Genomic DNA, 56,650 nt, shown 5'->3' on the forward strand with positions numbered 1-56,650 from the left:
GCAACGATGGGCGAGCACTCCCGCAACGCTGCCGCCCTGCCCTCGACGGTTTCGAGGTCGTACTTGCTGAGCGCCTGGCGAATCACGAACTCGAACATGGGCCGCTTGGCATCCACCATGCGGCGGACGGCGGCGTCACCCTGTCTGAGCCGCAGGTCGCACGGGTCGAGACCCTCCGGTCCAACGGCGACGTAGGTCTGAGCCGCGAAGCGCTGCTCCTCGCCGAACGCGCGAAGCGCGGCCTTCTGCCCTGCCTCGTCAGGGTCGAACGTGAAGACCACCTCGCCGAGCCCGCTGTCGTCTCCCAGCACCCGCCGCAGCACCTTGATGTGATCGACGCCGAACGACGTGCCGCAGGTGGCAACGGCGGTGTCGATGCCGGCGAGGTGGCACGCCATGACGTCTGTGTAGCCCTCGACCACGACGACCTGATGCGATCGGGAGATCTCTCGCTTTGCGAGGTCGAGCCCGTACAGCACCTGCGCCTTGTGGTAGATCGGCGTCTCCGGGGTGTTCAGGTACTTGGGGCCCTTGTCGTCGTCGAACAGACGCCTCGCGCCGAAGCCGACGGTCTGCCCGGTCACGTCGCGGATCGGCCAGATCACCCGGCCACGGAACCTGTCGTAGCTGCTCCCCCGGTCGCCCGTGGAGACGAGGCCGGATGCCGCCAGCTCTTCGGGCGTGAACCCGCGGCCGCGCAGATGCGTGCCAAGGGCATCCCAGGTGTTGGGGGCGAAGCCGACCCCGAACCGTTCGGCCGCGATCGGGTCGAAGCCGCGCTCGCCGAGGAAGCGGCGCGCGGCATCCGCATCTGGGGCGCCCAGACGCTCGCGGAAGAACTCCTCGGCGGCGGCGTTCGCTGCGATGAGGCGTGCCCGGTTGCCGGTCTCGGCCGCGGCCGGCCCACCGTCTTCGTAGTGGAGGCTCAGGCCGACGCGCGCAGCGAGGCGCTCGACGGCTTCGGCGAACGTGACGTGATCGATCTTCTGCAGGAAGCTGTACACGTCGCCGCTCTCGCCGCAACCGAAGCAGTGATAGAAGCCGACCTGGGGTCGAACGTGGAAGCTCGGGCTGCGCTCATCGTGAAAGGGGCAGAGACCCTTCAGCGAACCGACGCCAGCGGACTTGAGGGCGACGTAGTCGCCCACGATGTCGGCGATGTTCGTTCTGGCTTTGACCTCTTCGACGTCGCTCTGTCGAATTCGGCCCGCCATGGGCTTGATTCTAGAGGCGATGGCACGAGAGCCATCGCGTGGCGGGCGCCATTGTGGAGTCTCGAACCGAGCGCTCGCCTACGCTGTGCTGCGCGGACCGTGCGCGAGCCGCTCGAACCAGGCGATCGCGGATTGATCCGTGAGGCTGGCCACCTGGTCGACGATGACACGCTTGCGCGCCGCGTCGTCGGATGCCTGCCTCCAGTCCTCGGCGAAACCGGCATCGAGATTCGCATCTCCTGTGGCAAGAAGCACGTCGGCCAGCTCTGCCAGCATCGTGCGCTGTCGCGCGTAGATGGGCTGCCGCGTGTTCTTCGACATCACGAACGTGGCCACGATGCCTTTGAGCACCGCGATCTCGGCCTGGATACCGCGCGGAACCACCACGTCTGCCCCGAAGCGGATGAGGCTCGATTCGGGGTGCGCCGCTCGTGTCGCCCGCGCGGACGAGACGGCGAACCTGCCGATGAGTTGGCTCGTGAGGTTCTTCAGCCGAGCCTGCGACCGACGCGAGCCGTCCCAGTCGTCGAGCCAGACATCCAGGCTGTCGAGCCTGTCGAACGCCTCGATCAGCTCGTCGTGTCCCACTTCGCCGCCGATCCACTCGTACATCGAGCTGACGAGGGCGTCGTGATCCACGCGCCTTCCCAGGGCTGCGACGTCGATGTAACCGTTCACCACGGCGTCCTCGAAGTCGTGCACTGAGTAGGCGATGTCGTCCGACAGATCCATCACCTGCGCCTCGATACAGCGCACACGTTCGGGTGCACCCTCGCGCAACCAGTGGAAGGCGGGCTCGTCGTCGGCATAGAAGCCGAACTTCGCGCGTCCGCTCGGATCGGCGACCGACGATGATGCCGACCACGGATACTTGCAGCTGGCGTCGAGGCTCGCCCTGGTGAGGTTCAGACCGTACGGGTGATCGTCTGCGTCGAAAACCTTGGGCTCCAGGCGGGTGAGCAGCCTGAGGGTCTGCGCGTTGCCCTCAAACCCGCCGACGTCCGCGGCCCATTCGGCGAGGGCGCGCTCGCCGTTGTGCCCGAACGGCGGATGCCCGATGTCGTGCGCAAGGCACGCCGTGTCGACGACATCGGGGTCGAGGCCTAGGCTGGATGCCAGTTCGCGGCCCACCTGCGCCACCTCGAGTGAGTGCGTCAGCCGGTTTCGTGCGAAGTCGAGGCCCGCTGTCGGGCTGAGCACCTGGGTTTTCGCGGCCAGCCTGCGCAGGGCGCTGGAGTGCAGGAGCCTCGCCCTGTCCCGCGCGAAGTCGCTGCGCCTTGTGGAATGCTCCTCCGGCAGTCGCCGCTCGCGGTCGAATTCGGAATAGCCGGCCTGCTCGGCGGTGCGGTTGTGGTGTTCGGCGATGCCAGGGGTTTCCTGCGCGGTGCCGGCCTCAGCCGCCACTCGTGTTCACCTCTGCCTCGGCCAACTGCGCGTGCTGCTCGGCTGCGATCGACCGGGACTCGAGCCAGCGGTCAGGCAATGCGGGCACCTTCGGGGTGCCGGCGCGGCCCCGCGGTCCCTCGGCGTCTTCACCCGGATAGGGCAGCATCGGGTCAAGCGTTGCGAGCAGGTCGTCGAGCTGCTGAAGGGACTCGACGGTTGCGAGCCTGGCACGCAGCTCGCCTCCGACCGGGTACCCCTTGAAGTACCAGGCGACGTGCTTGCGGATGTCGCGGCATCCGCGCTCCTCGCTCTCGAAGAACTCGACGAGCAGTTCCGCGTGCCGCCTGAATGCGGCCATGACCTGTCCGAGACTCGGGTGAGCCGTAGCGGCCTCCGCGTCTTCCATCGTGATCTCGCCCGCGCGTGCCCTGAACGCCGCAGTCAGGTCTCCGAACAGCCAGGGACGTCCGAGACAGCCGCGCCCGACCACGACACCGTCGCAACCTGTCTGCTCGACCATGCTGACGGCATCCTGAGCGGTCCAGATGTCGCCGTTGCCGAGCACAGGAACGCTGGTCACGGTCTCTTTGAGCTTGCCGATGGCCGACCAGTCGGAGTGACCGGAGTAGAACTCGGATGCTGTGCGGGCATGCAGGGCGATGGACGAGACGCCTGCGTCCTCGGCGATGCGACCGGCCTCGAGGTAGGTGAGGTGGTCGGCGTCGATGCCCTTGCGCATCTTGATGGTGAGCGGCAGGCCGCCGGATGCCTGCACAGCGCTGGTCACGATGTCGCGGAAGAGGTCGAGCTTCCACGGCAGCGCGGCGCCGCCGCCTTTGCGGGTCACCTTGGGCACTGGGCATCCGAAGTTCAGGTCGATGTGGTCGGCCCGGTCTTCGGCGACGAGCATCGTGACGGCCTCGCGCACGGTCTTCGGATCGACACCGTAGAGCTGGATCGACCGCGGCATCTCGCTCTCGTGGTGCCTGATGAGTCGCATCGACTCCGGGGTGCGCTCCACGAGGGCCCGTGACGTGATCATCTCGCTCACGTAGAGGCCCGCACCGAACTCCCGGCAGAGCCGGCGGAATGCGGTGTTGGTGATCCCCGCCATCGGGGCGAGCACAACGGGCACGTCGAGTCGCAACGGCCCGATCGCGAGTCGAGTGGCACTCGAGGGCGCTGCGCTTAGGGTTGCGGAGGGAGACATCGCCCCCGATTCTCTCAGATTCCGCCTGAAAGGAAGGGCCCATCGGATGCCTGATGGACGCGAGCGGGTGCTGCGCGACGCCGAGGCACGCGGCGTCGACGTGCGCATCGTGGAACGCCCGGCGGCGCGATCGTTGCACGAGGCTGCTGAGCTGCTCGGCATCCAGCCTTCGGACATCGTCAAGACACTGGTCGTCAAACGGCACGACGGCGACTACCTGTTCGCGCTCGTCCCGGGTGGCCGCAAGATCTCGTGGGCGAAGCTGAGGTCACTCGTGGGCGTGAACAAGCTGTCGTTGCCGGATGCCTCCCTCGCCCTTGCGGCGACGGGCTACGAGCGCGGCACCATCACCCCGTTCGGCTCGACGACGGCGTGGCCGGTCATTGCCGACGCCGGCATCGCCGGGCACACCGTCGCGATGGGTGCGGGCGAGCACGGCTACAGCGCGTTCGTCGATGGAGATGCCTTGATCCGCGCGTTCGACGCCACGGTCGCCGACATCACCGACCCGGAGTAGACCCGCACGGCCGGCAACACCGCCGGCCGAGTGATCGGAGTACTCGAGCAGGCGCCTACCCGTCGAGCTGGTCTTCGTGGAGGAATACGACGACATCGGGTCTGCCTACAGGCGTGAGCAGCAGATCCAGGGGTGGTCTCGCACGAAACGCGAAGCGCTCATAGCCGGTGACTATTCGGCGCTCCGCAGGTTGAGCTTGAAGAAGTGGAACGGCCGAGGCGACGCGGTAGCTCTGGGCTTGGGTTTCGATACGCGCCGCCATTCGGCGGCGCTACTCAACCCGCGGTGTTTCGCCGTCGACGGAAGGCAGGATGCAGACGTCGCCGTCGCAGATCACTGCGTTCGGATCGCCGAGGGGCTTCAGTTGCGTCACGCGGAAACCTCCTCCGGCTCCGTTTCGTCGGAGCGTTCCTGCCAAACCTGTTCGAGTACCTGGGCGAAGGTTGCCGACTCCTGCGCGCCCGAGACGCCGTACTTGCCATCGATCACGAAGAACGGGACGCCGTTGATGCCGTACTCCTGCGCGGTCGCCTGGTCCTCACGCACCGCTGACAGGTAGTCGCCGCGCTCGAGCGCCGCGCGCGCATCCTCTCGGTCGAGGCCGACCTCGGCGGCGAAGTCCGCGAGGTCGTCGATGCGACCGACATGGCCGCCCTCGATGAAGTACGCCTTCAGCAGTCGTTCCTTCATCTGCAGCTGCTTGCCGTGCGCCTTGGCGTAGTGGATGAGCTCGTGCGCCTTCACGGTGTTGGTGTGTTGGAGCGCCGGAAAGTCGTACTCAAGCCCGACCTGTCCGGCGATGCCCTTCACTCGGTCGAGCATCTCCTGTGCCTGTCCGCGGCTGACGCCCTTGTGCTGAGCGAGGTAGTCCGCCTCGTTCCCCTCGAAGTCGGTGGGAGTGTCGGGTGACAGTTCGAAGGAGTGGTACTCCACCTCGACGTCCCTGCCGTCGCCTGCGCCGGCGAAGAGGCCGGAACCCGCCTCGAACTTGCGCTTTCCGATGTAGCACCACGGGCAGGCCACGTCGGACCAGATGTCAACCTTGATGGGATCACTCACGACGCATGCAACGGGATGGGCGAGAACGGTATTCCTCGGTCGGGTTTCTCTACGGGGCGCTACTCAACCCGCGGGAGCCGCGCCCTCGAACCCAACGGCAGTCAGCCCTTGGAGCTTGGTGCGTCCACGGCCCCGCCGAACCGACGGGCTCGCATCGCGTAGAGCTCGATCGCGTGCCACAGGTCTTTGCGTGAGAAGTCGGGCCAGAGCGTGTCGAGGAAGACCATCTCTGCGTAGGCGCTCTGCCACAGCATGAAGTTGCTGGTGCGCTGCTCGCCCGAACTGCGCACGAACAGGTCGACGTCGGGCAGATCCGGCGCATACAGATGGCGCTGAATGGACCGCTCGCTGACCGCAGAGGGCCTGAGCCTGCCGGAGGCGACCTCCGTGGCGATCTCGCGCACGGCATCCGCGATCTCCGTTCGGCCTCCGTAGTTGACGCACATGGTCAGCGTCAGTACGTCGTTGCCGGCGGTGAGCCGCTCTGCGAACTCGAGCTCCTTGATCACGGATGCCCACAGTCGCGGCCGCCTGCCCGCCCACCGCACACGCACACCCCACTCGTTGAGCTGGTCGCGCCGTCGATGCAGCACGTCGCGGTTGAAGCCCATCAGAAAACGCACCTCTTCTGGCGACCGCCGCCAGTTCTCGGTGGAGAACGCGTACACGCTCAGCTGCTTGACCCCGACCTGGATGGCTCCGGCCACCACGTCGAGCAGTGAGGCTTCACCGGCTTTGTGACCCTCGATGCGGGTGAGGCCGCGCCGGTTCGCCCAGCGTCCGTTGCCGTCCATGACGAGTGCGACATGGCCGGGCACGGCGGATGCCGGCAGTTGCGGCGGATACTCCCCCGTCCAGTCCACGGGACGGTACGCGACCGCGTCTTTGTGCGTGTACGGCTTGGGCTCCCCGGCCTTCTCCGCACGCGGCTTCGGGCTCACGCGATCTCCCCAGCCGCTCTCGACACGTACGGGAGCGAGCGCAGGCCGCGTTCCAGGTGCCACTGCGTGTACGCGGAGACGATGCCGCTCGCCTTCGCGCGGGTCGCGACATCCGTGGCCTCCGCTGTCTGCCATTCGCCCCTGAGCAGCGCGGACAGCAGGTCGATCACTTCTCTGCCGACCCGCGGCGCCCCGGGCGGCGCGCAGTCGTCGCACACGACACCGCCCAACTGCACGACGACGCTGGTGTGCTCGCCTGGACGCCCGCAACGCGCACACGCGTCGAAGCTCGGCGCCCAACCGGCAAGAGACAGTGACCGCAGCAGATAGGAGTCCAGCGTCAGCGATGCATCGTGCTCGTGGCGCGAAAGCGACCTGAGAGCACCGACCAGCAGCAGGTACTGCTGCTGAGCCCCTTCGGACTCGGTCAGCCTGTCTGCGGTCTCCACCATGGCGTTCGCGGCCGTGAAGCTGGAGTAGTCGCCCGCGATGTCGGCACCATAGGCGCCCAGGGATTCGGCTTGGTTCACGATATCGAGGTTGCGGCCCTCGTAGAGCTGCACGTCCGCGACCATGAAAGGTTCGAGCCTGGCACCGAATTTCGATGCCGTTCGGCGAACGCCCTTCGCCACCGCGCGCACCTTGCCGTGCGCCCTTGTCAACATCGTGACGATGCGGTCGGCTTCGCCCAGCTTGTGGGTTCGGAGCACGACGGCTTCATCACGGTAGGTGGGCACCGCTCCATTATCGTCGCGGTGCTCCGCGAAGCCCCGTGCGACGCAGCTGCACGCGAACACCGCGGCCCGCTGCGCAGCAGAATGGATCGGTGACCGAGCCGATCTTCACCATTCCGCTGTGGGCCGACCTCACCGCCGTCGCGCTTGGCGGCATCCAGGGCGCCCTCTTCGCCTCGGGCTTCCGCGGCCAGAGACGACTCGACCTGCTCGGCGTCGCCATCATCGGGACGGTCGTCGGCCTCGGCGGCGGCCTCATCAGAGACCTGCTGCTCGTGGTGCGTCCGAGTATGTTCTCCAACAACTGGTATCTGATCACCGTGCTCGCGGCTTCACTGCTCGGGATGCTGCTGGCTGCGCCCCTGCGCAGGCTCAACTCGCTCATCGTGGTACTCGACGCGCTCGTGATCGGCATGTTCGGTGCGTTCGGCACAGCCAAAGCGCTTGGCCTCGGAGTGCCGGTGGTGCCCGCGGTCTTCGTCGGCGTGTTCGCCGCCGTGGGTGGAGGCGTTCTGCGCGACGTGATCATGGGACTTCCGGTGGCGATCATGCACGTGGGGTCGCTCTACGCAGTCGCCGCGGCGGCCGGATGCGTGCTCCTCGTCGTGCTGCACGCGCTCGGCACGAACCTCTTCATCGCGGGTGTCGCCGGGTTCGCACTGACCGCCGTCATCCGCATTCTCGCGGTCGTCTTCGACCTGTCGCTGCCGGAGCAACGAATGCTCTACCGGCGCAAGGTGGCCGCAGAGACGGCCGCCATTCGCGTCGTGAAGCGCGACTGAGCGTCAGGTGGCGTCCCACAAAGCCCGGTAGAACGCGACGCGCTCCTCGTCGGGTTCCACGCCGTACGCCTCGTAGTAGAGCCCCTCGTAACCCGCACCATAGTTCCATTCGGTGCTCCATGCGCCGATCGCGATGTCGGCCCAGCGCTCGGCCAGTCCCATGCGTCCCAGGTCGACGTAACCCACGAGGGCGCCGTCGGCTGCCAGCAACGTGTTGGGCGCGCACGCGTCGCCGTGGCAGACCACCAACGTTTCGACCGCGGGCGGCTCACCGAGCCGGTCGAGCACGGCGACGCGCTCTGGGATGCCCTCCCCTCTGCTGCGAGAAATGCGCGCGTCGACGGACCAGTCGAATGGGCATTCTTCGACGGGAAGTGCCTCATGAAGCGCGCGAAGGGCCTCCCCCAACGCGATGACCGCGCGGCGGGGTTCCGAGCGCCAACGCTCGGTAACGGCGTTAGTGCCGTTAAGCGCACGCGTGATGAGAAGATCACCGTCGTCTTCGGATGAGAGCTCCAGAACCTCGGGAACGGCCACATATCGGGCGGCCCACCGCAGCCGCTCAGCCTCGGCGCCCAGGTCGAGCTCTGCGACGCTTTCCGGCGGCGCCCACTTGGCGAACACGCGTTCCCCGTGCAGCAGTCCACTCACTGTGACGCCGCCGACCTCGTTCACCCATTCGACGGAATCGATGTCGTGCCCGAGCCGCCTTCTGAGCGGCTCGGGCACGACGAACAACGCGTCGGGCATCCCGGAGAACACTCGAGCGTCGTACGACCCGACCGCCCGGCCGCTGTCGGGCGCGGGCCGGTCGGGAAGCACAGGATTGGTCATCGAGGGGCGTTGCCTCACACGGAGGCGAGCTGGCGGGAGCCCGGACCAGCGACGCGCACGGCCCGGTTCACCGCCGACACGATGGCCTTGAGCGAAGCAGAGACGGTGTCGGAGTCGATTCCGACACCCCACAGCCGGCGGTCGCCGACCTGAAGCTCCACGTAGGACGCCGCTTGGGCGTCGCCGCCCTCGGACATCGTGTGCTCCACGTAGTCGTACAGCGATACCTCGATGCCACGTGCGGCCAGCAGCGCGAGGAAGGCGTCTATCGGACCGTTGCCGGTCGCCTCCGTCCATTCGATGCCGTCACCGTCGCGCAGCTTCACGCGAAGCGAGACGGTTCCCGACTCGTCCTTGGTCGTCGCCGTGGACTGCACTTCGAAACGGCCCCACTTCTCCGTCTCGTCGTCGCTCGGCAGGTACTCGTCGCTGAAGATCTTCCAGAGGTGCTCGCTCGTGACCTCGCCGCCCTCGGCATCCGTCGTCGCCTGCACGACACCCGAGAACTCGATCTGAAGCTTGCGTGGCAGGTCGAGCGCGTGGTCGGTCTTGAGCAGGTAGGCCACCCCGCCCTTGCCGGACTGCGAATTCACCCGGATGACGGCCTCGTAGCTGCGTCCCAGATCCTTGGGATCGACTGGCAGGTAAGGCACCGCCCACAGAAGTTCGTCGACGTCGACTCCGCGCTCCTCGGCGTTCTCGGCCATCGCCTCGAAGCCCTTCTTGATGGCGTCCTGGTGCGATCCGCTGAACGCCGTGAACACGAGGTCGCCTGCCCACGGGTGCCGTTCGTTCACCGGCAACTGGTTGCAGTACTCGACGGTGCGCTTGATCTCGTCGATGTCACTGAAGTCGATCTGCGGGTCGATGCCCTGAGTGAACAGGTTGATGCCGAGGGCGACGATGTCGACGTTGCCCGTGCGCTCACCGTTGCCGAACAGGCATCCCTCGATGCGGTCGGCGCCCGCCATGTAGCCGAGCTCGGCTGCCGCGATGGCCGTTCCGCGGTCGTTGTGAGGGTGCAGCGACAGGATGACGTTCTCGCGGTAGCGCAGGTGGCGCGACATCCACTCGATCGAGTCGGCGTAGACATTGGGGGTCGCCATCTCGACGGTTGCCGGGAGGTTGATGATCACCTTTCGTTCCGCCGTCGGCTCGAGCACGTCGAGCACCTGGTTGCAGATGTCGGCGGCGAACTCGAGTTCCGTTCCCGTGTAGCTCTCCGGCGAGTACTCGTAGTACACGGTGGTGCCGGGAACGGATGCCTCCATCGCCTTGCACTTGCGCGCCCCGTGCAGCGCGATGTCGACGATGCCCTGCTGGTCCGTGCGGAACACCACGGCCCGTTGCAGCACACTCGTCGAGTTGTACAGGTGCACGATGGCCTGCTTCGCGCCCCTGATCGCCTCGTAGGTGCGCTCGATGAGGTGGTCGCGAGCCTGCGTCAACACCTGGATCGTGACGTCATCGGGGATGGCACCATCGTCGATGAGGCTGCGCACGAAGTCGAAGTCCGTCTGGCTGGCGCTGGGGAACCCGACCTCGATCTCCTTGTAGCCCATGCGCACGAGCAGGTCGAACATGATGCGCTTGCGCTCCGGGCTCATGGGGTCGATGAGCGCCTGGTTGCCGTCGCGAAGGTCGACGGCGCACCAGCGGGGAGCCTCGGTGATGCGGGCATCCGGCCAGGTGCGGTCCGGCAGGTCTACGCGCAGCTGCTCGTGGTACGGCCGATATTTATGAATCGGCATGGCAGAAGGCTGCTGGGTGTTCTGCATGGTTCTCTTCTTCTCGTTCTCGCGATGTGATCAGCCGACGACGAACTCCGCGACGAGGAAGGCCGAGAGACTAGGCCTCGTCGCGGCAGCTAAGAAGGAGCATGCCGAAGCGCACGACAACAGGTTACACCCGGGTGCTGTTCAGGACTTCGCGACGAAGTGCTGCCTGATGCTCCCGAGTCCCTCGATCTCGCTCGTCACGGTCTGTCCCGCCTCGAGATAGACCCGGGGCGTGCGTCCCAGTCCTACTCCCTCCGGAGTTCCCGTGAAGATCACGTCGCCAGGCAGCAGCTCGACCAGCGACGACAGCCGGGCGACGAGCTCGGGGATCGGGAAGATCATGTCGCTTGTGCGACCGTTCTGAAGCACCTCGGTCGTACCGTCGGCGCGCGTGAGCGTGCAGCCGATGGAAAGGTCGGAGCGATCGGCGATCGCCTCCACCTCGTCGATAGTGACGACGGCCGGACCGATCGGCGCGAACCCCTTGAGCGACTTCCCGATGGAGAACTGGGGTGGCTCGCCCCAGAACTGCACCGTGCGGTCGCTGATGTCTTGGCCGACGGTGAGTCCGGCGACGTGGCTCCAGGCGTCCTCTTCTCGGATGTCGCGCCCACCTCGCCCGATGACGGCCACCAGTTCGACCTCCCAGTCGACGGTTGCTCCTGAGAGTTCGACCTCGACCTCGGCACCCGCGAAGCTCGAGACGAACTTGGTGAACACCATGGGATTCTCCGGCACGTTCAGGCCTGATTCGCCCGCGTGGCTCGCATAGTTGAGACCGATCGCGAACACCTGCGGCGGACGCGGAACGGCAGGGCCGAGCTCACGGGGCTCGAACGGGTCCCCGGATGCCGCGTCCTGTCCCGTGGCCCACTCCGTGAATTCGTCCCAGCGCTCGTACACCGCCTGAGGACTGGAGGTGAACCGGCCATCGCTCGCCTGTTCCACGTCGAGAGCACGGTCGCCCGAGACGAGAACGAGGCGTCCTGAGAGGTTCGCAATACGCAACTGTGCCTGCTTTCATTCAATCCTGGACGCATGAGGATGGGCCGACGAATGCGACAAACATCCGACCATTCCTCGTTTGAACTCTATCCGAGGCAATCAGCGCAGGAGGAAATCGCGGATGACGACACCCAGCGCCGGCTGCGTGACGGCGCTCATGTGATTGCCCGGAATCTCGACGAAGCGGGCGAGTGGCATGGCGTCGGCGAGGTCTGCACCCGATCCGAGACCGTGGTCCTCCTCTCCCATCACGACCAGCGTCGGTGTCGAGATTCCGGCGAGCTCTTCGGTGCTGGCTCCGACCGAGGTCTCGAGGACGAGGCGCAAAGCGACCGGATCCCCTCCATTCGTACGGAGGAAAGCCTCGGACCTCCACTCCGCGCTCCCCCGTTCGTGAGTGCCGAGGCCGTCGAAGACACCGCGGAAGAACTCATTGCGCTTGTCCACCTCGGTGATGCCGGAAAGCCCCATGCCTGCGACCACCGCACGGCCCGCCTGGGCGCCGCGCACGAGCATCCGCACCGTGGTACGGGCGCCGAGCGAATAGCCACCGAGGTCGTAGTCGGTGAGCTCGAGCTGGTCGATGAGCGCGAACGCGTCGTCGGCCAGCACATCGCGTGGATAGGCGGCCGGGTCGTGGGATCCGTCGCTGGCGCCATGCGCGCGCAGGTCGGGCATGATGACGCGGAACCCCGCGTCTGCGAGCACGTTGGCGTGCCCGTAGCGGATCCAGTTGACGTACGCCGTCGAGAAGAAGCCGTGGATCAGGACGACCGGGCGCCCCTCGCCGACCTCGCGGTACGCGAGCGAGGCTCCGTCGCGCCCGCGATAGCTGTGCACTGGTACGTCGGGAATGCGCGGCATCCCTCCAGCCTACGGATGCCGCGCACACTCTCGCCCGTCCCGCGTCAGTCCACGGCGAGAGCCGCCACAGGCGAGACCGCGGCCGCGCGACGCGAGGCGAGGATGCTGCACACGGCGGTGAGCAGCATCCCGCCACCGATCACCACGGCCACGACGAGCCACGGGACCGAGGGCGCGAGCACGCCTCCGACCAGGCTCCCCATCAGGGACTGCGCAGCCACCCAGCCGTAGAACGCGCCGAGCAGAAGGCCGAAGACGATCGCTCCGACGGTGAGCTGAGCACCCTCGACGAGGATCATCGCGCGCAACTGGCCCTTTCCGAAGCCGAGTGCCCGAAGCAGACCCAGTTCGCGCATGCGCTGCAGCATGCCGACCGTCAGCGTGTTCACCAGACCGACCGCTGCGATCAGCGCGGAGAAGCCGACGAGCACTGAGAAGATGCCGATGGTGAGCGAGATGGTGTCGTGCATCGCATGCCGTTCGCTCGCGGTCATGTGCAGATGGTTGGTCACGGCGTCGCTGTACGTCGTGAGGGCGACGGCGAAGGTCGTGACGAGGGTGACACCGATGACGAGCGCCATCGTCGCCCGGGTGCTGCGTTCTGGGTATCGTGCGGCGTTCGCCGTTGCGATGCGGGCGGCGGGCGAGCCGCCGAACCACCGGCCCACGAACCGAAGCACACCGGGCATGATGCGTCCGGCCGCCGCGATGATCCCGGAGAAAGACAGGACTCCCCCGATGAACGCGATGAAGAGCCCGACGGGAGTGAGCATTCCGGCCAGGATCCCGAATGCCAGCAGAGCTGCGCCGAGCACCTCGAGCACTACGGCTGCCGCGACACGGGCCACCGAACTGTTACCCGTCGCCGCCGGGTCGGCGGCCGCCGCCGTCGCTTCCAACGGCGAGACAGCCGTGACGCTGCGGCATCCGATCCAGGCGGCGAGCCACGTCGTCAGAACGACGATCACGACGGGCGCGACCAGAACAGGAGTGAGCAGGCCGTAGCGGGTCGCCGGAAGCCAGCCCTGCGCCAAGCCGAGCGAGGTGACCCCCCACGCCGCCAGAATTCCAACCCCCGCTCCGATCACGGCCCCGAGGGCACCCACCCAGAGACCCTCGGTTGCGAGCGATCGGCGAACGCTCGACGCCTCAGCACCGAGCACGCGTAGCAGGGCGATCGCGCGGCGTCTGCCGGCCACGATGGTCGCGAACGTGTTCGACGTCACGACCGCCGCCACGTAGACGGCCAGCAGCAGGAACACCGCAGACACCGTGTCCAAACCGATCGCCAGCTTTGCAGACGACGCCTCCGCCGACACGCTGACGACACCGGCGACGATGGCGGTCGCCTCGATCAAGACGACTCCGAACAACGCGCTCACGCCCGCCACGAGCAGAGTCGCGACGTTGTCGCGCAGTCCGTGCCCTGTGCGAACGCCTTTGCTCCTGCTCCCTGTCGTGCTCATCGTGCCGGCTCCGCGGAGAGCATCAGCTCGGCGACGTCTGCAGCCGCGAGTCGGCCCCCGTCGTGAACGATGCGGCCATCCGCGAGCATGATGATGCGGTCGGCGTGGCTCGCCGCCACGGGATCATGCGTGACCATCGCGACGCTTTGCCCGTACTCGACGGATGCCTGCGCGAGCAACGCGAGCACCTCGCGTCCGGTGCGCGAGTCGAGATTGCCCGTCGGCTCGTCGGCGAAGATCACGTGCGGGCGGGTAGCGAGCGCGCGAGCGATGGCGACCCGTTGCTGCTGGCCTCCGGAGAGCTCGTACGGCCGATGGCCGGTTCGTGCCGACAGGCCGAGCGCTCCGATGAGGTGGTCGATCCAGCCCAGTTCCTCCCGGTTCGGATGGCGTCCGTCGAGCTCGAACGGAAGCAGGACATTCGCGCGCACGTCGAGCACGGGCACGAGGTTGAACGACTGGAACACGAATCCGGCCGATCGTCGCCGCACTCGGGTGAGTTCGCGGTCGCCGAGACCCGTCAGTTCACGGTCGCCGAGCCATACCCGGCCGGTCGTCGGGGTGTCGAGGCCGGCCATGATGTGCATGAGTGTGGACTTGCCCGAGCCGCTCGCGCCGATCACCGCGGTGAACTCGCCGCTGCGGATGCCGACGGACACGTCGTCGAGAGCCGTCACAGCCCCGCTGCCCGTCCCGTACGTCTTCGTCAGTCCTGCGACGCGGGCGGCAAGGCCCAGTTCGGAAGAAGTTATCTGCATGTCTTCGACGCTAGGGATCGAGCCCAACTGTCTCGTCGGCCCAGCGGGCCATTCCGATGCGACCCGAGGATGATCCGCTCGGGCCCGTGCGCTACGAGGACTCCACCAAGCCGTTCTCGTAGGCGTACGCCACCAGCTGGACTCTGTCGCGCAGGCCGAGCTTGGCAAGTACGCGCGAGATGTGCGTCTTGACGGTGGCCTCCGACAGGTACTCGTGCTCTGCGATCTCGGAGTTGCTCAACGCCTTCGCGGCGAGGTCGAAGATCTGCCGCTCACGCGCGGTGAGCGTTCCCAGCTCGGTGGGCATCCTTCGCACTTGCCGGGTCGTGAACTGCTCGAGGAGCCTGCGAGTGGCGGAAGCCGCGATGACGGCGTTGCCGGCGTGCACGGTTCGGATAGCGGCGAGCAGGAACTCCGGGTCGGCATCCTTGAGCAGAAAACCGCTCGCCCCGGCCTGGATGGCGCGCGCTGCACCCTCGTCGACGTCGAAGGTCGTGAGCACGAGAACGCGTGGCGACGGAGTTGTATTCGCCGCGACGATGCGCGCGGTCGCCGCGACGCCGTCGAGTTCGGGCATCCGAACATCCATCAGCATCACGTCTGGCCGCACTGAGGCCGCCAGAGCGACCGCTTCGTTGCCGTTGGATGCTTCGCCGGTGAACTCGAGATCGGCTTGCGACTCGATGAGCATGCGCACGCCGGCACGGAACAGTGCTTGGTCGTCGACGAGTGCCACTCGGATGCGTTCGCTCACTTGGCCATCTTTCCCTCGAGCGCCGTCGGCAGAACCGCGACGACTTCGTATGTCCCGGCCGAGAGGCCTGCCGTGAGGCTTCCACCCGCGAGAGCAGCCCGCTCGCGCATGCCCGGGATGCCGTGCCCAGCGGTCGGGACGGTATCGAGCTGCCCTGAGCCCGGATTCGCGGGCCTCACCGCATTGCGCACCCTGAGGTGCACTGCATCGGCGTCCCAGAACACGTCGACGCTCACGTCGCGCGCCGGGTCACCATGCCGCAGCGCGTTGGTGAGCGCCTCCTGAAGTATGCGGTAGGCGGCAAGCCCGGTGCCGCGCAGCAACGCCACAGGCGTTCCGCTCGTGGACTCCACGATGTGCAAGCCAGCGTTGCGCATCCCCTCGATCAGCCCTGGCAGATCGTCGAGCGAGGGCTGCGGGCCCTCCGGCACCTCTCGGCGAAGCTGCGTCAGTAGCAGGCGTACCTCGGTGAGGGCCGACCTCGCCGTGGCGGAGATGGTGCCGAGCGCGTCCGTCTGCACCTCTGGGCTCCCCGTGTAACGCGCGCCGTCCGCCTGAGCGATGACGACCGCGAGGGAATGTGCGACGACGTCGTGCATGTCCCGTGCGATGCGGGTGCGCTCCTGCTCGATCGCGGACTCGTAGGCGGCGCGTTGTGCCGCTGCGGCCGCCTGCACCTTGGCCTCTCGCGACTGCCGCACGGTACGCACGAGAAGGCCGAGCGTCCAGCTCAACCCGAAGAGCGTGATCATGCCGATTGTGAGAACGACGAGCGACAGCAGCGTGTGCGTCGCCGAGAAGACCGGGTTGAAGTAGCCGTCGCGCGACGAGAACGTCAGGTACGCGGCCGACAGGATGCCGCCGCCTACTGCGGATGCGAGCCCCAGCATGCGCACGGTGCGTCCGCCGTACGCCGCGGTTGCGTATGCCACTCCCAGCACCGCCACATCCACACCTGTCGCGGGGATGAGGGTCGCCATCTGGAGCAGCGCGGCCGCCCACACCCCGGCCAGCGCGAGTGCAGGGGCCAGCCTGCGCACGGCCAGCGACGCACACATGAGTACCGCCACGATCGGCCCGACCAAAGGCGATTCCGCTGAGGCAGCCCAGATCGCAAGCAGCAGAAGCACCGCGGCGACGATGACGTCGGCGATGAGCTGCGCGCGGCTGATGGAACGGATCACCTGTCAACGTTACTCAGGCCGGGGCCGCCGTCAGCGACCCGCGAGCCCCAATCATCCTTCAGACGGATGCCCATGCATCCGTAGATCGAGGTCCCGTTCCGACCGCCGCGTGGCGAACACCGAGAGGGCAGCCGGTCAGAACCCGAGCCGGCCGAGCTGTTTGGGGTCGCGCTGCCATTCCTTCGCGACCTTCACCCGAATCGAGAGGAACACCTTTCCGCCAACGAGCGGCTCGATCTGCCTGCGGGCGGTCTCGCCGATGGCCCTGAGGCGCGATCCGCCCTTTCCGATCACGATCGCCTTCTGGCTGTCGCGCTCGACGAAGAGATTGGCGTAGATGTCGGTGATGGGCTTGTCGTCGCGCTCCACGATGTCGTCGATCGTCACCGCCAGCGAGTGCGGCAACTCATCGCGCACGTCTTCGAGAACGGCCTCTCTGATGTACTCGGCGATGCGGTCCACCAACTGCTCGTCTGTGACGGTGTCGTCCGGATAGAGCTGCGGCGAGACAGGCAGAAGGCGGATGAGCTCCTCGACCAGCAGATCGAGCTGGTCATGGCGAACCGCGGAGAGCGGAATGATCGTGTCCCACTCTCGCAATGCCGACACGGCCATCAGCTGATCGGCGACCGCCGACTTCGACGCGGCATCCGTCTTCGTGACGATGGCCACCTTCTTCGCACGTGGGAATTCGTCGAGGCGCTCGTTGATGAACCGATCGCCGGGCCCGACCTTCTCGTCGGCGGGCACGCAGAAGCCGATGACGTCGACGTCGCCCAACGTCGACTGGACGAGCGAGTTCAGCCGCTCACCGAGGAGCGTGCGAGGCCGGTGGATGCCTGGCGTGTCCACGACGATGAGCTGGCCGTTTCCGCGATTCACGATGCCCCTGATGGCCTTGCGCGTGGTCTGCGGCTTGGAGCTCGTGATCGCCACCTTCTCCCCCACGAGCGCGTTCATCAAGGTGGACTTGCCCACGTTCGGTCGCCCGACGAACGAGACGAACCCGGCCCGATAGTCGTCGCCGCCATCGGCCTCCGGCCCGGCACTGGCATCCTGATCCGGCGTTCGCTGTGTGGCCTTCTTGTCGCGGCTCATGCGTCGTGCCCTCTCGTGTTCGCCGTGGTGGGTGCGGCGTGCGGTGCGCCGGCCTGTGCCGGGATGGGTCGGGTCGTCGTCTTCGTCTTCGACGCGTCGTGTGAAGCATCCTCTACTGAGCCCGCGCCGCCGCCCGTTGCCTCGTCGAGGCCGAACAACGCCGTGTCGCGCTCGGCGAGCACCGTGCTGATGCGACGGCGGCGTCCTTCCGACCGATCGGCCGTCAGGCGCAGGCCGCCGACGGTCGCGACCGAGCCTTCGACCGGGAGCCGTCCGAGTGCCTTGGCGAGCAGTCCCCCGACGGAGTCGACATCGTCGTCGTCCAACTCGATGCCGAACAGATCGCCGAGCTCGTCGACAGGCAGTCGCGCGCTCACGCGGAACCGGTCGTCGCCGAGGGGTTCGACGAGCGGCACATCGTGGTCGTATTCGTCGGAGATGTCACCGACGAGCTCCTCGATCAGGTCCTCGAGGGTGACCAGCCCTGCGATGCCCCCGTACTCGTCGACCACCATGGCGAGATGGTTCGACTCGAGCTGCATCTGGCGCAGCAGCGCGTCCACCTTCTTCGACTCGGGCACGAACAGCGCCGGCCGCGCGAGTGGGCCGACGGTCGCGACGTCGACGTCGAGGGGCCGCTCGTACGCCACCTGTGCGACATCGCGCAGATAGAGCACGCCAGAGACCTCGTCGACATCGTCGCCCACCACAGGCATGCGCGAAACGCCCTTCGCCAGGAACAGGCTCATCGCGGCGGACACAGTGGCATCTGCGTCGACCGTGACCATGTCGGTGCGCGGGATCATGACCTCACGCACGAAGGTGTCGTTGAACTCGAAGATGGAGTGGATCAGTTCCCTGTCGTCCTCCTCGAGCACGTCGAGCTCCGCGGCCTCGTCGACGATGCTGAGCAGCTGTTCCTCATTCGCCACGGCCGCAGAACGTGCTCGCGACGGTGTCACCCGGTTCCCAAGCACCACGAGCCCCCTGGCGATGGGTCCGATCAGCACCCGGATGCCGTGCACGAGCGGAGCGGTCACGATCAGCAGCCGCTTCGCGTGGGCCCGCCCGACGCTGCGCGGGCTGGTGCCCACGAGCACGAAGGACGCGCCGGTCATCAGCGCGGCGGAGAGGATGAGCGTGAGCCACCACTGCGAGAACACACTGGCGAACGCGAGCGTCACGAGCACAGCGGCAGTGGTCTCCGCGATGATGCGCGCGAAGCTCACGGCGTTGAGGTGAGCACCCGGGTCCGAGGCGATGGCCTCGAGCGAGCCGCGGAACCTGGACGTCTGCGCCAGCTCGGCGATGTCTGCCCGCGATTGCACCGAGATCGCGGCGTCCACGGCGGCCATGAGACCGCCGAATGCCACCAGCAGCACTGCGATGACGAAGAACAGAGCGATCACCGGCGCACCGCCTATCGTCGTCGTTCCGCGACCGCGAAGCCCACCAGAATGTCGCGTTGGATCGCGAACATCTCGCGCTCCTCGTCGGGTTCGGCATGATCGAACCCGAGTAGGTGCAGGATTCCGTGTGCGGTCAGCAGCTTGAGCTCGTCCATGAGCCCGTGACCAGCGGCCTCGGCCTGTGCGCCCGCCACCTGCGGGCACAGCACCACGTCACCGAGCAGCCCAGCAGGTGCCGGCTCCTCCTCGGTACCCGGTCGCAACTCGTCCATCGGAAAGCTCAAGACATCGGTCGGCCCCGGCTCGTCCATCCACTGCACGTGCAACTGCTCCATGGCGGCCTCGTCCACGAGCAGGATGGCGAGCTCGGCCTCGGTGGACACGTGCATCGTGTCGAGCGCGTAGGCGGCGAGACGCTGCAGGGCTGCCTCGTCGACCTCGACGGCCGACTCGTTGTTCACTTCGATGCTCACGGTGTCCTCTTCACGTCTCTTCAGCGGATGGGGCGCCGAGCCCGCTCTGCCGACTACTGGGCGCCGGAGTCCTCACCGGCGCTTCGGCGGCAGGTGGTCGCGCGGGATCGCGGAACGCCGTTCTGCGCGGTTCGCGAACTCCCTCGCCTGTTCGCGCTCGAAATGGTCGGCCTGTTTGCGCGCGTCGTACTCGGTGTAGGCATCCACTATCCGGCCTACGAGCGTGTGGCGAACGACGTCGTCACTCGTCAGGCGGGAGAAATGGATGTCGTCGATCCCGTCGAGCACGCGCGTCACGAGGCGCAGACCGCTCGCCGAGGTCGGCAGGTCGATCTGCGTGATGTCGCCGGTGACGACCATCTTCGAGCCGAAGCCCAGTCGTGTCAGGAACATCTTCATCTGCTCAGGCGTGGTGTTCTGCGCCTCATCGAGAACGATGAACGAGTCGTTCAGTGTGCGGCCGCGCATGTACGCAAGGGGCGCGACCTCGATGGTCCCGCTCGCCAGCAGCTTGGGCACGAGTTCTGGGTCCATCATCTCGTTGAGGGCGTCGTACAGCGGCCGGAGATAGGGATCGATCTTGTCGGTCAGCGTGCCTGGGAGGTATCCGAGCCGTTCGCCTGCCTCGATCGCAGGACGCGACAGGATGATGCGGTCGACCTCCTTGCGCTGCAGCGCTTGCACGGCCTTGGCCATCGCAAGATAGGTCTTGCCGGTTCCTGCCGGACCGATGCCGAACACGATGGTGTTCTGGTCGATCGCGTCGACGTACTGCTTCTGTCCAAGCGTCTTCGGGCGGATGGTCTTGCCACGCGAGGTGAGGATGGCCTGGCCGAAGACGTCGGCCGGGCTCGATCCCTTCTGGATGATGCGCGCTGAACTCGCCACTTCGACGGGGCTCAGGTCCTGCCCCTCGCGCACCATGACGAGCAGCTCCTCGACGAGTCTGCGTGCGGCCTCCACCTGGGCGGCATCGCCGGTTATGGAGATGTCGTTGCCCCTCACGTGCACGCTGACAAGGGGGTACTGCTTCTCGATCGTGGTCAGCAGACGATCCTGTGCCCCGAGAAGCCGCACCATGGCGACGCCGTCGACGTGCAGCCGGGCTTCCGCGTTGTCGCGGGTGACGTCGGCAGCGGCCGACGTCTCATCACTTCGAGCCAAGTGTTCCTTCCGGTAGGTCTCCGGCGAGCACGTGCGCGTGCACGTGGAAGATGGTCTGGCCGGCTGATTCGCCGTTGTTGAAGACCAGCCTGAACTCGCCGTTGGCGTGTTCCTCTGCCACCTTCTTCGCCACTTCGACCATGTGAGCCATGAGCTGCGGGTCGCCTGCCGCAAGCTCGACTACGTTCCGATATTCGGCCGTCTTCGGCACGATCACGACGTGCACGGGCGCCTGAGGCGCGATGTCGTTGAACGCGATCACCGTGTCGTCCTCGTGCACGACATCGGCCGGGATCTCCCTGTCGATGATGCGCGTGAAGATGCTCGGCTCGGTCATGCCACTCATTCTACGAAGAACTGCCCGAGCCCGGCCGCCGTCTTCCGCACGCGTGGTCGCGTCACCAGCGTCCGAGCGTGGCATTCAGCACCGCGATGGCCGCCGGGCCCGCGCTGGAGGTGCGCAACACCGAGTCGCCGAGGCGCACCGAGCCGGCCCCTGCCCCGACCAACCGCTCGGACTCCTCTGGCGAGATGCCCCCTTCCGGTCCGACCACCACGACGATGTCACGATCGTCTCCTTCGTCGAACCGGCTGCTCACGAGACGCAGGGGCGCACCCGGCTCGAGCACCAGCATCCTCGAATGCTGTGCACGATCGGCCAGGCGGGCGGTCGTCACGGGCTCTGTTACCTCGGCCAACCACGGCCGCATGGACTGTTTCGTGGCCTCCCGCACCACTGCGCGCCAGCGCAGCACACCCTTGCTCACCTTCTCGCCCTGCCATCGAGAGACGGACCTGGATGCCTGCCACGGCACAATCGCGTCGACGCCGAGTTCAACTGCGGCCTGCACGGCGAGTTCGTCCCTGTCGCCCTTGGCGAGTGCTTGCACCAACACGAGTCGTGGAGCGCTGCGCTCGACCCTGTACACGGCATCCGCCCGCACGACCACCGTGGACGGCTCCGCCACCTCCACGACGCCCTCGACCACGAGGCCACGGCCGTTACTCACCCGCAGTCGGTCGCCCACGCGTGTGCGGCTGACCGCGACCGCGTGCCTTGCCTCCTGGCCCTCCAGCACCACCTCGGCGCCCTGGGCTGCGTCGTCGAGGTCTTCGCGAAGGTAGAGGTTCGCCATCGCTCTACAGGAACCTGTCGCGCAGCTTCGCGAACAGCCCCTGCTGGAATCGTGCGAGCGACGGCTCCTCTGTCTTGTGGTGCTTGGCGAACTGCTCGATGAGCTCGCGCTCCTTGCGGTCCAGCTTTGTCGGCGTCACGACCTGAACGCCCACGCGCAGGTCGCCTCGGCCGGTGCCGCGCAGATGGGTGATGCCCCTGCTCTTCACCGTCATCACATCGCCGCTCTGCACGCCTGACTTGAGCTCGAGTTCGATGTCGCCGTCGAGGGCCTTGATCTTCGTGTGCGTGCCGAGCACGGCATCCGCCATCGACACCGTCAGCGTGCAGAGGAGGTCGTCCCCGTCGCGAGTGAACACGTCGTGGTGCCTCACCTTGATCTCGAGGTACAGGTCGCCGTTCGGGCCGCCGGCCGGGCCGGCCTCGCCGCTTCCCGGCATCTGCAGGCGCAGGCCGGTGTCGACACCGGCGGGGATGTCGACGGGAACCGTGCGGCGCGCGCGCACGCGACCCTGGCCCTGGCAGGTGACGCAAGGGGTCGCGATGACCGTTCCATACCCGCGGCACGTGCCGCAGGGAGACGAGGTCATCACGTTTCCGAGCAGGGACCGCACGGTGCGCTGGATCGACCCGGTGCCGTGGCAGATGTCGCACGTGACGGGAGCAGTTCCGGGCTGGCAGCACGAGCCGCCGCACGTTTCGCACACGACCGCGGTGTCGACCTCGAGGTCGCGGTGGGCGCCGAAGATGACCTCGTCGAGGTCCACCTCAACGCGCAACAGGGCATCCTGGCCGCGCTCACGACGGGAACGAGGGCCGCGCTGGCCGCCAGCTGTGGCACCCCCGAAGAACGTCTCGAAGATGTCGCCGAACCCGAAGCCGCCGCCGTCGAAGCCGGCCTGGGGACCGATGTCGTACTGCTGGCGCTGCTGCGGATCGCTCAGCACGTCGTACGCGTGGGTGACGAGCTTGAACCGCTCGGCGGCATCCGGACTCGGGTTCACGTCAGGATGCAACTCCCGGGCGAGACGCCGATACGCCTTCTTGATCTCGTCGGGGCTGGCGTCGCGGGAGACGCCCAGGACTTCATAGTGGTCGGCCACTGAAGGGGGTTTTCCTTACCTGATCGTGATGATGAACGCTGTTAGCTGCTGAACCGGCTCACTCGCCCAGCAGACGGGAAAGGTACCTGGCGACGGCGCGCACGGCCGCCATGTTGTTGGAGTAGTCCATGCGCGTAGGACCGAGCACGCCCAGCCTTGCCACGTCCATTCCCGATCCGGAATACCCGCTGGTCACAACTGATGCCTCAGAGAACGGCGGCACCGCGGTCTCGCGTCCGATCCTCACCGACACGCCGTGCTGCTCCTGCGCCATCTCGCTGAACAGTTTGAGTAGTTCGACCTGTTCCTCGATGGCCTCCAGAACAGGCGTGACGCTCCCGCTGAAGTCGATCTCGGTTCGTACGAGGTTGGCGGCGCCCGCCATGATGAGTCGCTCCTGCCGAGTGGCCTCGATCTGCTCCACGATGACCTGGCAGAGGGCAGCCGCGACGTCACGAGTCTGGGTCGTCCAGCGTTCGGAAGGGAGCGTGGCGGGAAGGCTGCGCAGTTCGGATGCGGCGTCCGCCAACCGCATGCCGGCCGTCTTCGCGTTCACCTGCGCTCGCAGCTCGGCGAGGGCATCCTCTCCCAGGTCGCCTTCGGGCTCAGCGACGCCCTGTTCGACGACACCGGAATCGGCGATCAGCACGCAGAGCACGCGCCTCGGAGCCAGCGGAACGAACTCGATGTGCCGAACCCGCGCTCGAGACACCGACGGGTACTGCACCAGAGCGACCTGGTGCGTGAGCTGTGCGAGAAGTCGTACGGTTCGGGCGAGCACGTCGTCCACGTCGACCGATTGGCCTAGGAAGAGTTCGATGGCCTGGCGTTGCGCGCTGGACAGAGGCCGGAGCTCCGACATCCTGTCGACGAAGAGCCGGTAGCCCTTGTCAGTCGGCACGCGCCCGGAAGATGTGTGAGGGGCCGCGATGAGCTCCTCTTCTTCCAGCGATGCCATGTCGTTGCGGATGGTCGCCGCGGAGACGTCGAAACCGTGGCGCTCGACGATGCTCTTCGAGCCCACCGGCTCACGGGATGCGACATAGTCCTGCACGATCACGCGGAGGACCTCGAGGCTGCGTTCTGTGACCATGCGCCCACTCCTCCCCGATCGTTCACGGATGCGACCGCGGTTGGCACTCGCTGCGGTCGAGTGCCAATCATATCGCGCAGTCCTCGGCAGGGGCGCTGCGACTCGGTCAGCGCCCAGCAATGGAATGGCGGATATGACAAGAGGATCCATCCAGCGTCACGACGTCGACTCGGCACCGCTTCGGGGCCGGAATCGCCCGTCTGCGGCGCGGAAGCATTGCAGCGCGACATGCCGGGCAGTACTTTTAGCGCAAGCTCGCACGGTGCCGTGAGTGCGTTCCACGTGCCGCCCACACAGAGCGAGCCTGTGAATCCGCCCAACCCAAGCAAGGCCCGCCCCAGAAAGGCACAGTGCCATGAGCGATCCGAACGTCCCAGAACAGCCGCCGCAAGAACCTCCGCAGCACGGGCAGCAGCCACCGCAACAGCCGCCTTACGGGCAGCCGGCACCGCCGCCACCGAGCGGCCAGCAGCCTCCCCAGTACGGACAGCAACCCCAATACGGCCAGCAGCAGCCGTACGGGCAACAGCCGCCGTCCGGTCAGCAGCCGCAGTACGGCCAGCAGCAGTACGCGCCGGCCGCGCAACCGCTGTCGCCAGAGTCGGACAAGACCGCGGCGATGTGGGCTCACATCGGCGGCATCGTCGGATTCCTTCCATCGCTCATCATCTGGCTCGTGCTGAAGGACCGGGGCCCGCGCACGAACGTCGAGGCGAAAGAAGCCCTCAACTGGCAGATCACCTTCACGATCATCTACGTCGGCCTCTACATCGTCTTCAGCGTCATCCTCGCCATCGTGTTCTGGCCGCTCGCCTTCCTCGGCTGGCTGCTCCCGTTCGCCTGGTGGGTTCTGAACGTCGTCTTCTCCATCATGGGCGGCGTGCGCGTGAACGCGGGCGGGAGCTACCGTTACCCGTTCAACTTCCGTTTCATCAAGTAGACGCCGCCATCAAATAGACGCAGCTGGAGAAGGCGGGTACGCCACGCCGCACCCGTCCCTCGTCCAGGCATCCGGCTCCCCTAGCCTGGATGGCCGTACCTCACGACAGCATTCACATCTAGGAGCGACATGACCGACGTCCCACCCCCTCCTCCGCAGAATCCGTATCCCCAGAGCGGGCAGCGCCAGATGCAACCCGCCGACGAGAAGCTGTGGTCGATGCTCATCCACCTCGGTGGCGCCATCGTTTCGTTCCTCAGCTATGCGAGCCTTGCGTTCCTGCCGGCGCTCATCGGTTTCCTCGTGCTGAAGGACCGCGGCCCCTTCGTGCGGGAGAACACCAGGAACGCGCTGAACTTCCAGCTGACCATGCTGATCGGAGTGATCGTCGGCTGGATGACGACGTTCATCCTCATCGGGTTCCTCATCCTGCTCGCCGTTTGGGTGGTCAACATCGTCTTCAGCATCATCGCGGCGGTGCGTTCCAATCGCGGCGAGGTCTACCAGTACCCGTTGACGATCCAGTTCATCAAGTAGCGCCGTCAGGCCACGAGCCGACGCACTACCGCGTCGGCCAGCAGCCGCCCCGTGCGGGTCAGTTCCACCGACCCGTGCAGGGCGGCTTTTGCGTCGACGAGCCCGTCAGCGATGAGCCCGGCGACCGCGGACCTGCCCGATACCGGCAGTGAAGCGGTTGGCATGCCATCACGGATACGTACGCGCAGCAAGACGTCCTCGACCTGCCTGGTTACGGCATCCAACGTCTCCCTGCCTGCTGCAGGCGACCGACCGGAGAGCATCCGTTCGGCGTACGCGGCAGGATGCTTCACGTTCCACCAGCGCACTCCGCCGACGTGGCTGTGCGCGCCAGGACCTACGCCCCACCAATCGTTGCCAAGCCAGTAGCCCAGGTTGTGTCGTGAGCGGCGCGACGCATCCTTGGCCCAGTTGCTGACCTCGTACCATCCGAAGCCCGCAGCCTCCAGGCGGTCGTCGACCAGTTCGTACATGTCGGCCTGCAGGTCGTCGTCCGGCTGCGGCACCTCGCCCCTGCGGATCTGCCGAGCGAGCTTGGTGCCGTCCTCGACGATGAGCGCGTATGCCGAGATGTGGTCGGGATCGCACTCCAGGGCGGCGTCGACGGATGCCTGCCAGTCGGTGAGCGACTCCCCGGGCGTCCCGTAGATCAGATCGAGGCTGACCTGCAGGCCGGCATCCCGCGCCCAGCGCACGACCTGCGGCACGCGTGCCGGGTCGTGCGTGCGCTCCAGCACGCGAAGCACGTGAGGGACGGCGGATTGCATGCCGAACGACACGCGGGTGAAGCCGGCTGCCGCGAGGTCGTGCAGGTAGCGCTCGTCGACGCTGTCGGGATTCGCCTCGGTCGTGACCTCGGCACCCGCGACGAGTCCGAATGTCTGGCGTACCTGGTGCAGCATCTCCACCAGCTGGTCCGAAGGGAGAAGGGTCGGAGTTCCACCGCCGAAGAACACGGTCGCCGCTCGGCGGGCGGGTACGCCCGACGCCTCCAGAACATCGGCCGCGAGGCGCACCTCGGTCGCCGCCTGCTCCGGGTAGTCCGCCTGACGGACACCGCGAAGCTCCGTGGCCGTGTACGTGTTGAAGTCGCAGTAGCCGCAGCGAACACGGCAGAACGGGACGTGCACATACACCCCGAAGTCACGCGCCAGCGCGCCCTCGGCTGCGGTGCCCGGTAGCAGCCCGTCCGCGGGAGCGGGATCAGCGATCGGAAGTGTGCTCGGCACTGGACCCGCCGTCATCGCCATCGGAAAGGGCCTGCGTGCGCGAGGCGCCACCCACCGGGCGTTCGTCGTGCACGGTCACGTCGGTCACCTGCACCTCGGTTGGGCCGCCGTTCGCCTTGCCCGGCGTCGAAGCCTGACCAGCTGCGAGGCTTCCCGTCGCGGGATGCAGAGCCCTCAGGTAACGCTTGGTCAGCCGCGTCTGCGATGCGCGCGCGACAGGCGAAACGATGGCCCGAATGCCGCCAGCAGACCGGGAGAACGACCGCATTGTGAGCCAAACGGAGTCGTCATCGCGTTGCTCGAGCACGAACGACTCCTCGCCCGAGAGCGGATGCCCCTTCATCGTGCCGTAGCCGAAGCCGACGCGGTGCTGTTCCTCGATGACGTACACCACGCGAACCGGCGCTTTCACGTGGAAAGGTCCGAACGGCACGCGGAGCACGGCGGTCATGCCGTTGGCGATATACGGATGCCCGTCCTCATCGAAAACGGCTTCGGTGCCGTGATGCGGCTCGAGGCGCTCCGGGGTGCCGTCGGCGGCGAACCGTACTCCCGCGTATTGCTCCCCTGTGCCAGGGTCAACGCTCGTGACTTCGACACCGCCTCCGCGCTGAACACCCCACGTCATGAGAGCTCTGGCCGAACTGGCGAAGCGGTCGTCGCCGGAGCCGAGCCTGATGGAACGGGACATCGCCCGATAGCCCTTTGGCGGATGCATCGTCAGATCGTGGGCGAGGGTTGCGCCGACAGCAGCGTAGGTCACCGGCTGATCGGTGAAGGTACTGCGTCGCATGGCCTATGAACCCGTCTGTCGTTTCAGTGTCCTGGCGGAACCCGAATCCGAGCCGCGCCGCCGCCTGGCTCCTTTTCGCGCAGGCAGTCTAACGCGCCCCTGCCGCTACTTCGCCTTGTCCTTGCTCTCCACGTCACCCGAGAGCGCGGCGATGAACGCCTCCTGCGGAACCTCGACTCGGCCGACCATCTTCATGCGCTTCTTGCCCTCTTTCTGCTTCTCGAGCAGTTTGCGCTTGCGAGTGATGTCACCGCCGTAACACTTGGCCAGAACGTCCTTGCGCATGGCCCGGATGGACTCCCGCGCGATGATGCGGGCACCGATGGCAGCCTGCACCGGCACCTCGAACTGCTGGCGCGGGATCAGCTTCTTCAGACGTTCGGTCATCATGACGCCGTACGCGTAGGCCTTGTCGCGGTGCACGATCGCACTGAAGGCATCTACCTGCTCGCCTTGCAGCAGAATGTCCACCTTCACCAGGTCGGCCTCCTGCTCCCCGTGCGGCTCGTAGTCGAGGCTCGCATAGCCCTGGGTCCTGCTCTTCAGCTGGTCGAAGAAGTCGAAGACGATCTCGCCGAGCGGCATCGTGTAACGGATCTCGACACGGTCCTCGCCCAGGTAGTCCATGCCGAGCATCGTTCCTCGGCGGGACTGGCACAGCTCCATGACGGTGCCCACGTAGTCCTTCGGCGTGAGGATCGCGGCCTTCACTACCGGCTCCCGCACCGACCGCACCTTGCCGGTCGGGTATTCGCTCGGGTTCGTGACGGTGACCTGGTGGCCGTCCTCGGTCGTGACCTCGTAGATGACGCTGGGGGCCGTAGTGATGAGGTCGAGGCCGAACTCCCGCTCCAGACGCTCGGTGACGATCTCCAGGTGCAGCAGCCCAAGGAAGCCGCAGCGAAAACCGAAGCCAAGCGCGACCGAGGTCTCTGGCTCGTACACGAGCGCGGCGTCCGAGAGCTTGAGCTTGTCGAGCGCTTCACGCAGGTCGGGGTAATCGCTGCCGTCGATCGGGTAGAGGCCGGAGAACACCATCGGCTTCGGGTCGGTGTAGCCCGCGAGCGCCTCGGATGCCGGGCGCACGGCATTCGTGACCGTGTCGCCGACCCTGGACTGCCGCACGTCCTTCACGCCCGTGATGAGATAGCCCACCTCACCGACGCCCAGCCCGCGGGTCGGAACCGGCTCTGGGGAGCTGACGCCGATCTCGAGAAGTTCGTGCGTCGCCTTCGTGGACATCATCTGGATGCGCTCACGCGGCGTCAGCTGTCCGTCCACCATGCGCACATAGGTGACGACACCCCGGTAGCTGTCGTAGACGGAATCGAAGATCATGGCGCGCGCAGGCGCATCTTTCTTGCCGACCGGGGCGGGCACGAGCTCGGTGACGCGGTCGAGCAGCACGTCGACACCGATGCCGGTCTTGCCGCTGACGCGCAGCACGTCTTCCGGACTTCCGCCGATCAGGTCGGCGAGCTCGCGAGCGTACTTGTCAGGCTCTGCCGCCGGTAGGTCGATCTTGTTGAGCACAGGGATGATCGCGAGGTCGTTCTCCAGCGCCAGGTAGAGGTTCGCGAGGGTCTGCGCCTCGATTCCCTGAGCGGCATCTACGAGCAGGATCGCACCCTCGCACGCGGCCAGCGATCGTGAGACCTCGTAGGTGAAGTCGACGTGCCCTGGCGTGTCGATCATGTTCAGCGCATACGTGTCGTCCCGGTACTGCCACGGCATGCGCACTGCCTGGCTCTTGATCGTGATACCGCGCTCGCGCTCGATGTCCATTCGGTCGAGGTACTGCGCACGCATCGCGCGCTCCTCCACCACCCCGGTCAACTGGAGCATGCGGTCGGCGAGCGTGGACTTGCCGTGGTCGATGTGCGCGATGATGCAGAAATTGCGGATGCGCGCAGGATCGGTCGCGGCAGGCTCGAGGGCCTTTGTGGCACGTGGGGACATCGTTCGGCAATTCTCCCATGAACCGCCCGGCGCTCAGCGCGGCCCGGACCGCTCACTCTGGCGACTACGCCCCTACCCTCGCCTCGCCTATGCCCCGAAGCGCTCGGAACGCTCGACCACCACACCGCGGCCGTGCTCCCAGCGGTACACCTCGGCTCCCGAGATGAACACCTGCTCGGCTCGGCTCATGACGTCGAGCGGATCGCCCGACCACAACACCAGGTCGCCATCGAGGCCGGGACGGATGGCACCCACCCTGTTGTCCAGCCCGAGGAACGAGGCCGGGTTCACGGTGAGTGCCTCGAGAGCCACCTTCGGGTCGAGACCCTCCTTGACGGCGAGGGATGCCTGGTGCACGAGGAAGTTGATGGGAACGACGGGGTGGTCGGTCGTGATCGCCACCCGCACGCCCGCCGTCGCGAGGCGAGACAGGTTGACGATGGCGCGATCGCGAAGCTCCACTTTCGAGCGCGACGTGAACATGGGACCGAAGATGACAGGGATGTCGCGCTCGGCGAGAACGTCGGCGAGCTTCGCACCGTCGGTTCCGTGGTTGATCACGAGTCGGTATCCGAACTCGTCCGCGAGCCGTATCGCCGTCGCGATGTCGTCGTGCCTGTGAACGTGCTGATCCCAGACCAGCTCGCCGTCGAGCACGCGCGCGAGGGTCTCCTTGGCGAGGTCGCGTGCGAACGGTTCGCCCTTGGCGGCTGCGGCATCCCTCGCGGCAGCGTAGTTCTGCGCGTCCACGAACGCCTGCCGCAGCACGTATGCCACGCCCAGGCGGGTGCTCGGCAGTTGCTTCTTCTCGCCGTAGACGCGCTTGGGATTCTCACCGAGCGCGGACTTGACGCTCACGCCCTCCCTGATGACCTGTTCGTCGATGGTTCGGCCGCCCCAGGTCTTGATCGCCACGGTCTGCCCGCCGATCACGTTGCCGCTTCCCGGCTTCACGACGACGGAGGTGATGCCGCCGCTCAGAGCGTCTCGGAATCCCTCGTCCTCGATGTCGATCGCGTCGATGGCCCGCACCCCTGCCGTGTTGGGGTCGGTCATCTCGTTCGTGTCGTTGCCGGCGTTGCCGTTGGCCTCCTCGTGGATGCCTACGTGACCATGCGCCTCGATGAAGCCCGGAAGCAGCCACCGGCCGCCGGCATCAACCACCCTCACGTTCTCGGGCGGGACGACGTCGGACCCGACGGCTGTGATGACGCCGTTCTCGACGACGACGGTTCCGTTCTCGATCGGGTCCGCCGCGACGGGGACGATCCGTGCCCCAATGACGGCGACGGATGCTGCGCTTCGACTCATGTCCTCCAGACTATTGAGGTGGGCTTCACGTGAAAGGGTGATCACGCTGAGGCCCAGGGGTCAAGGAGCGCACCGCCACCTTCGCTTGTGGACGACCGATTCGGATGCCGACCCGCCGTCTGGTATCGTGGTCTGTTGGCTTGCGTGTGGTCTCAGCCGCACGAATGTCGCGAGATGCCCTCTCTCGTCTCTCGGCACATCCCACCTCAACACTTCGAACGAAAGACATAACCACTCGTGGCAAACATCAAGTCGCAGATGAAGCGCATTCGCACCAACGAGAAGGCGCACGAGCGCAACAAGGCGGTCAAGAGCGAGCTCAAGACCGTCATCCGCTCTGCCCGCGAAGCCGTCGTGGCCGGTGACAAGGACAAGGCGGCAGCCGCCCTGACCGTGGCGACCAAGAAGCTCGACAAGGCCGTCAGCAAGGGCGTCATCCACAAGAACCAGGCCGCGAACCGCAAGTCGGCGATCGCCAAGCAGGTTGCTTCACTCTGAGCTGCATATCGCGTTGAGAACCCCGTCTCCGGACGGGGTTCTTTCGTTTCGGGCGGAGTGCTCTGACCGAATCAGCCGCGCACGTTCTCCCCACGAGCGCTGAGCACGGCGATCATTCGCTCGAGAGCGAACTCGGGATCGCGCCCAGCTCCCTTCACATTCGAATCTGCGTCAGCGACGACCTCGATGCTGTGCGCTAGTCCTTCTTCCGACCAACCCTGAAGGTCGCGACGGGCGCGGTCCACTTGCCACGGGGCGAGGCCGAACTGGGACGCGAGTTGAGCGGAACTCCCCCTCGCGCCATAGAGACGAGCCATGGTGCGTAGCTTGCTCGCGAAAGCGGCGACCATCGGCACCGGGTCCGCTCCCGATGCCAGAGCGTGCCGCATCGTGATCAGTGCTTCGCCGTAACGGCCCGCGAGTGCGGCATCCGCCACCTTGAACGCGTTCGCCTCGACCCGTCCGCCGTAGTAGCGGTCCACCGTGGACTCTGTGACCTCTTGGCCCGCGTCCGCGATGAGCTGCTGGCACGCCGCAGCGAGTTCGGCAAGATCGTCGGCGAACGCGCTCGTCACTGCGCGCAGGGCACCGGGTGTCACCCGCTTTCCCGCCATGCGGAACTCCGCCTGCGCGAAGTCGTACTTGTCGGAGTCCCGCTTCAGCTCCGCGCACACCACCTCGACGCCGCTGCCGGCGCCCGATCGGATGGCGTCGAGGAACCGCTTGCCGCGCTGTCCGCCGCCGTGTCGCACGAGCACCGTCGTGTCGTCGGCCGGCGCCTGAAGGTAGGAGACGAGATCGTCGACGAACGCGTCGCTGGCGCGCTCCGAACCCGTCACCCGGATGAGGCGGGGTTCCCCGAACAATGAAGGGCTCGCGAGCGATGCCAACTCGCCCGGCAGATACTCCGCCGCATCGAGGTCGGTGACTTCGAGACTCGGGTCGGCGCTACGAAGCGCGTCGCGGAGGATGCGCGTGGCACGGTCGGCGAGCACGGTCGCCGTGCCACTGACCAGAACGACCGGCGCCGACCGGACCTCGTGCCAGGCCAGTTGCGGGATGACCACTTTCGCGGAACTGCCCCTGGAGGCTGACGATCCTGAGGCCGACCGGGAACTCGATGCCCTCGATGCCGGCGACCTCGATCCGGACGACCGAGATCCGGACCCGCTTGCTCTCGCCGCCACCGCATCGACTCCGTTCCTTGTGCCTGTCGCCACCTCAGCCTATTCGTGACAAGCGACACATCAGCCCGGTCGCGCGAGCTGAGGCGCTGTCGCAGCGCGTTGCGTCCACGTGGTGAGACGGCCGTGCCCGTCGGAGGCGACCATGAGCATCCCCTCGACGTCGGTGCGCATCACGACGGTTCCCGTGCTCTTCAGGATGCCAAGGGCGGTTGCCGTGGGATGCCCGTAGTCGTTGTCGGCTCCGACCGAGATCAAGCCGATCGCGGCCCCCATGTGGGCGTACAGCGGCTCCGCTTGATCGCCGGAGCCGTGGTGCGCCACCTTCACGACATCGACGCGAGGCACGCGACCGGTCTCGAGCAGAGCATCCTGAGCCCGTTCGTCCAGATCGCCGAGGAACAGCGAACGGATGCCGTCACCCGTGAAGAGGACCGTCACACTGCGCTCGTTGCCAGGCTCCATGCCGTGGGACTCCCGGTCGGGCCACAGTACCCGCCACGCCAGGTCGCCGAGTCGTCCCGCGTCGCCGGTCTGCGCGACCTGCACCTGTGCCCCTCCGCGCTCGAGCTGCTCGTTGATCCGCCTCCCGCGCTCGTCCGATGGCGGCCCCACCATGGCGACTCCCACCTTTCCGATCACGGACTGTGTGCCCCCGACGTGGTCCATGTCGTAGTGGGTGAGTACGAGAAGATCGATGCGGCCTATCCCCAACTCGCTCAAGCACGAGGTGAGCCGGTCGGGATCCGGGCCCGTATCGACCAGGGCGTGCGCGTCCCCGCTCCTGAGCAGCACAGCATCCCCCTGGCCGATGTCGCAGGCCGCGATGCTCCACGACTGCGGCCTGTCGAGCGCCTCCGCAACCTTGGCACCTGCAACACCGGCGAGCGAGCACACCGACACGGTGACGGCAGCGCACAGTGCGATCAGGCGCGCAGCCCGGGCCATGCGATGCCTCGGCCGGGCCACGGCGAACACGATCGCGACCGTCAGCACGAGCATGAGCACGAACCCGAGCGCACCGTCGATCCAGCCCAGCCCGCTCCCCGGCAGAGCAGAACTCACCCTGGCCACGGCCGCGATCCACGCGGACGGCACCCAGGCGAGCTGGGCGAGGAGTCCGCCAGCGGCAGGCCACAGCGGGATCACCAGGCACGACAACAGCCCGAGCACGGTGGCGATCGGGGCAGCCGGTTCCGCGACGAGGTTGGCGATGATGCCGTATAGCGGCACCGTGGGATTGAGCAGCAGCAGTACCGGCTGGCAAGCGACCTGGGCGGAGATCGGCACGGCAAGCAGCATGGCGACGCGGTGGGGCATCCACGCTGCCAGGCGTTGCGACAACGGCGGCGCGAGCAACAGCAGTGCGCCGGTGGCCAGCACCGACAACACGAACCCATAGCTCAGCGACAACCACGGATCGATCGCGAGCAGTGCGACCACGGCGAGCGACAGCGCGGGGACCGCTCTCCCCCGACGACCCGTCCAGCCGGCGAAGACGATGACCGCGGCCATCACGGATGCACGGAGCACGCTCGGCTGCGGCGTCACGAGAACGACGAACCCGGTGAGCGCGGCAAGCGACGCCAGGACCCGGATGCCTCGCCCGAGACCGAGCGCGCCTGCAGCAGCGCCGACGAGCGAGACGACGACTGCGCAGTTCGCGCCGGAGACCGCCGTCAGATGCGTCAGGGAGGCCTGCTTCATGTCATCGGACAACGACTCGGGCAGGCCGTGTACATCACCGATCGCCAGGCCCGGGAGAAGCGCTCCGCCGTCGCCAGGCAACTGCGACGCACGAGCGGTGAACGCAGCGCGAACGGAATCGGCGGTCTCGAGGAGCGCCGGTGGAGCAGCAACTGCACGGGGCCGGGCCGATGCGTACACGAGCGCCGCAGTCTCGGACGACGAGGGCAGCATGGTGACCGTTCCGTTCACCTCCACCACCTGGCCGATGCGCACGCTCGTGCCCTGTGGGCTGAAGACGAGTACGGGCATCCGCACTCGGTGCCGTTCCGCACCAGCGGTCACGGTCTCTACGGTCGCCGAGAATCGAACACCTGCCGCACCCGAGCCGGTGGCAGACGACGCCTGCCCCTGTGACGTCACCTGCGCGCGCAGCACCACGGAGTGGTGCGCCAATGCGGCGACGACGTCCGGGTGTCGTGCAGGCATGGCAGACGCCGCGGCGGTCGCGACGAGCGCTGCCGCCGCCGTCGCCACGCAGAGTGCCGCGACCACCACGGGAAGCGTTGGATGCCCCGACCGGCCAGCAGCGTGGCGCGCCGCGACGCGGAGCGCTACTGCCGTTCCCGCGGCGGCAATCGCAACCGTCCAGAGTGCGATGGCGAACCACCAGCCGTTCGGCAGCGAGATGGCGGCGGCCGCGCCGACCCACGCGGCGATGGCGGGGACGGCCAGCCTCAGATCGATCATCAGACCGTCACCAGGTCTTTCAGGCCGTCGAACGTCTTCTGTCCGATGCCGCTCACGTTCATGAGGTCGTCGACCGAGGTGAAGCGGCCATTCTGCGTGCGCCAGGCGACGATCTTCGCTGCCATTGCCGGCCCGACCCGCGGCAACGTATCGAGTTGCTCCTCGGTCGCCGTGTTGAGGTTGATCTTGCCGCCGACGCCGCCGGTCGCCGACGAAGCGCCTGGAACCACGGCGGGACCCTGGCCAGGCTGAACCGGATCTCCCACGTGCGGAACGACGAGTTGCTCGCCGTCGGCCAGGGGCCTGGCCAGATTGACCCCCGACGGCTCGGCGTCGTCGGTCATGCCGCCCGCCGCCGACACTGCGTCGACGACGCGTGAGTCCGACGGAAGCGTGTACAGCCCGGGGCGCGGCACGGCACCGAGCACATGCACGTACACGAGGGGCCGTGGCGTGGGCGTTCCCGCGGACGCCGTCGAGCCTTGCGCCGTCACCGACACCTTCGGGACCCGCTGCGAGTCGCCCTTCGGTGAGAGCAGCCCGACGAGTACTGCGGTCGCGAAGGCGCCGATCAACAACACCGCGGCGGCGCCGACCCCGAGCCGCACCTTGACGGAGCGCGGCATCGAGCGTGACCCGGCGGCGAGCTGGTCGAAGGGGTCATCGGCATCCACTTGCGAGACGCTATGGCGTCATGCCTGCTGCATCATCCCCGTCCACACGGTTCGGGGACGAAACGCCAGTCGCCCGCGCTGTGGACGACGACCTTGCCTACCTCTTCGTCGCGATGTTGACCACGCGAGGCGGACGCGCGATAACGGCAGCGACCTCGCGATCGCCCAGCGCTCGCTTGACCGCATCGGATTCCCGTGCAAGCGCTTCGAGCTCTTCCGCGCCGATTCGCGGCGACACGTCGATGCGGTCGCGCACTTTGCCGTCCACCTGAACGACCGCGGTCACCGACTCCTCGACCAGCAGGCTCGGGTCGGCTTTGCGCCACGTCTGCGCCGCGATCGTGGGCTCGTAACCGAGCGCATGCCACATGTCTTCGGCGGTATACGGCGCGAACAGGTTCAGTATCAACGCGACCGTCTCGGCGGCCTCGCGCACGGCTGCATCCTTCGGCCCAGGGCCGGAGTCGATGGCCTTGCGCGTTGCGTTGACCAGCTCCATGAGCCGGGCGACGACGACGTTGAACTTGAACGACTCGATCAGCACGGGTGCGTCGGCCAACAGCCTGTGCGTGACCCGACGAAGCGCAACATCGCCGCTGCGCCACTCGACGTCTGGATCGCTCGTGACGTCGTGCGCGATGCGCCAGGCACGCGCGAGGAACTTGGCGCTGCCCGCTGCCGACACGTCGGCCCAGTCGATGTCGTCTTCGGGCGGACCTGCGAAAGCCAGGGTCACTCGAAGCGCGTCGGCCCCATGCTGGCGAAGCTCGTCGGCGAACTCGACGAGGTTGCCCTTCGACTTGCTCATCGCGGAGCCGTTCAGGATCACCTGACCCTGGTTCAGGAGCGACGTGAACGGCTCGGTGAAGGTCACGTAACCGAGATCGAACAGCACCTTCGTGATGAACCGCGAATAGAGCAGGTGCAGGATGGCATGCTCCACGCCGCCGACGTACTGGTCGACGGGCGCCCACTTCTCCACCTCGGCGGGGTCGAACGCCTGGCTGTCGTCCTTGGCCGACAGGTAGCGCAGGTAATACCAGGAGCTGTCGACGAACGTGTCCATGGTGTCGCTGTCCCGCGTGGCGGTGCCCCCGCACTTCGGGCACTCCACGGTCGCCCACTCGGTCGCCGCCCCGAGGGGGCTCGTGCCCTTGGGCTTGAGGTCGAGTCCGTGCGCGTCGGGCAACAGCACGGGCAGCTGCTCCTCGGGCACGGGCACCTCCCCGCAGCCCGGGCAGTGGATGATCGGGATGGGCGTGCCCCAGTACCTCTGTCGCGAGATGAGCCAGTCGCGCAGCCTGAAGTTGCGCGATGCGCGGCCGATCGACGCGGAGTTCAGCGCCTCGGTAATGCGCTGGATGGCGTTGTTCTTGCTCAGTCCGTTGAATGGTCCTGAGTTGATCAGCCGGCCGTCGCCGGTGAGGGCGACCCCCGTGGATGCCGGATCCAGGGGCGGCAGGTCTTCGGGCAGAAGCGCCTCGCCGGTCTCCGGGTCGGTGGGGATGACCGGGATGGCGCCGGTGACTGGCGCGTTCGTGTCGACGACGACCCTGACCGGCAGCCCGAAGGCGCGCGCGAAGTCGAGGTCGCGCTGGTCGTGCGCTGGTACGGCCATGATGGCGCCGTGTCCGTACTCGGCCAGCACGTAGTCGGCCGCCCAGATCGGCAAGCGCTCCCCGCTCAGGGGGTTGATCGCGTACCGCTCGAGGAAGACGCCGGTCTTCTCGCGCTCACTGCTCAATCGTTCGATGTCGGTGGTGGATTGCGTCTGCTTCAGATAAACGTCGAAGCGTTCGCGCACCTCGGGCGAGGCATCCTCGACCAGCTCAGCAGCCAGGTCGGAGTCGGGGGCGACCACCATGAACGTGACCCCATAGAGGGTGTCCGGCCTCGTGGTGTAGACGCTGACCGGCTCGTCGCGACCTTCGATCTTGAAGTCCACGTCTGCACCGATCGAGCGTCCGATCCAGTTGCGCTGCATCGTGAGCACGCGGGGCGGCCAGGCGCCCTCCAGCTGGTTGAGGTCGTCCAGCAACCGGTCGGCGTAGTCGGTGACCCGGAAGTACCACTGGGTGAGCTTCTTCTTCTCGACCAAGAAGCCGCAGCGTTCGCAGTGCCCGTCGATGACCTGCTCGTTGGCCAGCACGGTCTGGTCGTTCGGGCACCAGTTCACATTGCCCGCCTTGCGGTAGGCGAGACCCTTCTCGTACAGCTTCAGGAAGAGCCACTGGTTCCACCTGTAGTACTCCGGGTCGCTCGTGTGCAGTTCCCGGCTCCAGTCGAAGGAGGGCGCGTAGATGCGGAAGCTGCGCTTCTGCTGCGCGATGTTGTCGTAGGTCCAGCCACGGGGGTCGATGCCGCGCTTGATCGCGGCGTTCTCGGCCGGCAGACCGAACGAGTCCCACCCGATCGGATGCAGAACGTTGAAACCCTGCTGTCGCCAGTACCGCGCCACAATATCGCCGAAGCCGAACGCCTCGGCATGACCCATGTGCAGGTCCCCCGAGGGGTAGGGGAACATGTCAAGCACGTACTTGCGCGGGCGCTTGTCGCCCGGAGCGTCCGTGCGGAACGGCTGAAGCTCCTCCCACACCGGCAACCACTTGGCCTGAATGGCGGCGAAGTCGTAGCGGGCGTCGGGAGCCTCTCGCTCGTCGTGTTGTGACACGTCGCTCTCAATCTCTGTACGGATCGGGGGTGCGGACCACCGGCGTCCGCAGGAAAAAGGGGGCGTGCAAAAGATTACCCGTTCGTGTCGGCCCGGTTGCGGCCGCGCATCAGGCACCGAGCGCGGCCAAGGGCGCGGCGGCCTTCAGCCTGGTTTCGGCCAACTCGTCGGCCGGCACGGAAAGCGCCGTGATGCCGCCGCCCGTGCCGATGGATGCCGTCCCACCGCGCATCACGATGGTGCGGATGACCATGCCGAGCTCGGCCGAACCGTCCAGTCCCAGCCGGCCGAGGCATCCGCTGTAGATGCCGCGCGGAGCGCCTTCCAGGTGCTGCAGGATGCGCATCGCGGCGAGCTTCGGCGTACCCGTCATCGACCCAGCGGGGAAGCAGAGACCGATCACATCGAGCGCGTCCACACCGTCGGCGAGCTCCGCGCTAACCGTGCTCACCAACTGGTGCACGTGCTCGTGCGTCTCCACGGCGAGCAGTTCGGGCACGGAAACGCCACCCAGCCTCGCCACGCGACCCAGATCGTTGCGCATCAGGTCCACGATCATCAGGTTCTCGGCGCGTTCCTTCTCGTCGCCTGCGAGTTCGCGGCGCAGCACGAGATCCTCGACCGGATCGGACCCGCGGCGTCGCGTTCCCTTCACCGGCCGGGTGACGGCGATCCCGTCGCCAACGCTCAGGAAGAGCTCGGGCGACGCGCTGAGAACCGCAACGTCGTCCACGCGGATGAATGCGCCGTGAGCGGCCCGCGAGATCCGTCGCAGCCTGCGATACACATCCAGCGGTTCGGCAGCAGTTTCGACCTGCACATTGTTCGTCAGGCACAACTGGTAGGCGTCACCTGCATGGATGAACGCCTGGCACGCCCCGATCATCCGCAGGTAGTCGGCCGCAGCATGGCCCCACGACGGGGATGCCTCCGGCGTCGGGATCTGGGGCAGATCGAGGCCGCCCGGCGCCTGCGGTGATGACTCCGCGAGCTCGATCAGCGACTCTCGCGTGGCATCCGCCCACTCTCGGCCATCTGCGTCGTCGAGGAACCACAACGACGCCCGACCTGTCGCGTGGTCCACCTCGATGACTCGGTCGGCCGCAAGCATTGCCGCATCGGGATATGGCGACGGGTAGGCAGAGCCACCCACCAGGCCGGCCCCGTACTCGTACCCGAACCACCCGACCCAACCGAGTGGCGCCCCCGCTGCGGAGCCGTCCTCCGGTGCTGCCCAGGAGCGGAGCGCGTCGGCGAACGACCGGTGCAACTGCTCAGCTGAGGCTGGAGAGCCGTCGCCGCTGCGCCCCTCCCCCGGTTCGCCGATCAGGCCAACGCGGTCGTCACCCAGCAGGCGTACGAGGCGTCCGTGTTCGAGGAGGTAGCCGGACCTGACAGGTGAGGAGGCACCCAGATAGCTGGATCCTCCGGCCGAACGGATGCCCCCGTCGAGCCAGAACGCGTACCTCTCGTCGCCGAACAGCCTCAGGTACACCCGCTCTGGGTCGACGACGACGGCGAGCCGCTCCCGGCGTACCGACGGTCCTGTCCGGTACTCGGAAAGCGGCTCTCCGTCGTTTCGACCGGAGTCCGGCTTCACGCGAAGCTTCCACGGAGGGGTTCGGGGTGGCGGGAAAGGCGCGTCGCCGTTCTCTGATTGGCGACGGCCGGCCGCCGCCACCCGGTCCCGCCTACTTGAACAGGTTCTTCGACGAGAGCCATTCCTTCGCGATCTGCGCCGCGGACTCCTTAGCCGACCCGGAGCTCTTGTCGTTCATGCTCACGAGGTCGTCGGTCGTCAGCGTGCTGGACACCTTGTTGAGCACGCTCTTCACCTTGTCGGTCACCTTGCCGTCATTGATGATCGGCACGACGTTCTCGGCGATGATGATGTTCTTCGGGTCTTTCAGTGTGACCAGGTTGTTGTTCTTGATCGCCGAGCTCGTGGTGTAGATGTCGGCGAGTTGAACCGTGCCGTCGAGCAGTGCCTTGACGGTCAGCGGTCCCCCGCTGTCACTGATGGGATCCAGCGTTGCGGTGACCCCGTAGGCAGACTGCAGACCCTTGATGCCGTATGGACGCTCGGCGAACTCGGGGTTGGCGCCCACCGTGAGAGGCACGGTGACCTTCTTCAGATCGGCAAGGCTCGTGACACTGTACTTCTCCGAGAACTCCTTGGTGACGTTGTACGAGTCCTTGTCTTCGGCCTTGGACTGGTCGAGCACCTCGAAGCCCTTGGGAAGGGCGTCGCTCAGCGCTGCGTACACGTCGCCGCTGGACTGCGCGGTGCTCTTCGCGTTGTAGTACTGCAGAAGGCTTCCGGAGTACTCCGGCACCAGGTCGATCGACCCGTCCTGCAACGCCTTGAGGTACGCCTCACGGGCGCCGATGTTGGGCTTGATGCTCGCATCCACCCCGTTGCTCTTCAGCGCCTGCGTGTAGATCTGGGCGATGATCTCGGACTCGGGAAAGTTGGCCGAGCCGACGACGATCGCGCCGCCCGCTTTCGACGAGGATGTCGACGAGGAATCGAGGGGGTTGCTCGAGGAGCAGCCGGCGAGAGCGAGGGCGCTCACCGCCGCAACGGCTGCCAGTGCGAGACCGCGTGTTCTAAGTGACATGGTGTTTTGCTTCCTTCTGATGGGCGTGGGCTCGCGAACGGCCTCAGCCTGCTGTGGTGGATTGCGAGGTGGTGAGCCTCTTGGATGACCGCACGCGCACGTCGGACGCCCGCCCGACGACGACCCCGCGCGGAACGACGAGACGTTGAACGACGACGAAGATGCTGTCGGCGACCAGTGCGAGCACTATGACGATCACTGATGCGCCCAGCATCTCCGCATAGTTCTGTACGGCCAGGCCGTCATAGATGAATCGCCCGAGACCGCCGAGCGGCAGGTAGGCCGCCACGGTCCAGGTCGCGATCACCTGGAGGCACGCGGAGCGCACACCGCCGATGATGATCGGCATGGCCAGCGGGAGCTCTACCTTGAAGAGCACCTGCCAGCCCGTCATGCCGATCGAGCGGGCCGCATCGATCGTCTCGCGGTCGACGGCATCCACTCCGGCGTAGGCGCCTGCGAGCAACGGCGGTAGGGCCAGTACGACCATGACGATCAGCGGCGGACCGAATCCAAGGCCAAGCCAGAGGGCAAGGAGCAACAGCACACCGAGAGTCGGCAGCGCGCGCAGGGCGCCCGACAACTGCACTGCGACGGCGCGCCCCTTACCGGTGTGGCTCACCGCGACCCCGATCGGGACGGCGATCGCAGCCGCGATCACGAGCGTGATGAGCGAGTACAGCACGTGCTCGCCCAGGCGCGTGGAGATCCCGGCGGGCCCGCTCCAATTGGCGGGATCGACGAGCCACGCGAACGTCGAGTTCCACAGGTTCATGCCGCGCTCACCACCTCGAGCTCGGAGTCGGCCCTCGTGCTGCGCGCGCGCCGATTTCGGCGAGTCCATGGCAGCAGGAGCCGACCCAGCACCGCGAGGATCACGTCGAAGATCACGGCGATCACGATCGTTCCGACGATGCCGACGATGATCTCAAGCGGAAAGTCACGCTGGAACCCATCGAGGAAAAGATAGCCGAGACTCGTGACCCCGATGACGGAGCCGACACTCAGAAGGCTGATCGTGCTCACCGAAACGACCCGGATTCCGGAGAGCAGCACGGGTCCTGCCAGTGGGAGCTCCACCGACCAGAACCGTCGCCAGGTGGAGAAGCCGACGGCGGTCGCCGACAGCTTGACGTCGATGTCGACGGAGGCGAAGGCGTCCGACGCCGTGCGCACCATGATGGCAAGTGCGTACAGGCTCAGCGCGACGACGATGTTGACCGGATCGAGGATGCGCGTGCCCAGGATGCCCGGCAGCACGATGAAGAGCGGAAGCGACGGAATCGCGTACAGCACGCCGACGATCGAGAGCACGGTACCTCGGCTCGCGCGGTACCGATTGGCGAGCCAGCCGACCGGGATGGCCAGTATGAAGCCGATCACGATCGGCAGGGCGGACAGACCTGCGTGAACCAGGGTCAGTTGCCAGATCTGACCCGCGTTCTCGACCAGCCAGCTCACGGCTGCCGATCACCCTGCGCCGAAGCACCCGAAGCGGCGGCGGCCGCTCCGGCCTCATCGATGATCACGTCTGGGACTCCGGATGCGCCGTCTCGCGCGAGCACGCCGGCGGGGCGGCCGTCGCCGTCGACGACTACGTCGCGCCCGGACTCCGACCTCAGATGGAGTACGCGCTTGCCACGGTCGGCACCGACGAAACGCGCCACGAATTCGTCTGCGGGCTCCGCCAGGATCTGATCAGGGGTGCCGATCTGGGCGACGATCCCGCCCGGCTTGAAGATGACGATCTGGTCGCCGAGCAAGAACGCTTCGTCGATGTCATGAGTCACGAACACGACCGTCTTGTCCAACTCTCGCTGCAGCCGAACGAGTTCGTGCTGCAGCTCCGCCCGAACGAGGGGGTCCACGGCGCCGAACGGCTCGTCCATCAGCAGGATGTTCGGGTCGACTGCCAACCCTCGCGCTACGCCGACACGCTGTTGCTGACCACCCGACAACTGGCTCGGATACCTGTCCGCGAGTGATCGGTCGAGCCCGACGGTGTCCATGAGTTCGAGCGCTCGCGCGCGAGCATCCTTGCGGCGAACCCCGCGAAGCAGAGGGACCGTCGCGATGTTGTCCGCGACCTTTCGGTGCGGCAGCAGCCCTGAGTTCTGCATCACGTAGCCGATGCTGCGCCGCAGTGCGACGGGCTCCAGCGTGGAGATGTCGTCGCCGTCGATCTCGATGGTGCCGCTGGTCGGATCGACCATACGGTTGATCATTCGGAGGATGGTGGTCTTGCCACTACCGGACGAGCCCACGAGCACCGTGGTCTTGCGCGAGGGGATGACGAGGCTGAAGTCGCGCACGGCGACGGTACCGTCCGGGAACTGCTTGGTCACCGATCGGAATTCGATCATGGTGCTTGGCTCATTCCTGCAGGTGGAGGCCGGGAGCGGCCGCCGGTCGAGTTTGCGTCACCCGCCGATGGCTTGCGTGCTATTCGGCGGGAAGGGGTGAATCCGTCTCCCACTATGTCGCAAGCCGCCGACATTCACTCCGATGCTCAGGAAATACGCCGTAATCCGGGGCCTGCGGAATCAGTTGTAGTAGGTCTCCAGGTAGGCGACGGCGACGACTCCGGCCTCGGCCAGCAAGCGATCGTCGCCGCGCGGATTGCGGAGATATGCACGCTCAACGAGGGACTCGGCCATCTGCGTCGCAATGTCCAGCCGAAAAACGAGCTCGTCGCTGTAGGCGAACCCGTACCTGGCGACCAGGATCTCCGCCACGCGCTCGGCGAACTCTCGGACGTGGTCGGGTGTCCCTTGCCCATAGTCGAGGCCCCGAACCTCCTCGAACCGCATGATGCGGAAACCGGGTTCGGTTCGGAACATCGTCGCGAACCTGTCGGTGAGTGCCACGATCGCGCCCTGCCAGGTGGATGGCTGGTTCTGTTCGAGCTCCTCCGATGCCGCAAGCCGGTATCTGAGGATGGCGCGGTCCCTCAATGCGACCAGCAGGGCGATGCGATCGGGGAAGTAGCGATAGACGGTACCGATGGATGCCCCGCTCAGCTCGGCCACCTGCGCCGTGGTCAGCCGATCGAAACCGACCTCGTCGACCACGGTCGCCGCGGCGTCAAGAAGAGCGTCGATGCGTGCAAGGCTGCGCTCCTGCGCCGGTTCGACTCGCAGAGCCCCAGCAGCACTCGCCGCCTCCTGCGCCCCGACCAGGATCTCCTCGATCATCTACGGCTGACTCCCTTCCGCGTGCGCACTGCAACTCCCGAATGCGCACTGCCCGATTGGTACGATGCGACGCTACCCGACAGATCTTCAGGTTCCCAGGTGTGCGGCTCCAACGCGCCGATCCACCCCTTCCATGGAATGGCAACAGCCGCGGCCGGCACGGAGCGCGTGAAAGACTGTATCGATGGCCACACGTCCCGACTCCGTTGAGCGGATGCACCGCGCAGCGCGCGTCGAAGACGCCTTCCACGCGTTCCGCGCCCGCCGGGCCCTCAAGCGCGGGTTCCTGCCCACCGTGCTGTCGTACACGGGCTACGGCACGACGGAGTGGATTCGTGTGCTCGGCCGCGTCGTGCTGGCGAAGGATCCCCGCCCCGGGTCGCGAGCCGAACGGAAGAACCGCAGACGCGAGGAACGCGTGCGGGGCTGGCGGAGCTTCATCAGCGTGCCATACAGCGACGTCGACGTCGTCGTCGAGGTGGACGGCACGACGCACACCGTGCGTCCTGACCGTGGGGGCGTCATCGACACGGTGATCCCGGTGCACCTCGAGCCAGGCATCCATCCGGTCTCACTGCGTCCCGGGAGTACGGGCAACGCGGCCGTCGCACCGATTCAAGTGGTGGCGGTCGACGCATCCTTCGGCATCATCTCCGATGTGGACGACACCGTCATGGTCACCGCCCTCCCCCGCCCACTTCTTGCGGCGTGGAACACGTTCGTGCTCGACGAGCACGCGAGGGTCCCAACACCCGGTATGGCGGTGCTGCTCGAACGTCTTGCGGCCTCGCATCCGAACGCGCCCGTGCTCTACCTGTCGACCGGCGCCTGGAACGTGGCACCGGCCGTGACCCGGTTCTTGTCGCGCAACCTCTTTCCGCCCGGCGCACTGCTGCTGACCGACTGGGGCCCGACGCACGACAGATGGTTCCGAAGCGGCCGTGAGCACAAGGAACTGAGTCTGCGCCGCCTCGCGCACGAGTTCCCCGAGGTGCAGTGGCTGCTCGTCGGCGACGACGGGCAGCACGACGAGGAGATCTACGCGGCGTTCGTCAACGAGCACCCGCAGAATGTGGCCGCCGTCGCCATCCGACAGCTGTCGAACACCGAATCCGTACTCGCCGGCGGTCGCTCGACGGCCGAGAAGCCCATCGAGACGAGTGGCGTTCCTTGGGTATACGGAGCCGACGGGGCAGACCTGCTCGCCCAGCTGAAGGAGCTCGGCATCCAGGTGTGACCGGCGACGGTGGCACGTGGCAGCATGAGCTCATGATCGCGACGCCGCCTCCCGCATGGTTGCGAGCCGGGCGGCTCAGGTCGCAGGTGCTCGACGGCCGAGCAGCATCGCCTCTCGAGGTGGTCACCCGACTGGGTGCGGTACAGGCGCAGAACGCCACCGCCGCGCGATGGGCCATCGGGGTTCGTTCGCGAGGGGCCGCTCAGGCGGACATCGACCGCCTCTTCGACTCGGGAGAACTGCTCCGCTCCTGGACGATGCGCGGCACCCTGCACATCGTCGCTTCCGAAGACCTCGGCTGGATGCTCTCTCTCACCTCAGCAAGGCAACGGGCCTCGGCCGCGCGCGAGGCGCGGGTACGCGGCATCGAGGAGCGCGACTTCGAAAAGTCAGTCGAGGTGATCGCCGACGACGTCGCCGAAAACGGGCCCCGCACCAGGGCCGAAGCGCTTGCGGCACTGGAACGAGCCGGGCTCGACGTCGGCAGCGAGCGCGGGTACCGCTTCATCAGGGATGCCGCCTTCCGCGGCGCCGTCGCGTGGGGACCGATGCGTGGCAAGCAGCCCCAACTCGTCCCAGTACCGAAGTCGGCAGAGTACGAGCGCGACGAGGTGCTCGCTCGGTACCTCACCAGGTACGTCGAGGGCCACGGTCCAGTCCGCCTGCGCGACTTCGCCTGGTGGTCGGGTCTCACGATCACGGATGCTCGCCGCGCGCTCGATTCTGCAGGCCCGGCCATCGAGACCGTCGGCGACGACGACGAGCCATGGCTCATGGCCGCCGGATGGCAGGCCGACGAGAAGGGGGACGCGCGCCCTGGCGTCGAGGCGGTAGCGGCATGGGACGAGTACGTGCTCGGATACGCGGATCGCAGCCCGGTGCTCGATCCGGAGTTCGCGCCAAGGGTGTCCCCCACAGGCAACGGCATCTTTCTGCCCACGATCGTGTCGGATGGACGCATCGCCGGAACGTGGCGTCAGAGCGTCGAGAACGGGCACCTCGTCGCTGAACCGGAGCCGTTCACGCGGCTGACGGCATCCGAGCGCCGGGGGTTCGAAGCATCGATAGCCCGGCTGTCCGGCTTCTTGAACATTCCCCTCGCCTAGCCGCCGCCCCGATCGCGCCCCGCCCCGATCGGAACAGAACCGACGGCGTGCCTGGCAGGCGCCGTCGGAGCGGTCACCCTAGATTCGGCGTATGGCCGACGATCTCACGGGTGTCGACGCGCCCGCCGACGACGAGGCGGGCAAGACGCTCTCGTCACGTCGACTCGAGGCGTATTCGGACGGCGTCTTCGCCATCGCCGCGACACTGCTCGTGCTCGATCTCAGCGTTGCTTCACTCCATCTGCCGTCGAATCCGACGTCGGCGGCGCTGTGGGGCGCCCTCGGTGCCGGCTGGGGCAAGTTCCTGAGCTTCGGCGTCAGCTTTCTGATCCTCGGCATTCTCTGGTCGGTGCACGTTCGCCAGTTCGAGTTCGTGGAGCGTGTGGACCAGACGGTGCTCACACTCAACACCTTCCGGCTGCTCGGCGTCGTGATCGTGCCGTTCACCACAACCCTCACCGACACCTACAGCGACACCGTGCCCGGGCGTTTTCTGCTGCCACTGAACTTCTTCTACGTCGTCGCCCTCGGCTACCTGCAGTGGTTGTATTCGACGTCCCCTCACCGCAACCTGGCACCCCGCATCTCCGACTACTACCGACGGATTTCCCGGAGGAACGGGCTGATCGCAACCGTCATGGCGGCCGTGGTCGCCATCGCCTCGATCTGGATCGGGTCGGTGGCATTCCTTCTGTTCCTGCTGAACAACGTGTTCGATGCCTTCGATCGTCGTGCGGCCATGAAGGAACCAGGCAGGCGCGGCAGAACCGAGCGCCGCGCCGCGCCCTGACAAGGAGCGTCCGGTATCAAGACCAGGGTCCCTGCCACCTAGCATTGCCCCATGCCGAAAGCCCTGAGAGGTCTCGTGCTCGCGTGCCACCCTGGGCCGACGCTCGTCGTGACCGTGGTGACGGCCGTGCTTGCGGTATCCGTCTCGTATCCTCCTGGCCGGGTGGCGCTCATTGCCGTCGCCATGCTCGCCGGTCAGCTCTCGGTGGGCTGGTCGAACGACTGGATCGACGCGCAGCGCGATCGCGCTGTTGCGCGCTCAGACAAGCCCGTGGCCACAGGCATGGTGTCCGCTCGTGCGGTGGCCGTGGCAGCCGGGATCGCCCTTGCGCTGGCAGTGCTGCTCACGGCACCCCTGGGTTTTGCCGCACTGCTCGTGCACGTCGTCACACTTGCCAGCGCCTGGTCGTACAACGCCCGGCTCAAACGAACGCTGTTCTCGGTGCTGCCCTACGTGGTCAGCTTCGGACTTCTGCCGGCCATCGTGACGCTTGGCGCCGAGGACCCGGCCTGGCCCACGTGGTGGGTGGTCGTAGCAGGTGGGTTGCTGGGAGCCGCCGCGCACTTCACGAACGTGTTGCCCGACCTGGCGCAAGATCGAGCGACCGGTGTGCGCGGACTCGGGCATCTGCTCGGCCCCCTGGTCGGCGGACTGCTCTCGTTCTGCCTGCTTGCGCTCGTGGGGGTCACGATCGCCGCGGGCGCCATCGCCGCCTCCGGCCTGCTGGGCTGGCCCGCCGCGCTGGTAATCGGCGGATGCATTCTGACGATCGTCATCGCGGCCGCAGGCGTGCTCCTCGCGGTCCGCGGTTCCCGTTCCCGCTGGCTCATGCGGCTGGTCATGACGGCGGCGATCATCGACGTCATCGCTCTGGTTGCTGCTGGCCCCGTGATTTCGGCGTGATTGGTGTCTGGTTCTCCGTGCGGTCGGGTGTTGCGAGGGCCCCGGTCGGCGTTGGCGCAGCGGTCGGCGGGACGGACCGGGCCAAGCCTTCGGCGTCGGTCCCTGTGGTCTTCTTGTTCTGGATGCCGATGGCCGAGACTATTCCGCCCACAACCAGCAGGATCATGCAGACGAGGAGCACACGCCGAAGCCCGGCCTGCGAGAGAGGGCCGGCGACGATGAGTCCGGCGCACGCGACGGCGATGAGTCCCGCGATGCGCGCGATGGCGTTGTTGATGGCCGATCCGATTCCGGCATGCTCCTGCGGAACGGCTCCGAGAATGGCCGCGGTGAGCGGGGCGACGGTGATCGAGAGCCCCAGCCCGAAGATCAGGATGCCGGGAAGAAGCTCGAGCCAGTAGTTGACGTGCGTCCCGATCATCAGCATCAAGCCGAACCCGCACGCGGCCACGACCGGACCGACCGTCATGAAGAGTCGGGGCCCGTACTTTCCGGACAGCGATCCGAACCTGCCGGAGAGCAGGAGCATGATGACCGTCGGCGGGATGAGCGCGAGGCCGGCGAGGGTGGCCGGGTATCGGGCGATCTCCTGCAGGTATATGCCGATCATCATGGTGCCGAGCGACAGCGCCCCATAGACCACGAACGTCGCAAGGTTGCCCACCCCGAAGTTGCGGATCCGGAACAGCGAGAACGGCAACATGGGCGCGCGCGACCGCAGCTCGACGACGGTGAAGGCCGCGAGGGACAGGCATCCGATCAACCCGATCGCCCAGACGAGCGGACTCGACCAGCCGACCTGCCCCTGCTCGATGAGGGCGAACACGACACCGCCGAGTCCGACAGCGCCGAGCACGGCGCCCGCGTAGTCGATGTGGTCGTGGGCGTGCTTGTGGTCGAGTTTTACTCGCCACAGGATGATGATGGTCGCGGCGATCGGCAGGGGGTTGATCCAGAACACCAGTCGCCACGACAGCGTGTCGACGAACAGGCCGCCGAGCAGCGGCCCTGCCAGGAGGGCGGCGGAGGTCCACGCGGTCCACCGGCCGATGGCCTTCGGCTGGTCGTTCTCGTCGAACACCTGGATGATGATGGCCAGCGAGCTGGGCACCAGGAGGGCTCCAGCGAGGCCCTGGAGCGCGCGGAACACGACGAGCGAGACGCCGTCTGGAGCGAGCGCGCACGCGACGGACACGATGCCGAAACCGAACAATCCGATCATGAGGATGCGTTTGCGTCCGAACGCGTCGGACAACGAGCCGGCGAGCAGGATGAGCGCGCCGAGCGTGATGAGGTAGGCATCTACGACCCACTGCTGCAGCACGAGTCCGCCCCCGAGCTCGCGTTCGATCGCGGGGAGTGCAACGTTCACCACCGACCCGTCGAGGAACGCCACGAGGGACGCCAGAACGGCCACCGTAAGAACGGACCGCTGCAAGGAACTCATCTCGTCAGTCAAGCACTCACCACCGTCGCCGGGGAGAGAACTTGCGCTCCGATCCTGGCAGGGCGCGACGCGGCATGCCGATGAATGGCGACGGATCCCTGTAATCGCGTGCCTATGGTGGGGGGCATGGCTGTGCGCAGGGACTGGACACTCGCCGACCGGTCGTCGGTCGGCGCTCGCGTTCGTCTTCTCGTCCTCGGAGCGGTGGTCGCTGTAGCCATCCCCCTCCTGGCGGCCGCACCCGCCCACGCGGACGACTACCCCAGCTGGGACGAGGTCCAGGCCGCGAAGGCGAACGCCGCCGCGGCTCAGGCCGAGTACAACAAGATCACCGGACTCATCACCCAGCTGCAGCAGGCCGCGGACGCTGCAGCCACTGACCAGCTGAAGAAGGAATTCGAATACACAGAGGCCAAGAACGCCCTCGACGCGCAGACCACCCGGCTCGGCTCGATTAATCAACAGGTTGCGACCGCACAGAAGGATGCCACGCAGGCCAAGAACCAGTACGGCAAGATCGCCTCACAGCTCTACATCTCGGGAGGCGGAAGTCTCACCGCCAAACTCTTTCTGAGCCAGGGCCGAAACGACGATCTCCTGGATCAGCTCGGCTCGATGAGCCAACTCACGGGCCACATCTCGCAGCTGCAGAGCTATGCCCAGCAGAAGCAGAACGTCGTGACCTCCTTGCAGGCGCAGGCGAAGCAGGCAGAGGACATTCGCACGACGCTAGAACAGGATGCCGACGCAAAGTACAAGGCGGCCCAGGCCGCCAAGGCCGCCGCCGATGCTGCACTCGCGGCCCAGCAGGCGCAGGGCGCGGTCCTCCAAGCGCAGGCCGCCAGCCTGAACGCGTCAGCAGCCGCTGAGGAACAGCAGTACTGGGTGGGATACAACATCCGCCAGAACCAAGCGAAGACAAGCAACGCAAGCAGCGGCAGCAACTCGACCATCGACACGTCTGCTGGCTGCTCGGCCGGATGCAGCCCGAGCGCGGCTCAGGCGTATGCCCGCGGTGCCATCGGCGCGTACGGCTGGGGAGACGACCAATTCTCGTGCCTCGTGCAGCTGTGGACGATGGAGTCGGGCTGGCGCTGGAATGCGTACAACTCAGACAGCGCCGCCTACGGCATCCCACAATCGTGGCCGGGAAGCAAAATGTCATCGGCGGGCGCCGACTGGCAGACGAATGGCGACACCCAGATCAACTGGGGGCTCCGCTATATCGCCGGCTCCTACGGCACTCCGTGCGGGGCATGGACATTCGAGATGTCACACACACCTCACTGGTACTGATCGACGAGGAATAGCGCGACCCAACTAAGTGCTGAAGTTGTAGTGAAACGCATAGGTTTTCTCTCGTTCGGCCACTGGTCGCGCGCGCACGGATCGGTGGTGCGATCGGCATCCGATGCCCTACTGCAGACGATCGAGCTCGCACAGGCGGCCGAAGATGTCGGCGCGGACGGCGCGTTCGTGCGGGTGCATCACTTCGCCCCGCAGCTGGCGTCCCCGTTCCCACTGCTGGCCGCGATAGGTGCGCGAACCTCGCGCATCGAGATCGGCACCGCCGTGATCGACATGAGGTACGAGAACCCGCTGTACGCCGCCGAATCCGCAGCGGCCGCCGACCTCATCGCCGGGGGCAGACTGCAGCTGGGCATCAGCCGTGGGTCACCCGAGACCGCGGACAAGGGTTATGAGTCGTTCGGCTTCGTCCCCGAGGAAGGCGAGACGGACGCCGACATGGCTCGCAACCACACGGAACTGTTCCGCGCCGCGATTGCGGGCGCCGGCCTCGCGTACTCCAACCCCCAGATGACCGGGCAGCACGTGCCGCTTGCCATCGAGCCGCGCTCGGAAACGCTTGCAGAGCGCATCTGGTGGGGCGCCGGCAGCCGCGCAACGGCCGCCTGGACGGCAGAACAGGGTATGAACCTGATGAGCTCCACGCTGCTCACGGAAGACACCGGGGTGCCGTTGTCAGAACTGCAGGCGGAGCAGGTGAGACTCTTCCGCGATACCTGGAAGCAGGCCGGGCACGAACGCGAGCCGCGCGTTTCGGTCTCGCGGAGCATCCTGCCGATCATCGACGACGAGACCCGTCGCTACTTCGGACTTCGAGCCCAGGCGGATGCTCACGACCAGGTCGGGTACATCGGCGACGAGTTGGCGCGCTTCGGCCGGAGCTACATCGGAGAGCCAGATGTCATCGCGGCTGAGCTGGCTCAGGATGCCGCGGTGCAGGAAGCGGACACGATTCTGGTGACGGTGCCCAACCAGCTCGGTGTCGACTTCAATGCGCGGATTCTCGAGTCCATCGTGCGCGACGTCAAGCCTGCGATCTGAGCACGTTCGCCGGGCCTGCGACTCACGCGAAGTAGTGGCCGGACTCCAGATCGGCGATGAGCCCTGGCCCCGTCGGCTGCCAGCCGAGCAGCTGGCGGGTGAACTGCGACGAGGCGGGGCCGTCGATCGCCCACAGGCGGGCGAGCCAGCCGACGTATTCCGCGGCCTGCTCGGGCGTGACGGAGACCATGGGAACATCCAGGCCAGCCGAGATGACCTGCGCTACTAGGCGGATCGGCACGCCCTCGTCGCCGACGGCGTGCAGCACAGAACCGGGAGGAGCCGCCTCCAAGGCCAGACGGAACACGCGGGCGGCGTCGTCCCTGTGCACAGCGGGCCAACGGTTGGCGCCGTCTCCGACGTAGGCGATGGCGGCCTTGTCGCGCGCGAAACCGATCGCGGTCGCGATGAATCCGTTGTCGCCTTCGCCATGCGTTGCCGGTGGCAGCCGCACGACCGATGAGCGCACGCCGCTCTCGGCGAGAGCGAGCGTGTAATTGGCGTTGTCCAGACGCCCGTTCGCTCCGCTGACCGGCGCGTCTCGGTCCGCGTCGGCCACCAGGCCGTCACGCTCTGTGGCGACGGCACCGGGCGCAAGCCCAAGAACGCCAAGGATGCCTGAGGCGATGACGAACGGCTTCTCCGAGCCGGCCAGCGCCTCACCGAAGGCGACTATGGCCGAGCGATCCGCATCATTGGCCGCCTCGTAGTCGCCGGAGAACGCGATGTCGTGCTTGAACGCCAGGTGGATGACGCCATCGGATGCCTCAGCAGCTTCCCGAAGCACGTCGAGCTCGTCGAGGGAGCCGCGGCGCACCTCGGCCCCGGCCATCCGCAATGCCTGGGCTGCAGCATCCGATCGCGCGAGTCCAGTGACGGTGTGCCCCGCGGCGATCAGCTCGGGCACCAGACCTCGACCGACCCAGCCGGACGCACCTGTGACGAAAACATGCATGGCAAACCTCCAGGCCGCGGATCGGCACACCAGAGCCGAGCCGTTCGGAATCAGTCATTACTAATACACTCGTACTAATAACATTGCTAGTACAGTCGTGTTACGAATGTCAAATGGGCAGGCAAGGGAGCGACGGCGATGGTTGGGAGACCGATCGACCACCAACGACGAGCACAACTCCTCGATGCCGTCGTCGAATACACGATCGCGAACGGACTCGCCGAGCTCTCGCTCCGGCCGGCCGCCAGCGCACTCGGCGTGTCGACCGCCACTCTTGTGCATCACTTCGGAACGAAAGAACAGCTCCTCCAGGCGGTGCTGGCACGCCTACGGGAGCGCATCCTTCAATCCACGACCCACGCATTGGGCGAACAGCACGACCTCGCGACCGCTGCTCGGGCGGTGTGGAAGCGCACCTCTGATCGGAGCCGAGCGGACGAATTCCGCCTCTTCTTCGCCGTCTACGGACGAGCTCTCCAGGCCCCCGATGAGTTCGAGGTCTTCCTCGAGCATGTCGTCGCCGATTGGAGAAGCGCGCTCGAAACGGCTCAACCGCCCACAACAGACCGGGCAACCGCGACTCGAAGGGCCACCCTTGTCATTGCGACGATCCGCGGCCTCCTGCTCGATCTGCTCGCGACCGGCGACCATGAGCGGGTGCAGGAGGCGGCCGAGGGCTTCTTCCAAACGCTCGAGAGCCGTCGCCGATCCGACTCGGCGTGACCCGGACCGAAGGTGACGCCGCCCGGATTCGGGTTGATTCACGGCTGGATCTTCGCCAAGAGTGCCGCGAGTTGCCGCCGGTCGTCGAGACTAAGCCCGGCCAGGGTCGGCGTGCGATGAAGTCGTGTGCTCAGTGCCACCCACAACTCCTCGCCCCGGGCGGTCAACGCAAGCACCCGTTTGCGGCCATCGTCGGGATGGCGTTGCCTCGCCACGAGCCGGCTGCTCTCCAGCTTGTCCGCGAGCAGGCTGATCGTCGACGGATCGCAACCCAGCCGGGCAGCGATCTCCCGCATCGTGGCGGACTTCGCGAGGGGGTCTAGCGCCCAGAGCACTCCTGCCACCGACGGACTCACCTCGAACTCGGCCAACACATCATCGACGACGGACCCGACCGTCGTCGCACTTTGCATCAGGAGCTTCACCAGTCCCATGGTCAGCTCGACATCGGCATTGCGCGCACCGTCGGAGGCAAAGCCCTGTTCGGGTTTGAACGCATTCACCGTCCCATGCTACCGTCCAAATATCAATGAATACTTCAATGACTTTGAGGACGGGTACGTGAGCAACGACAGCGCAACGCAGGAGACCGTTCTGGTCACCGGGGGCACGGGCTTCCTCGCGTCGTGGGTGATCGCGCGACTATTGAGCAAAGGTTTCCGGGTGCGCACCACCATTCGCGACGAGGCGAACGCCGACCGAGTACGCGCAGCGGTGGCGGAAGAGGTCGGGACTGAAAGGGCGGCCGGCGTCGAGTTCGCAGTAGCCGACCTCATGTCCGACGAGGGCTGGGACGCAGCAGTCGGCGGCGTCGACTATGTGATGCACACGGCCTCTCCGCTCGGCACCGCCCGCGACCAGGATCTGATCCGCACTGCGCGCCAGGGAACTCGACGCATCTTGGAAGCGGCCGACCGCGCGCGCGTGAAGCGAGTCGTCCTGACGTCGTCTGGAGTCACGGCAGTACCGGCCGATCGCACCAAGAGCGCCGATACATCCGTGTGGGCGGCCCCGTCAGGGGATCCGGCACGGGCCTATGACGACTCCAAGATCCTTGCCGAGCGCGACGCGTGGGCCATTGCCGCTCATTCCGGATTCGAACTGGTCGTCGTGCTCCCCACGTTCCTGCAGGGACCCGTGCTCGGCCGACCCGACCCCAACGGATCCTCGCAGATCATCCGACTCTTGCTCACCGGCGGATTGCCCGCCATCCCGAACCTCGGGTGGGACGTCGTCGACGTTCGCGATGTCGCCGACCTGCACGTTCTTGCGGTGACGACGCCTGAAGCTGCCGGCCAGCGCCTGCTGGGCGGTTCGGGCAGGTTCCTCTGGTGGAAAGACATGGCCGAGATATTGCGTACGAGCATGCCCGAATACGCAAAGAAGATCCCCGCACGCACCATGCCCGACCTCGTCGTTCGTGTTCTCGCGATATTCAACGGCCAGATGAAGCTGATGCGTCCGCGGGTCGGGCGCAGAACGAACGTCGACACAAGCAGAACGCGCGCACTCGTCGCGTGGGAAGCCAGGCGAACCGCGCAGGAGACCATCCTCGACACGGCAATGTCGCTCATCAGCAAGGGCGCAGTCGGCTAGGAAGCTGGTCAGGAATCGCCGCCGCTCGCCACGGCGAACACGGGCTGCGGGCTACTCGAGCTTGAGTATCGTCTCGGCGGCCGTGATGCCCGAGAGTTCGATGCTGGTGCGCCACAGATCTTTTCGGTTCTCCACGTCGTAGGACAAGTCCGAGGACGCCTTCTGCTCCGTGCCGTCGAAGTACTTGCCTGTTACGCCCGCGAAGGCGGGGCTGGTTGCCAGAGCGGCAAGCGCTCGTGCGGATTGAGACGGTGTATGGACGCCTCGGCGGAATGGGACGGAGACGTAGTTCACATACTTTGCGAAGAGTCGCATTGGTGCCGGAAAACTGCGCGAGAAGCCCGTGCCGGGCATCTCGCCCGGGTCGAAGACATTCACGTCGATGTGCTTGCCGACGCGTTGGACTTGCTCGGCCAACTGGCCACCCGCGTGCATCAGCGCGCTGCAGCCCACGACGTCCAGTCGTTGTTGCCCGATAGCGACATGCGCCCCACCAGCGCCCTTGAGAGTCAAGAGCGTTCAACTCTCGTATCGCCAGGGAGAGGCCGCGGCGAACGTTGTGGAAGCTCGGACCGCCCTACCGCGTCGAAATCCGCCAGCGCACCGAAGATCGGTACGAGGTGGCGCAGCTTTTCGGGGTTTATCACTCCGTGGATCGCCGCAATGCGTTCCTCACGCACGTCGAGCGACATGACCGCAATAAGGCCGCCGCCCACCGGCAGATCAGCGATGATGACGACACCGGGTCCGCCGTTGACCGCGTGCTGCTCCATGTGCACGGGCACGACCGCGCGCCGAGCGAACGACGCGAAGAGCTTGGCTACCGCCTCACGCCCCTGCACGCTCCGCGTGATGGCGAAGCCCGGAGGCACCCGCCCGCCGCCGTCGCTCATGGCAGTGACGTCGTTCGTCAGCAGTGACACAAACCCGTCGACGGCCCCGGACTCAACGGCAGCGATGAAGCGCGTCACGAGCTCCTTCTGCTCGGCCGCGGGTGCGGGATACCTGGGCACCCGCCCTGAGACCCGTGCCCGTGCCCGCGAGACCAGTTGTCGTGCTGCTGCCTGCGACGGGCGGTCGAGCACCGACGCCACCTCGTCATACGAATAGTCCAGAACGTCGTGCAGCAGGAATGCGGCCCTCTCGCTGGGCGTCAGGGTCTCCAGAAGAACGAGGAACGCGAATGACAGTTCATCCGCCAACTCCGCGTGGCTGGAGGCATCCGATGCAGTGTCTCCGCTCACGAGCGGTTCCGGAAGCCATTCACCGACGTACTCCTCGCGGCGGGCACGCGCCGAGCGCAGCTGATCGAGCGCGAGCCGAGTGGACACGGTCGTGAGCCACGCCTGCGGGTTCTCCGGCTTCTTTTCCGGAGCGAGCCGGAGCATTCGTTCGATCGCGGATTGGGCGACGTCGTCGGCGTCGGCGACCGAGCCAAGCATCCGGTATGCCGCGCCGAATGCGACACGACGTAGAGCCTCAGAGTCCTCGATCATGTCCCGATCATCTCGCGGCGGCTCCCCGTCGTCGGGGGTA

General features: G+C 66.7%; 56 protein-coding genes (2 of these 56 running past the window's edge). 14 read left to right on the forward strand and 42 right to left on the reverse strand.

Annotated features, from left to right (window positions below; translation table 11 throughout):
- The 3 genes from dnaG to dusB all read right to left on the reverse strand — a co-directional run.
- Positions 1-1,214 carry the 5' portion of a DNA primase gene (gene dnaG / locus ACO2Q7_RS02155; RefSeq protein ID WP_423353992.1) on the reverse strand. Its footprint begins 667 nt before the window's first position, so the window shows 1,214 of its 1,881 coding nt (coding positions 1-1,214); its start codon is at positions 1,212-1,214; its stop codon lies beyond the left edge, outside the window.
- Between the two features lie 78 nt (positions 1,215-1,292).
- Positions 1,293-2,579 (reverse strand): deoxyguanosinetriphosphate triphosphohydrolase, encoded by a 1,287-nt coding sequence (locus ACO2Q7_RS02160; RefSeq protein WP_423355940.1) that lies wholly within the window; start codon positions 2,577-2,579, stop codon positions 1,293-1,295.
- Between the two features lie 28 nt (positions 2,580-2,607).
- Complete coding sequence (gene dusB, locus ACO2Q7_RS02165; protein WP_423353993.1) at positions 2,608-3,810, reverse strand: tRNA dihydrouridine synthase DusB; 1,203 nt, start codon at positions 3,808-3,810, stop codon at positions 2,608-2,610.
- A gap of 46 nt (positions 3,811-3,856) precedes the next feature.
- Between dusB and ACO2Q7_RS02170 the strand changes: the two genes are divergently transcribed.
- Positions 3,857-4,327, forward strand: a complete 471-nt coding sequence (locus tag ACO2Q7_RS02170) for an aminoacyl-tRNA deacylase (protein WP_423353994.1) — start codon at positions 3,857-3,859, stop codon at positions 4,325-4,327.
- 369 nt (positions 4,328-4,696) lie between these two features.
- On the opposite strand, the gene ACO2Q7_RS02175 is transcribed toward ACO2Q7_RS02170, so the two are convergent.
- The 3 genes from ACO2Q7_RS02175 to recO form a co-directional block, all read right to left on the reverse strand.
- Positions 4,697-5,386, reverse strand: coding sequence for a DsbA family oxidoreductase (locus ACO2Q7_RS02175; protein WP_423353995.1), 690 nt, complete (start codon positions 5,384-5,386; stop codon positions 4,697-4,699).
- Between the two features lie 101 nt (positions 5,387-5,487).
- Positions 5,488-6,327, reverse strand: coding sequence for an isoprenyl transferase (locus tag ACO2Q7_RS02180; protein WP_423353996.1), 840 nt, complete (start codon positions 6,325-6,327; stop codon positions 5,488-5,490).
- Entirely contained in the window at positions 6,324-7,064 is a 741-nt protein-coding gene (gene recO / locus ACO2Q7_RS02185) for a DNA repair protein RecO (RefSeq protein ID WP_423353997.1), read from the reverse strand. Before recO ends, ACO2Q7_RS02180 begins: the two co-directional genes overlap by 4 nt.
- Before the next feature lie 89 nt (positions 7,065-7,153).
- Between recO and ACO2Q7_RS02190 the strand changes: the two genes are divergently transcribed.
- The gene (locus tag ACO2Q7_RS02190) at positions 7,154-7,843 is read left to right on the forward strand and encodes a trimeric intracellular cation channel family protein (RefSeq protein ID WP_423353998.1); all 690 of its coding nucleotides are present in this window, start codon (positions 7,154-7,156) and stop codon (positions 7,841-7,843) included.
- A 3-nt stretch (positions 7,844-7,846) separates the two neighbouring features.
- Here ACO2Q7_RS02190 and ACO2Q7_RS02195 read toward each other — a convergent pair whose 3' ends face one another.
- From ACO2Q7_RS02195 to hrcA, 16 genes are all read right to left on the reverse strand, one after another.
- Positions 7,847-8,677 carry a phosphotransferase gene (locus tag ACO2Q7_RS02195; protein ID WP_423353999.1) on the reverse strand — a complete coding sequence of 277 codons (831 nt, stop codon included), beginning with the start codon at positions 8,675-8,677 and terminating at the stop codon, positions 7,847-7,849.
- Positions 8,678-8,691: 14 nt separating this feature from the next.
- Positions 8,692-10,455, reverse strand: a complete 1,764-nt coding sequence (gene leuA / locus ACO2Q7_RS02200; protein ID WP_423354000.1) for a 2-isopropylmalate synthase — start codon at positions 10,453-10,455, stop codon at positions 8,692-8,694.
- 141 nt (positions 10,456-10,596) lie between these two features.
- Entirely contained in the window at positions 10,597-11,463 is an 867-nt protein-coding gene (locus ACO2Q7_RS02205; protein ID WP_423354001.1) for a fumarylacetoacetate hydrolase family protein, read from the reverse strand.
- A gap of 96 nt (positions 11,464-11,559) precedes the next feature.
- Positions 11,560-12,324, reverse strand: a complete 765-nt coding sequence (locus tag ACO2Q7_RS02210; protein ID WP_423354002.1) for an alpha/beta fold hydrolase — start codon at positions 12,322-12,324, stop codon at positions 11,560-11,562.
- A 44-nt stretch (positions 12,325-12,368) separates the two neighbouring features.
- Positions 12,369-13,790 (reverse strand): FtsX-like permease family protein, encoded by a 1,422-nt coding sequence (locus tag ACO2Q7_RS02215; protein ID WP_423354003.1) that lies wholly within the window; start codon positions 13,788-13,790, stop codon positions 12,369-12,371.
- Positions 13,787-14,548, reverse strand: coding sequence for an ABC transporter ATP-binding protein (locus ACO2Q7_RS02220; protein WP_423354004.1), 762 nt, complete (start codon positions 14,546-14,548; stop codon positions 13,787-13,789). Before ACO2Q7_RS02220 ends, ACO2Q7_RS02215 begins: the two co-directional genes overlap by 4 nt.
- A gap of 91 nt (positions 14,549-14,639) precedes the next feature.
- A complete protein-coding gene (locus ACO2Q7_RS02225; protein ID WP_423354005.1) occupies positions 14,640-15,302 on the reverse strand; it encodes a response regulator in 663 nt (220 codons plus the stop codon).
- Positions 15,299-16,486 (reverse strand): sensor histidine kinase, encoded by a 1,188-nt coding sequence (locus ACO2Q7_RS02230; protein ID WP_423354006.1) that lies wholly within the window; start codon positions 16,484-16,486, stop codon positions 15,299-15,301. Before ACO2Q7_RS02230 ends, ACO2Q7_RS02225 begins: the two co-directional genes overlap by 4 nt.
- 135 nt (positions 16,487-16,621) lie before the next feature.
- Positions 16,622-17,584 (reverse strand): GTPase Era, encoded by a 963-nt coding sequence (gene era / locus ACO2Q7_RS02235; protein ID WP_423354007.1) that lies wholly within the window; start codon positions 17,582-17,584, stop codon positions 16,622-16,624.
- Positions 17,581-18,990 carry a hemolysin family protein gene (locus tag ACO2Q7_RS02240; protein WP_423355941.1) on the reverse strand — a complete coding sequence of 470 codons (1,410 nt, stop codon included), beginning with the start codon at positions 18,988-18,990 and terminating at the stop codon, positions 17,581-17,583. The genes era and ACO2Q7_RS02240 overlap by 4 nt, the downstream gene beginning before the upstream one ends.
- Positions 18,991-19,004: 14 nt before the next feature.
- Positions 19,005-19,466, reverse strand: a complete 462-nt coding sequence (ybeY, locus tag ACO2Q7_RS02245; protein WP_423354008.1) for an rRNA maturation RNase YbeY — start codon at positions 19,464-19,466, stop codon at positions 19,005-19,007.
- A gap of 72 nt (positions 19,467-19,538) precedes the next feature.
- Positions 19,539-20,546: a PhoH family protein gene (locus tag ACO2Q7_RS02250; protein WP_423355942.1), complete on the reverse strand. Its 1,008-nt coding sequence runs from the start codon at positions 20,544-20,546 to the stop codon at positions 19,539-19,541.
- A 70-nt stretch (positions 20,547-20,616) separates the two neighbouring features.
- Complete coding sequence (locus ACO2Q7_RS02255; protein ID WP_423354009.1) at positions 20,617-20,967, reverse strand: histidine triad nucleotide-binding protein; 351 nt, start codon at positions 20,965-20,967, stop codon at positions 20,617-20,619.
- Between the two features lie 61 nt (positions 20,968-21,028).
- Entirely contained in the window at positions 21,029-21,766 is a 738-nt protein-coding gene (locus ACO2Q7_RS02260) for a 16S rRNA (uracil(1498)-N(3))-methyltransferase (protein ID WP_423354010.1), read from the reverse strand.
- Between the two features lie 4 nt (positions 21,767-21,770).
- The gene (gene dnaJ, locus ACO2Q7_RS02265; protein WP_423354011.1) at positions 21,771-22,868 is read right to left on the reverse strand and encodes a molecular chaperone DnaJ; all 1,098 of its coding nucleotides are present in this window, start codon (positions 22,866-22,868) and stop codon (positions 21,771-21,773) included.
- 58 nt (positions 22,869-22,926) lie between these two features.
- Positions 22,927-23,961, reverse strand: coding sequence for a heat-inducible transcriptional repressor HrcA (gene hrcA, locus ACO2Q7_RS02270; RefSeq protein ID WP_423354012.1), 1,035 nt, complete (start codon positions 23,959-23,961; stop codon positions 22,927-22,929).
- Between the two features lie 355 nt (positions 23,962-24,316).
- Here hrcA and ACO2Q7_RS02275 point away from each other — a divergent pair, with 355 nt between their 5' ends.
- Both ACO2Q7_RS02275 and ACO2Q7_RS02280 read left to right on the forward strand, forming a co-directional pair.
- Positions 24,317-24,901 (forward strand): DUF4870 domain-containing protein, encoded by a 585-nt coding sequence (locus ACO2Q7_RS02275; RefSeq protein ID WP_423354013.1) that lies wholly within the window; start codon positions 24,317-24,319, stop codon positions 24,899-24,901.
- A 129-nt stretch (positions 24,902-25,030) separates the two neighbouring features.
- The gene (locus ACO2Q7_RS02280; RefSeq protein WP_423354014.1) at positions 25,031-25,438 is read left to right on the forward strand and encodes a DUF4870 domain-containing protein; all 408 of its coding nucleotides are present in this window, start codon (positions 25,031-25,033) and stop codon (positions 25,436-25,438) included.
- 5 nt (positions 25,439-25,443) lie between these two features.
- Here ACO2Q7_RS02280 and hemW read toward each other — a convergent pair whose 3' ends face one another.
- From hemW to ACO2Q7_RS02300, 4 genes are all read right to left on the reverse strand, one after another.
- Positions 25,444-26,667, reverse strand: coding sequence for a radical SAM family heme chaperone HemW (gene hemW / locus ACO2Q7_RS02285; protein ID WP_423354015.1), 1,224 nt, complete (start codon positions 26,665-26,667; stop codon positions 25,444-25,446).
- Positions 26,642-27,430 (reverse strand): DUF1990 family protein, encoded by a 789-nt coding sequence (locus tag ACO2Q7_RS02290; protein WP_423354016.1) that lies wholly within the window; start codon positions 27,428-27,430, stop codon positions 26,642-26,644. The genes hemW and ACO2Q7_RS02290 overlap by 26 nt, the downstream gene beginning before the upstream one ends.
- 135 nt (positions 27,431-27,565) lie before the next feature.
- The gene (gene lepA, locus ACO2Q7_RS02295; RefSeq protein WP_423354017.1) at positions 27,566-29,419 is read right to left on the reverse strand and encodes a translation elongation factor 4; all 1,854 of its coding nucleotides are present in this window, start codon (positions 29,417-29,419) and stop codon (positions 27,566-27,568) included.
- Positions 29,420-29,506: 87 nt separating this feature from the next.
- Entirely contained in the window at positions 29,507-30,730 is a 1,224-nt protein-coding gene (locus ACO2Q7_RS02300; protein WP_423354018.1) for an amidohydrolase, read from the reverse strand.
- Positions 30,731-30,967: 237 nt separating this feature from the next.
- Between ACO2Q7_RS02300 and rpsT the strand changes: the two genes are divergently transcribed.
- Complete coding sequence (gene rpsT / locus ACO2Q7_RS02305) at positions 30,968-31,228, forward strand: 30S ribosomal protein S20 (protein ID WP_423354019.1); 261 nt, start codon at positions 30,968-30,970, stop codon at positions 31,226-31,228.
- A 71-nt stretch (positions 31,229-31,299) separates the two neighbouring features.
- Here rpsT and holA read toward each other — a convergent pair whose 3' ends face one another.
- The gene (gene holA / locus ACO2Q7_RS02310; protein WP_423354020.1) at positions 31,300-32,295 is read right to left on the reverse strand and encodes a DNA polymerase III subunit delta; all 996 of its coding nucleotides are present in this window, start codon (positions 32,293-32,295) and stop codon (positions 31,300-31,302) included.
- On the opposite strand from holA, the gene ACO2Q7_RS02315 reads away from it, so the two are divergent.
- Positions 32,288-32,464: a hypothetical protein gene (locus ACO2Q7_RS02315; protein ID WP_423354021.1), complete on the forward strand. Its 177-nt coding sequence runs from the start codon at positions 32,288-32,290 to the stop codon at positions 32,462-32,464. The two genes, holA and ACO2Q7_RS02315, sit on opposite strands and share 8 nt — an antisense overlap.
- An 11-nt stretch (positions 32,465-32,475) precedes the next feature.
- Here the strand turns inward: ACO2Q7_RS02315 and ACO2Q7_RS02320 are convergent, their stop codons facing one another.
- The 9 genes from ACO2Q7_RS02320 to ACO2Q7_RS02360 form a co-directional block, all read right to left on the reverse strand.
- Positions 32,476-34,848, reverse strand: a complete 2,373-nt coding sequence (locus tag ACO2Q7_RS02320) for a ComEC/Rec2 family competence protein (protein ID WP_423354022.1) — start codon at positions 34,846-34,848, stop codon at positions 32,476-32,478.
- Complete coding sequence (locus tag ACO2Q7_RS02325; protein WP_423354023.1) at positions 34,848-35,522, reverse strand: helix-hairpin-helix domain-containing protein; 675 nt, start codon at positions 35,520-35,522, stop codon at positions 34,848-34,850. The genes ACO2Q7_RS02320 and ACO2Q7_RS02325 overlap by 1 nt, the downstream gene beginning before the upstream one ends.
- 97 nt (positions 35,523-35,619) lie before the next feature.
- A complete protein-coding gene (gene leuS, locus ACO2Q7_RS02330; protein ID WP_423354024.1) occupies positions 35,620-38,193 on the reverse strand; it encodes a leucine--tRNA ligase in 2,574 nt (857 codons plus the stop codon).
- Between the two features lie 109 nt (positions 38,194-38,302).
- Entirely contained in the window at positions 38,303-39,793 is a 1,491-nt protein-coding gene (locus ACO2Q7_RS02335; RefSeq protein WP_423354025.1) for an anthranilate synthase component I family protein, read from the reverse strand.
- A gap of 91 nt (positions 39,794-39,884) precedes the next feature.
- Complete coding sequence (locus tag ACO2Q7_RS02340) at positions 39,885-40,814, reverse strand: ABC transporter substrate-binding protein (RefSeq protein WP_423354026.1); 930 nt, start codon at positions 40,812-40,814, stop codon at positions 39,885-39,887.
- 43 nt (positions 40,815-40,857) lie between these two features.
- Positions 40,858-41,589 carry an ABC transporter permease gene (locus tag ACO2Q7_RS02345; protein ID WP_423354027.1) on the reverse strand — a complete coding sequence of 244 codons (732 nt, stop codon included), beginning with the start codon at positions 41,587-41,589 and terminating at the stop codon, positions 40,858-40,860.
- Complete coding sequence (locus ACO2Q7_RS02350) at positions 41,586-42,275, reverse strand: ABC transporter permease (protein WP_423354028.1); 690 nt, start codon at positions 42,273-42,275, stop codon at positions 41,586-41,588. Before ACO2Q7_RS02350 ends, ACO2Q7_RS02345 begins: the two co-directional genes overlap by 4 nt.
- Positions 42,272-43,177: an ABC transporter ATP-binding protein gene (locus ACO2Q7_RS02355; RefSeq protein WP_423354029.1), complete on the reverse strand. Its 906-nt coding sequence runs from the start codon at positions 43,175-43,177 to the stop codon at positions 42,272-42,274. The genes ACO2Q7_RS02350 and ACO2Q7_RS02355 overlap by 4 nt, the downstream gene beginning before the upstream one ends.
- 180 nt (positions 43,178-43,357) lie before the next feature.
- Entirely contained in the window at positions 43,358-44,008 is a 651-nt protein-coding gene (locus tag ACO2Q7_RS02360) for a TetR family transcriptional regulator (RefSeq protein ID WP_423354030.1), read from the reverse strand.
- 184 nt (positions 44,009-44,192) lie between these two features.
- Here ACO2Q7_RS02360 and ACO2Q7_RS02365 point away from each other — a divergent pair, with 184 nt between their 5' ends.
- The 4 genes from ACO2Q7_RS02365 (at position 44,193) to ACO2Q7_RS02380 (ending at position 48,044) form a co-directional block, all read left to right on the forward strand.
- Positions 44,193-45,245 carry an App1 family protein gene (locus ACO2Q7_RS02365; protein ID WP_423354031.1) on the forward strand — a complete coding sequence of 351 codons (1,053 nt, stop codon included), beginning with the start codon at positions 44,193-44,195 and terminating at the stop codon, positions 45,243-45,245.
- A 32-nt stretch (positions 45,246-45,277) separates the two neighbouring features.
- Positions 45,278-46,351: a winged helix DNA-binding domain-containing protein gene (locus tag ACO2Q7_RS02370; RefSeq protein WP_423354032.1), complete on the forward strand. Its 1,074-nt coding sequence runs from the start codon at positions 45,278-45,280 to the stop codon at positions 46,349-46,351.
- A gap of 91 nt (positions 46,352-46,442) precedes the next feature.
- A complete protein-coding gene (locus ACO2Q7_RS02375; protein ID WP_423354033.1) occupies positions 46,443-47,141 on the forward strand; it encodes a TMEM175 family protein in 699 nt (232 codons plus the stop codon).
- A 51-nt stretch (positions 47,142-47,192) separates the two neighbouring features.
- Entirely contained in the window at positions 47,193-48,044 is an 852-nt protein-coding gene (locus ACO2Q7_RS02380; protein WP_423354034.1) for a UbiA family prenyltransferase, read from the forward strand.
- On the opposite strand, the gene ACO2Q7_RS02385 is transcribed toward ACO2Q7_RS02380, so the two are convergent.
- Entirely contained in the window at positions 48,004-49,491 is a 1,488-nt protein-coding gene (locus ACO2Q7_RS02385) for an MFS transporter (protein ID WP_423354035.1), read from the reverse strand. The genes ACO2Q7_RS02380 and ACO2Q7_RS02385 overlap by 41 nt on opposite strands.
- A gap of 126 nt (positions 49,492-49,617) precedes the next feature.
- On the opposite strand from ACO2Q7_RS02385, the gene ACO2Q7_RS02390 reads away from it, so the two are divergent.
- Both ACO2Q7_RS02390 and ACO2Q7_RS02395 read left to right on the forward strand, forming a co-directional pair.
- Positions 49,618-50,787 (forward strand): coiled-coil domain-containing protein, encoded by a 1,170-nt coding sequence (locus ACO2Q7_RS02390; protein WP_423354036.1) that lies wholly within the window; start codon positions 49,618-49,620, stop codon positions 50,785-50,787.
- Positions 50,788-50,829: 42 nt separating this feature from the next.
- On the forward strand, positions 50,830-51,840 hold the full coding sequence (locus ACO2Q7_RS02395; RefSeq protein ID WP_423354037.1) for an LLM class flavin-dependent oxidoreductase: 1,011 nt from the start codon (positions 50,830-50,832) through the stop codon (positions 51,838-51,840).
- 22 nt (positions 51,841-51,862) lie between these two features.
- Here the strand turns inward: ACO2Q7_RS02395 and ACO2Q7_RS02400 are convergent, their stop codons facing one another.
- Positions 51,863-52,795: an SDR family oxidoreductase gene (locus tag ACO2Q7_RS02400; protein WP_423354038.1), complete on the reverse strand. Its 933-nt coding sequence runs from the start codon at positions 52,793-52,795 to the stop codon at positions 51,863-51,865.
- A gap of 138 nt (positions 52,796-52,933) precedes the next feature.
- Between ACO2Q7_RS02400 and ACO2Q7_RS02405 the strand changes: the two genes are divergently transcribed.
- Complete coding sequence (locus ACO2Q7_RS02405; protein ID WP_423354039.1) at positions 52,934-53,518, forward strand: TetR family transcriptional regulator; 585 nt, start codon at positions 52,934-52,936, stop codon at positions 53,516-53,518.
- Positions 53,519-53,556: 38 nt separating this feature from the next.
- On the opposite strand, the gene ACO2Q7_RS02410 is transcribed toward ACO2Q7_RS02405, so the two are convergent.
- On the reverse strand, positions 53,557-54,021 hold the full coding sequence (locus ACO2Q7_RS02410) for a MarR family winged helix-turn-helix transcriptional regulator (RefSeq protein WP_423354040.1): 465 nt from the start codon (positions 54,019-54,021) through the stop codon (positions 53,557-53,559).
- 58 nt (positions 54,022-54,079) lie between these two features.
- Here ACO2Q7_RS02410 and ACO2Q7_RS02415 point away from each other — a divergent pair, with 58 nt between their 5' ends.
- Complete coding sequence (locus ACO2Q7_RS02415; RefSeq protein WP_423354041.1) at positions 54,080-55,114, forward strand: NAD-dependent epimerase/dehydratase family protein; 1,035 nt, start codon at positions 54,080-54,082, stop codon at positions 55,112-55,114.
- Positions 55,115-55,165: 51 nt separating this feature from the next.
- Here ACO2Q7_RS02415 and ACO2Q7_RS02420 read toward each other — a convergent pair whose 3' ends face one another.
- The 3 genes in view from ACO2Q7_RS02420 to ACO2Q7_RS02430 are tightly spaced (each overlapping or abutting the next) and all read right to left on the reverse strand, a layout consistent with a single transcriptional unit that may run on beyond the window.
- The gene (locus ACO2Q7_RS02420; protein ID WP_423354042.1) at positions 55,166-55,627 is read right to left on the reverse strand and encodes a hypothetical protein; all 462 of its coding nucleotides are present in this window, start codon (positions 55,625-55,627) and stop codon (positions 55,166-55,168) included.
- A complete protein-coding gene (sigJ, locus tag ACO2Q7_RS02425) occupies positions 55,624-56,610 on the reverse strand; it encodes an RNA polymerase sigma factor SigJ (protein WP_423354043.1) in 987 nt (328 codons plus the stop codon). The genes ACO2Q7_RS02420 and sigJ overlap by 4 nt, the downstream gene beginning before the upstream one ends.
- Positions 56,607-56,650 carry the 3' portion of an NAD(P)/FAD-dependent oxidoreductase gene (locus ACO2Q7_RS02430; RefSeq protein WP_423354044.1) on the reverse strand. It continues 1,138 nt past the right edge of the window, so only the last 44 of its 1,182 coding nucleotides appear in the window; its start codon lies beyond the right edge, outside the window — the gene reads right to left on this strand; the stop codon is at positions 56,607-56,609. Before ACO2Q7_RS02430 ends, sigJ begins: the two co-directional genes overlap by 4 nt.

The sequence above is a fragment of the Rathayibacter sp. KR2-224 genome, from assembly GCF_049446075.1.
GTDB lineage: Bacteria > Actinomycetota > Actinomycetes > Actinomycetales > Microbacteriaceae > Humibacter.

Excerpts from the sequence above, each read along its gene's own strand:
- ACO2Q7_RS02250 (WP_423355942.1), bottom strand. The coding sequence starts at position 20,546 with ATGGTGCGGCTTCTCGGGGCACAGGATCGTCTGCTGACCACGATCGAG.
- ACO2Q7_RS02405 (WP_423354039.1), top strand. The coding sequence starts at position 52,934 with ATGGTTGGGAGACCGATCGACCACCAACGACGAGCACAACTCCTCGAT.
- ACO2Q7_RS02195 (WP_423353999.1), bottom strand. The coding sequence starts at position 8,677 with ATGACCAATCCTGTGCTTCCCGACCGGCCCGCGCCCGACAGCGGCCGG.
- ACO2Q7_RS02170 (WP_423353994.1), top strand. The coding sequence starts at position 3,857 with ATGCCTGATGGACGCGAGCGGGTGCTGCGCGACGCCGAGGCACGCGGC.
- ACO2Q7_RS02275 (WP_423354013.1), top strand. The coding sequence starts at position 24,317 with ATGAGCGATCCGAACGTCCCAGAACAGCCGCCGCAAGAACCTCCGCAG.
- ACO2Q7_RS02400 (WP_423354038.1), bottom strand. The coding sequence starts at position 52,795 with ATGCATGTTTTCGTCACAGGTGCGTCCGGCTGGGTCGGTCGAGGTCTG.
- ACO2Q7_RS02320 (WP_423354022.1), bottom strand. The coding sequence starts at position 34,848 with ATGATCGATCTGAGGCTGGCCGTCCCCGCCATCGCCGCGTGGGTCGGC.
- ACO2Q7_RS02255 (WP_423354009.1), bottom strand. The coding sequence starts at position 20,967 with ATGACCGAGCCGAGCATCTTCACGCGCATCATCGACAGGGAGATCCCG.
- ACO2Q7_RS02340 (WP_423354026.1), bottom strand. The coding sequence starts at position 40,814 with ATGTCACTTAGAACACGCGGTCTCGCACTGGCAGCCGTTGCGGCGGTG.
- era (WP_423354007.1), bottom strand. The coding sequence starts at position 17,584 with ATGAGCCGCGACAAGAAGGCCACACAGCGAACGCCGGATCAGGATGCC.
- ACO2Q7_RS02370 (WP_423354032.1), top strand. The coding sequence starts at position 45,278 with ATGATCGCGACGCCGCCTCCCGCATGGTTGCGAGCCGGGCGGCTCAGG.
- sigJ (WP_423354043.1), bottom strand. The coding sequence starts at position 56,610 with ATGATCGAGGACTCTGAGGCTCTACGTCGTGTCGCATTCGGCGCGGCA.
- leuA (WP_423354000.1), bottom strand. The coding sequence starts at position 10,455 with ATGCAGAACACCCAGCAGCCTTCTGCCATGCCGATTCATAAATATCGG.
- ACO2Q7_RS02385 (WP_423354035.1), bottom strand. The coding sequence starts at position 49,491 with ATGAGTTCCTTGCAGCGGTCCGTTCTTACGGTGGCCGTTCTGGCGTCC.
- ACO2Q7_RS02260 (WP_423354010.1), bottom strand. The coding sequence starts at position 21,766 with ATGGCGAACCTCTACCTTCGCGAAGACCTCGACGACGCAGCCCAGGGC.
- ACO2Q7_RS02300 (WP_423354018.1), bottom strand. The coding sequence starts at position 30,730 with ATGAGTCGAAGCGCAGCATCCGTCGCCGTCATTGGGGCACGGATCGTC.
- ACO2Q7_RS02345 (WP_423354027.1), bottom strand. The coding sequence starts at position 41,589 with ATGAACCTGTGGAACTCGACGTTCGCGTGGCTCGTCGATCCCGCCAAT.
- hrcA (WP_423354012.1), bottom strand. The coding sequence starts at position 23,961 with ATGGTCACAGAACGCAGCCTCGAGGTCCTCCGCGTGATCGTGCAGGAC.
- ACO2Q7_RS02355 (WP_423354029.1), bottom strand. The coding sequence starts at position 43,177 with ATGATCGAATTCCGATCGGTGACCAAGCAGTTCCCGGACGGTACCGTC.
- ACO2Q7_RS02210 (WP_423354002.1), bottom strand. The coding sequence starts at position 12,324 with ATGCCGCGCATTCCCGACGTACCAGTGCACAGCTATCGCGGGCGCGAC.
- ACO2Q7_RS02365 (WP_423354031.1), top strand. The coding sequence starts at position 44,193 with ATGGCCACACGTCCCGACTCCGTTGAGCGGATGCACCGCGCAGCGCGC.
- lepA (WP_423354017.1), bottom strand. The coding sequence starts at position 29,419 with ATGTCCCCACGTGCCACAAAGGCCCTCGAGCCTGCCGCGACCGATCCT.
- ACO2Q7_RS02375 (WP_423354033.1), top strand. The coding sequence starts at position 46,443 with ATGGCCGACGATCTCACGGGTGTCGACGCGCCCGCCGACGACGAGGCG.
- ACO2Q7_RS02380 (WP_423354034.1), top strand. The coding sequence starts at position 47,193 with ATGCCGAAAGCCCTGAGAGGTCTCGTGCTCGCGTGCCACCCTGGGCCG.
- ACO2Q7_RS02360 (WP_423354030.1), bottom strand. The coding sequence starts at position 44,008 with ATGATCGAGGAGATCCTGGTCGGGGCGCAGGAGGCGGCGAGTGCTGCT.
- ACO2Q7_RS02315 (WP_423354021.1), top strand. The coding sequence starts at position 32,288 with ATGACCACTTTCGCGGAACTGCCCCTGGAGGCTGACGATCCTGAGGCC.
- ACO2Q7_RS02215 (WP_423354003.1), bottom strand. The coding sequence starts at position 13,790 with ATGAGCACGACAGGGAGCAGGAGCAAAGGCGTTCGCACAGGGCACGGA.
- ACO2Q7_RS02280 (WP_423354014.1), top strand. The coding sequence starts at position 25,031 with ATGACCGACGTCCCACCCCCTCCTCCGCAGAATCCGTATCCCCAGAGC.
- ACO2Q7_RS02220 (WP_423354004.1), bottom strand. The coding sequence starts at position 14,548 with ATGCAGATAACTTCTTCCGAACTGGGCCTTGCCGCCCGCGTCGCAGGA.
- dusB (WP_423353993.1), bottom strand. The coding sequence starts at position 3,810 with ATGTCTCCCTCCGCAACCCTAAGCGCAGCGCCCTCGAGTGCCACTCGA.
- ACO2Q7_RS02390 (WP_423354036.1), top strand. The coding sequence starts at position 49,618 with ATGGCTGTGCGCAGGGACTGGACACTCGCCGACCGGTCGTCGGTCGGC.